Annotated in this window: 50 protein-coding genes, 2 tRNA genes and 2 pseudogenes (1 of these 54 running past the window's edge); 30 read left to right on the top strand and 24 right to left on the bottom strand. The window is 73.8% G+C overall.

The features are described 5' to 3' along the window. Together ACK586_RS10430 and ACK586_RS10425 are read left to right on the top strand one after the other, a co-directional pair. On the top strand, positions 1-632 hold the 3' portion of the coding sequence (locus ACK586_RS10430) for a protein kinase domain-containing protein (protein ID WP_409330411.1). The gene continues 1,996 nt to the left of window position 1, outside the view; 632 of the gene's 2,628 nt are visible here — the last part of the coding sequence; its start codon lies off the left edge, out of view; the stop codon is at positions 630-632. 150 nt (positions 633-782) lie between these two features. Then, entirely contained in the window at positions 783-3,119 is a 2,337-nt protein-coding gene (locus tag ACK586_RS10425) for a protein kinase domain-containing protein (RefSeq protein WP_409330410.1), read from the top strand. A gap of 16 nt (positions 3,120-3,135) precedes the next feature. Here the strand turns inward: ACK586_RS10425 and ACK586_RS10420 are convergent, their stop codons facing one another. The 4 genes from ACK586_RS10420 to ACK586_RS10405 form a co-directional block, all read right to left on the bottom strand. Continuing rightward, positions 3,136-3,963 (bottom strand): acyl-CoA thioesterase, encoded by an 828-nt coding sequence (locus ACK586_RS10420; RefSeq protein ID WP_409330409.1) that lies wholly within the window; start codon positions 3,961-3,963, stop codon positions 3,136-3,138. A gap of 74 nt (positions 3,964-4,037) precedes the next feature. Continuing rightward, a tRNA-Val gene (locus ACK586_RS10415) sits at positions 4,038-4,109 on the bottom strand. A gap of 77 nt (positions 4,110-4,186) precedes the next feature. Beyond that, positions 4,187-4,642 (bottom strand): peroxiredoxin, encoded by a 456-nt coding sequence (locus ACK586_RS10410; protein WP_409330408.1) that lies wholly within the window; start codon positions 4,640-4,642, stop codon positions 4,187-4,189. A 93-nt stretch (positions 4,643-4,735) separates the two neighbouring features. Next, complete coding sequence (locus tag ACK586_RS10405; RefSeq protein ID WP_409330407.1) at positions 4,736-5,161, bottom strand: DUF3052 domain-containing protein; 426 nt, start codon at positions 5,159-5,161, stop codon at positions 4,736-4,738. Positions 5,162-5,502: 341 nt separating this feature from the next. Here ACK586_RS10405 and aceE point away from each other — a divergent pair, with 341 nt between their 5' ends. Beyond that, positions 5,503-8,304: a pyruvate dehydrogenase (acetyl-transferring), homodimeric type gene (aceE, locus tag ACK586_RS10400; RefSeq protein WP_409330406.1), complete on the top strand. Its 2,802-nt coding sequence runs from the start codon at positions 5,503-5,505 to the stop codon at positions 8,302-8,304. Positions 8,305-8,346: 42 nt separating this feature from the next. Here aceE and ACK586_RS10395 read toward each other — a convergent pair whose 3' ends face one another. The 3 genes from ACK586_RS10395 to ACK586_RS10385 are packed head-to-tail and all read right to left on the bottom strand — an operon-like array spanning position 8,347 to position 10,768. Next, positions 8,347-9,549 carry a M20 metallopeptidase family protein gene (locus ACK586_RS10395; protein WP_409330405.1) on the bottom strand — a complete coding sequence of 401 codons (1,203 nt, stop codon included), beginning with the start codon at positions 9,547-9,549 and terminating at the stop codon, positions 8,347-8,349. Between the two features lie 5 nt (positions 9,550-9,554). Further along, entirely contained in the window at positions 9,555-10,076 is a 522-nt protein-coding gene (locus ACK586_RS10390; protein WP_409330404.1) for a pirin family protein, read from the bottom strand. Continuing rightward, on the bottom strand, positions 10,073-10,768 hold the full coding sequence (locus tag ACK586_RS10385; protein WP_409330403.1) for a phosphatase PAP2 family protein: 696 nt from the start codon (positions 10,766-10,768) through the stop codon (positions 10,073-10,075). The genes ACK586_RS10390 and ACK586_RS10385 overlap by 4 nt, the downstream gene beginning before the upstream one ends. Positions 10,769-10,813: 45 nt before the next feature. On the opposite strand from ACK586_RS10385, the gene ACK586_RS10380 reads away from it, so the two are divergent. From ACK586_RS10380 to ACK586_RS10355, 6 genes are all read left to right on the top strand, one after another. Further along, complete coding sequence (locus tag ACK586_RS10380; RefSeq protein WP_409330402.1) at positions 10,814-12,052, top strand: PucR family transcriptional regulator; 1,239 nt, start codon at positions 10,814-10,816, stop codon at positions 12,050-12,052. Between the two features lie 198 nt (positions 12,053-12,250). Continuing rightward, complete coding sequence (locus tag ACK586_RS10375) at positions 12,251-13,468, top strand: acyltransferase domain-containing protein (RefSeq protein ID WP_409330401.1); 1,218 nt, start codon at positions 12,251-12,253, stop codon at positions 13,466-13,468. Beyond that, the gene (locus ACK586_RS10370) at positions 13,465-14,433 is read left to right on the top strand and encodes a beta-ketoacyl-ACP synthase 3 (protein ID WP_409330400.1); all 969 of its coding nucleotides are present in this window, start codon (positions 13,465-13,467) and stop codon (positions 14,431-14,433) included. The genes ACK586_RS10375 and ACK586_RS10370 overlap by 4 nt, the downstream gene beginning before the upstream one ends. Positions 14,434-14,519: 86 nt before the next feature. Beyond that, positions 14,520-14,759: an acyl carrier protein gene (locus tag ACK586_RS10365; protein WP_409330399.1), complete on the top strand. Its 240-nt coding sequence runs from the start codon at positions 14,520-14,522 to the stop codon at positions 14,757-14,759. 84 nt (positions 14,760-14,843) lie between these two features. Next, a complete protein-coding gene (locus tag ACK586_RS10360; protein ID WP_409330398.1) occupies positions 14,844-16,082 on the top strand; it encodes a beta-ketoacyl-[acyl-carrier-protein] synthase family protein in 1,239 nt (412 codons plus the stop codon). A gap of 39 nt (positions 16,083-16,121) precedes the next feature. After that, positions 16,122-17,534 (top strand): acyl-CoA carboxylase subunit beta, encoded by a 1,413-nt coding sequence (locus ACK586_RS10355; protein WP_409330397.1) that lies wholly within the window; start codon positions 16,122-16,124, stop codon positions 17,532-17,534. 149 nt (positions 17,535-17,683) lie between these two features. On the opposite strand, the gene ACK586_RS10350 is transcribed toward ACK586_RS10355, so the two are convergent. The 3 genes from ACK586_RS10350 to ACK586_RS10340 all read right to left on the bottom strand — a co-directional run bounded on the left by ACK586_RS10350 (position 17,684) and on the right by ACK586_RS10340 (position 19,659). Further along, entirely contained in the window at positions 17,684-18,184 is a 501-nt protein-coding gene (locus tag ACK586_RS10350; protein WP_409330396.1) for a DUF3145 domain-containing protein, read from the bottom strand. A 321-nt stretch (positions 18,185-18,505) separates the two neighbouring features. After that, positions 18,506-18,829, bottom strand: a complete 324-nt coding sequence (locus ACK586_RS10345; protein WP_409330395.1) for a GGDEF domain-containing protein — start codon at positions 18,827-18,829, stop codon at positions 18,506-18,508. After that, positions 18,826-19,659 (bottom strand): diguanylate cyclase domain-containing protein, encoded by an 834-nt coding sequence (locus tag ACK586_RS10340; RefSeq protein ID WP_409330394.1) that lies wholly within the window; start codon positions 19,657-19,659, stop codon positions 18,826-18,828. The genes ACK586_RS10345 and ACK586_RS10340 overlap by 4 nt, the downstream gene beginning before the upstream one ends. 105 nt (positions 19,660-19,764) lie before the next feature. On the opposite strand from ACK586_RS10340, the gene ACK586_RS10335 reads away from it, so the two are divergent. Further along, positions 19,765-20,673 carry a maleylpyruvate isomerase N-terminal domain-containing protein gene (locus ACK586_RS10335; RefSeq protein WP_409330393.1) on the top strand — a complete coding sequence of 303 codons (909 nt, stop codon included), beginning with the start codon at positions 19,765-19,767 and terminating at the stop codon, positions 20,671-20,673. 8 nt (positions 20,674-20,681) lie between these two features. On the opposite strand, the gene ACK586_RS10330 is transcribed toward ACK586_RS10335, so the two are convergent. Continuing rightward, positions 20,682-21,869, bottom strand: a complete 1,188-nt coding sequence (locus tag ACK586_RS10330; RefSeq protein ID WP_409330392.1) for a M23 family metallopeptidase — start codon at positions 21,867-21,869, stop codon at positions 20,682-20,684. 355 nt (positions 21,870-22,224) lie between these two features. On the opposite strand from ACK586_RS10330, the gene ACK586_RS10325 reads away from it, so the two are divergent. Then, complete coding sequence (locus ACK586_RS10325; RefSeq protein WP_409330391.1) at positions 22,225-25,608, top strand: ATP-binding protein; 3,384 nt, start codon at positions 22,225-22,227, stop codon at positions 25,606-25,608. 22 nt (positions 25,609-25,630) lie between these two features. Here the strand turns inward: ACK586_RS10325 and ACK586_RS10320 are convergent, their stop codons facing one another. Further along, positions 25,631-26,332 carry a hemerythrin domain-containing protein gene (locus ACK586_RS10320; RefSeq protein WP_409330390.1) on the bottom strand — a complete coding sequence of 234 codons (702 nt, stop codon included), beginning with the start codon at positions 26,330-26,332 and terminating at the stop codon, positions 25,631-25,633. A 115-nt stretch (positions 26,333-26,447) separates the two neighbouring features. On the opposite strand from ACK586_RS10320, the gene ACK586_RS10315 reads away from it, so the two are divergent. Then, positions 26,448-26,521, top strand: a tRNA-Ile gene (locus ACK586_RS10315). A gap of 216 nt (positions 26,522-26,737) precedes the next feature. Here ACK586_RS10315 and ACK586_RS10310 read toward each other — a convergent pair. Together ACK586_RS10310 and ACK586_RS10305 are read right to left on the bottom strand one after the other, a co-directional pair. Beyond that, positions 26,738-27,742: pseudogene (locus ACK586_RS10310) on the bottom strand (tyrosine-type recombinase/integrase); the annotation flags it as partial. 203 nt (positions 27,743-27,945) lie between these two features. Then, positions 27,946-28,737, bottom strand: a complete 792-nt coding sequence (locus ACK586_RS10305) for a helix-turn-helix transcriptional regulator (RefSeq protein WP_409330389.1) — start codon at positions 28,735-28,737, stop codon at positions 27,946-27,948. 120 nt (positions 28,738-28,857) lie between these two features. On the opposite strand from ACK586_RS10305, the gene ACK586_RS10300 reads away from it, so the two are divergent. From ACK586_RS10300 to ACK586_RS10260, 9 genes are all read left to right on the top strand, one after another. Continuing rightward, positions 28,858-29,043, top strand: coding sequence for a helix-turn-helix transcriptional regulator (locus ACK586_RS10300; protein ID WP_409330388.1), 186 nt, complete (start codon positions 28,858-28,860; stop codon positions 29,041-29,043). 38 nt (positions 29,044-29,081) lie between these two features. Beyond that, entirely contained in the window at positions 29,082-29,267 is a 186-nt protein-coding gene (locus tag ACK586_RS10295; RefSeq protein ID WP_409330387.1) for a hypothetical protein, read from the top strand. A gap of 112 nt (positions 29,268-29,379) precedes the next feature. Then, positions 29,380-30,288 carry a hypothetical protein gene (locus tag ACK586_RS10290; protein ID WP_409330386.1) on the top strand — a complete coding sequence of 303 codons (909 nt, stop codon included), beginning with the start codon at positions 29,380-29,382 and terminating at the stop codon, positions 30,286-30,288. A gap of 240 nt (positions 30,289-30,528) precedes the next feature. Next, the gene (locus tag ACK586_RS10285; protein ID WP_409330385.1) at positions 30,529-30,708 is read left to right on the top strand and encodes a hypothetical protein; all 180 of its coding nucleotides are present in this window, start codon (positions 30,529-30,531) and stop codon (positions 30,706-30,708) included. Between the two features lie 10 nt (positions 30,709-30,718). Next, positions 30,719-31,417 carry a hypothetical protein gene (locus tag ACK586_RS10280; protein WP_409330384.1) on the top strand — a complete coding sequence of 233 codons (699 nt, stop codon included), beginning with the start codon at positions 30,719-30,721 and terminating at the stop codon, positions 31,415-31,417. A gap of 580 nt (positions 31,418-31,997) precedes the next feature. After that, entirely contained in the window at positions 31,998-35,420 is a 3,423-nt protein-coding gene (locus tag ACK586_RS10275; protein ID WP_409330383.1) for a helicase-related protein, read from the top strand. A gap of 42 nt (positions 35,421-35,462) precedes the next feature. After that, positions 35,463-38,273 (top strand): DUF1156 domain-containing protein, encoded by a 2,811-nt coding sequence (locus ACK586_RS10270; protein ID WP_409330382.1) that lies wholly within the window; start codon positions 35,463-35,465, stop codon positions 38,271-38,273. Then, on the top strand, positions 38,273-41,647 hold the full coding sequence (locus ACK586_RS10265; RefSeq protein ID WP_409330381.1) for a Swt1 family HEPN domain-containing protein: 3,375 nt from the start codon (positions 38,273-38,275) through the stop codon (positions 41,645-41,647). The genes ACK586_RS10270 and ACK586_RS10265 overlap by 1 nt, the downstream gene beginning before the upstream one ends. 93 nt (positions 41,648-41,740) lie before the next feature. Continuing rightward, a complete protein-coding gene (locus ACK586_RS10260) occupies positions 41,741-42,940 on the top strand; it encodes a hypothetical protein (RefSeq protein WP_409330380.1) in 1,200 nt (399 codons plus the stop codon). A 241-nt stretch (positions 42,941-43,181) separates the two neighbouring features. Here the strand turns inward: ACK586_RS10260 and ACK586_RS10255 are convergent, their stop codons facing one another. From ACK586_RS10255 to ACK586_RS10235, 5 genes are all read right to left on the bottom strand, one after another. Further along, on the bottom strand, positions 43,182-43,748 hold the full coding sequence (locus ACK586_RS10255) for a hypothetical protein (RefSeq protein ID WP_409330379.1): 567 nt from the start codon (positions 43,746-43,748) through the stop codon (positions 43,182-43,184). Between the two features lie 2 nt (positions 43,749-43,750). Further along, positions 43,751-44,146 carry a hypothetical protein gene (locus ACK586_RS10250; RefSeq protein ID WP_409330378.1) on the bottom strand — a complete coding sequence of 132 codons (396 nt, stop codon included), beginning with the start codon at positions 44,144-44,146 and terminating at the stop codon, positions 43,751-43,753. Beyond that, on the bottom strand, positions 44,146-44,565 hold the full coding sequence (locus ACK586_RS10245; protein WP_409330377.1) for a hypothetical protein: 420 nt from the start codon (positions 44,563-44,565) through the stop codon (positions 44,146-44,148). The genes ACK586_RS10250 and ACK586_RS10245 overlap by 1 nt, the downstream gene beginning before the upstream one ends. Before the next feature lie 533 nt (positions 44,566-45,098). Next, positions 45,099-45,623 (bottom strand): DUF421 domain-containing protein, encoded by a 525-nt coding sequence (locus ACK586_RS10240; RefSeq protein WP_409330376.1) that lies wholly within the window; start codon positions 45,621-45,623, stop codon positions 45,099-45,101. Between the two features lie 15 nt (positions 45,624-45,638). Beyond that, a complete protein-coding gene (locus ACK586_RS10235) occupies positions 45,639-46,862 on the bottom strand; it encodes a cation:proton antiporter domain-containing protein (protein ID WP_409330375.1) in 1,224 nt (407 codons plus the stop codon). A gap of 178 nt (positions 46,863-47,040) precedes the next feature. On the opposite strand from ACK586_RS10235, the pseudogene ACK586_RS25645 reads away from it, so the two are divergent. Further along, positions 47,041-47,208 (top strand): annotated as a pseudogene (locus tag ACK586_RS25645) (four-helix bundle copper-binding protein); the annotation flags it as partial. A gap of 72 nt (positions 47,209-47,280) precedes the next feature. On the opposite strand, the gene ACK586_RS10230 reads toward ACK586_RS25645, so the two are convergent. From ACK586_RS10230 to ACK586_RS10220, 3 genes are all read right to left on the bottom strand, one after another. Further along, a complete protein-coding gene (locus ACK586_RS10230) occupies positions 47,281-47,598 on the bottom strand; it encodes a hypothetical protein (protein WP_409330374.1) in 318 nt (105 codons plus the stop codon). After that, positions 47,595-47,888, bottom strand: coding sequence for a hypothetical protein (locus ACK586_RS10225; protein WP_409330373.1), 294 nt, complete (start codon positions 47,886-47,888; stop codon positions 47,595-47,597). The genes ACK586_RS10230 and ACK586_RS10225 overlap by 4 nt, the downstream gene beginning before the upstream one ends. A 167-nt stretch (positions 47,889-48,055) precedes the next feature. Further along, positions 48,056-48,232 carry a hypothetical protein gene (locus ACK586_RS10220; RefSeq protein WP_409330372.1) on the bottom strand — a complete coding sequence of 59 codons (177 nt, stop codon included), beginning with the start codon at positions 48,230-48,232 and terminating at the stop codon, positions 48,056-48,058. Positions 48,233-48,383: 151 nt separating this feature from the next. On the opposite strand from ACK586_RS10220, the gene ACK586_RS10215 reads away from it, so the two are divergent. Beyond that, entirely contained in the window at positions 48,384-48,632 is a 249-nt protein-coding gene (locus tag ACK586_RS10215; RefSeq protein WP_409330371.1) for a hypothetical protein, read from the top strand. Here the strand turns inward: ACK586_RS10215 and ACK586_RS10210 are convergent. Next, positions 48,606-48,974 (bottom strand): STAS domain-containing protein, encoded by a 369-nt coding sequence (locus tag ACK586_RS10210; RefSeq protein WP_409330370.1) that lies wholly within the window; start codon positions 48,972-48,974, stop codon positions 48,606-48,608. The two genes, ACK586_RS10215 and ACK586_RS10210, sit on opposite strands and share 27 nt — an antisense overlap. Before the next feature lie 148 nt (positions 48,975-49,122). Here ACK586_RS10210 and ACK586_RS10205 point away from each other — a divergent pair, with 148 nt between their 5' ends. The 5 genes from ACK586_RS10205 to ACK586_RS10185 all read left to right on the top strand — a co-directional run bounded on the left by ACK586_RS10205 (position 49,123) and on the right by ACK586_RS10185 (position 53,795). Then, entirely contained in the window at positions 49,123-49,839 is a 717-nt protein-coding gene (locus tag ACK586_RS10205; protein ID WP_409330369.1) for a response regulator, read from the top strand. Continuing rightward, positions 49,836-51,203 (top strand): ATP-binding protein, encoded by a 1,368-nt coding sequence (locus tag ACK586_RS10200; RefSeq protein WP_409330368.1) that lies wholly within the window; start codon positions 49,836-49,838, stop codon positions 51,201-51,203. Before ACK586_RS10205 ends, ACK586_RS10200 begins: the two co-directional genes overlap by 4 nt. Then, on the top strand, positions 51,200-51,802 hold the full coding sequence (locus ACK586_RS10195) for a GerMN domain-containing protein (RefSeq protein ID WP_409330367.1): 603 nt from the start codon (positions 51,200-51,202) through the stop codon (positions 51,800-51,802). Before ACK586_RS10200 ends, ACK586_RS10195 begins: the two co-directional genes overlap by 4 nt. 69 nt (positions 51,803-51,871) lie before the next feature. After that, a complete protein-coding gene (locus ACK586_RS10190; RefSeq protein WP_409330366.1) occupies positions 51,872-52,174 on the top strand; it encodes an STAS domain-containing protein in 303 nt (100 codons plus the stop codon). 271 nt (positions 52,175-52,445) lie between these two features. Beyond that, positions 52,446-53,795: a DUF2254 domain-containing protein gene (locus ACK586_RS10185; protein WP_409330365.1), complete on the top strand. Its 1,350-nt coding sequence runs from the start codon at positions 52,446-52,448 to the stop codon at positions 53,793-53,795. A gap of 48 nt (positions 53,796-53,843) precedes the next feature. Here ACK586_RS10185 and ACK586_RS10180 read toward each other — a convergent pair whose 3' ends face one another. After that, positions 53,844-54,107, bottom strand: coding sequence for a hypothetical protein (locus ACK586_RS10180; protein ID WP_409330364.1), 264 nt, complete (start codon positions 54,105-54,107; stop codon positions 53,844-53,846). A 391-nt stretch (positions 54,108-54,498) separates the two neighbouring features. On the opposite strand from ACK586_RS10180, the gene ACK586_RS10175 reads away from it, so the two are divergent. Beyond that, positions 54,499-55,146 carry a hypothetical protein gene (locus ACK586_RS10175; protein ID WP_409330363.1) on the top strand — a complete coding sequence of 216 codons (648 nt, stop codon included), beginning with the start codon at positions 54,499-54,501 and terminating at the stop codon, positions 55,144-55,146. 174 nt (positions 55,147-55,320) lie between these two features. Beyond that, on the top strand, positions 55,321-57,332 hold a 2,012-nt coding region (locus tag ACK586_RS10170; RefSeq protein ID WP_409330362.1), incomplete at its 3' end, for a multicopper oxidase domain-containing protein.

The following is a 57,332-nucleotide window of genomic DNA, read 5'->3' as shown; positions in this document are numbered from 1 at the left end:
CGGACCTGGACACCGCGCTGCGCGAACGCGGGCCCTTCCCGCCCGAGGACGCGGTCGGGGTCGTCACCGACGTCGGCCGGGCGCTGGACGCCGCGCACGAGGCCGGGCTGCTGCACCGCGACGTGAAGCCGGCCAACGTGCTGCTGCGCCGGCACGCCGACGGCACCGAGCAGGCGATGCTCACCGACTTCGGCATCGCCAAGGACCTCGCGGCGGCGGTGTCGCTGACCGGCGCCGGGGAGGCCCCGCTCACCCTGGCCTACGCCGCACCCGAGCAGCTCGAGGGCCTGCCGCTGGACCGGCGGGCCGACGTCTACTCCCTCGGGGCGGTGCTGTTCGAGGTGCTCACCGGGCGCCGCGCGTTCCCGGCGGCGGACATGGCGCCGCTGCTGGCCTCGGTCCTGACCGGTCCGGTCCCCGACGTCCGCGCGCTGCGCCCGGACACACCCCCGGCGCTGGCCGAGGTGGTGACGCGCGCGCTGCAGAAGGACCGCGAGGCCCGCTTCGCCGGGTGCCTGGAGCTGGTGCTGGCCGCCCGGGCGGCGCTGGCGCCCGCGGGTCCCGCGCCGCGCACGGTCGTGGGGCGGCCGGAGGTCCCGCCGCCGCCCGGCGCGTCCCCCGGGAGGGGCTGACGGCGCCCTGATCGGGCGGAGCCGTCCACCGGGCGGTTCCCCCCGGCGGCTCGGCGACGTACCTTCCCCGGCAACCGGTCGGCGCCGACCAGGGCTCGTGCCCGGCGCCGGGTGGCCACGGGGGGTCCGACGACGAGGTGGGGCACGGGCATGCCACCAGGGGTTGCCGGCCTGGGTGAGCCGGTCGAGATCGGCCGCGGCGGTTTCGGGGTCGTCTACCGGGCGCGCGACGAGCGGTTCGACCGCGACGTCGCGCTCAAGGTCATCCGCGACGCCGGGCTGAGCGACGAGGTCCTGGCGCGGTTCGCGCGGGAGTGCCGGTCGCTGGGCGCGCTGTCCGGCCACCCGAACATCGTGTCGATCCACGACGCCGGGCAGACCACCGACGGCGAGCTCTACCTGGTCATGGAGTACCTGCCCGGCGGGTCCCTCGGCCAACGGGTCGCCGCCGACGGGCCGGCCGAGCCCCGCGACGTCGTCGCCTGGGGCGCCGCCCTCGCCGGCGCGCTGGAGACCGCGCACCGCAGCGGGATCGTGCACCGGGACGTGAAGCCGGAGAACGTGCTGTTCTCCACCTTCGGCGCCCCCAAGCTCGTCGACTTCGGCATCGCCCGGATGCGGACGGCGTTCGAGACGCGCTCGGGCTCGGTCAGCGCCACGCTGAGCCATGCCGCGCCGGAGATCATCGGCGGCGCCCCGGCGTCCCCGCGCTCGGACGTCTACTCGCTGGCCAGCGTCCTGTTCTTCGCGCTGACCGGTCAGGCCCCGTTCGACCGGCCCGACGAGGAGAGCCTGGCGCCGCTGATCGCGCGGATCGCCACCGCCGCGCCGCCGGACCTGCGCGAGTTCGGCGTCCCGGGCGCCCTGTCCGACGTCGTCACCGCCGCCCTGGCCAAGGACCCCGCCGACCGGCCGGCCACCGCCGCGGCGTTCGGCGCGGCCCTGCAGGGGGTCGCCGGCGCGCTCGGCGCCGCCGTCCCGCCGGTCCCCGTGGAGGACGTCGCCACCATCGGCCCGCTGTTCGAGCGGCCGCCGGGCGAGCGGCCCACGCCCCGGCTGGACACCGTGCACGTCGCCCGCCGCCGCGAGCCGCTGCCGGCGGCGACCGAGGGGCGCCCCCGCCGCCGCGGCCGGCTCGCACCGGTCCTCGTCGCCGTGCTCGGGGTGCTCGGCCTGGCCGGCGCCGCCGTGGGCGTGGCCGCCCCCTGGCGCGACGACGCCGCCGAGCAGCCCGACCTGCGCCTGGCCGAGTCGGTCGTCGACACCGCGCAGGGGCTGCAGGTGCACCGGGAGTACGGCTACTCCGAGGACCTGTCGCGGGTGGTCAGCAGCGTGCGGCTGGTGAACACCTCCGACGCGGGCGTGCGCGTGAGCTGGATCGAGCCGGTCCCCGATGCCCTCGCGCCGAGCCTGGACGACGTCGAGTTCTCGGTCGCGCCGCACTCGGAGCTCGCCGACCAGCTCCTGGCGTGCTGGGTGTTCGACCTGGCGCCCGACGGCACCCAGCCGCTGAGCTGGTCGGTGCCCCTGCCCGAGGACGTCGAGCCGTCGCGACGCCACCTGGAGCAGGTCCGCGACCAGGTCGCCGAGGCCACCGCGGCCACCCGGGAGGCCGCCGACCTCAAGCGCCTGGCGCTCGCCGAGGAGGAGGGCGCCGCTCCAGCGGAGGCCCCGCCCACGGACTCCGGCACCGACCCGCCCCCTCAGGCCGACGGCCCGACGACCGTCCTGCCCGGCAGCGGCCCGGTCGGCACCGGGGGCACCGGGGGCACCGGCGGCGGCGCCGCGGCTGGTGGCGCGGGCGGTGGCACGGGCGGTGGCACGGGTGGTGGCGCCTCGACCGGAGGCGCCGGGGGCGGCGCCACCGGCGGGGGCACCGTCGCGGTCCCGCTGCCCGAGCCCGGCGGTGGTCCCGCGCCGCAGGCACCGGCTCCCCCCGCCGGCCAGGGGGGCTCCACCGCCCCGGCGCCCGCTCCCAACCGCCCGCCGGTGGTCAGCGCCTCCGACGTCACGAGCAACGAGCTGCAGGCCCCCGCGGTCACCTTCGGCGGATCCGACCCCGACGGCGGCGCGGTGACGATCTCGGTGACCGGGCTGCCGGCCGGGCTGGCGCACGCCAACGGCCGGATCACCGGGACCGTCAGCGCCTCGGCCGCCGCGGGGACGACGAGCCGCAGCGCCATCCAGGCCCGCTCGTTCCCCGTCACGGTGACGGCGACGGACGCCGGCGGCCTGTCGACGTCGCGCACCGTCACGTGGACGGTGCGCGACACGCACACGACCATGCCGAACTACGTCAACACCTTCGGCTGCGGACGGGGCTGCGGCGAGAACGGCAACCCCGACGTCGCCGAGATCTCGGCGCCGGGCTTCCTGTGCACGGTCGGCTCCCCGGTGGACACCATCGCCGCGCAGAGCGTCGGTCCCGGCGCGGTGGTCGCCTGGGGCCAGCCGGTCACCTACACCTACCGGCAGTCCTCCTGCTGAGCGGCGGCCCGCACCCTCACTTGAGGTAGATCTCCTGCACGATCGACGCGACGTGCCGGCCCGCCCCGTCGTGGGCCGAGCCGAGGGCGACGCCGCGGCCGTGCGCGGTCGACAGCGGCTGCGAGGTGAGGACGAACCACTCGTCGGCGCGCAGCGGCCGGTGGAACCACATGGTGTGGTTGACGCTCGTCGTGGCCACGGTGCCCGGCCCGCCCTCGTCCTCGGGCCCGCCGGCGAGCAGCCCGGCCGCCGTCACGGCAACCGCCGGCACGGCCATGTCGGAGACCAGGGTGAGCACGGCGGCGTGCCACACCGGCTGCGCCGGGAGCGGCTGCGCCGCCCGGTACCAGGCCTCGACCTCGGTGGACAGCGTGCCGTTGGCGCTGCCGGTCGCGTCGACGAACTCGATGCCGAAGCCGCCGTCGCCGTGCACCGCGAGCTCGCCGGCCGCGACGGCGTCGGCCGGGAAGCGGGCCGGCGCGGGGACGTGGAACTGCGCCCCCGCCTCGCGGGCCCGCTGGAAGGATGCCTCCAGGGTCACCACGACCCGCGCGCCCTGGCGGCCGACGACGCGGCGGCTGCTCAGCGAGCGGTCGTCCTTGACCCGGTCGACGGCGAACACGATCGGCTCCCCGGCGCGACCGCGCTGGGGGAACTCGCCGTGCAGGTGGTGCACCGCGTAGTCGTCGGGGACCGTCGCGTCCGCCGACAGCAGCGCCTGCGCCAGCAGCGCGCCGCCGAACAGCGTCTCCCTGGCCAGCGGCGAGGCGCCGGTGACGCCGAAGCGGTCCTCCCCCAGGGGCTGCACGCCCAGCGCGGCGACCACCCCGGCGACCAGCTCCACCGCACACCTCATCCGTCGACGTCGGAACCTGCGCCGGCGCCGGCGCCGGCACCGGGGTGCGGCGGGGTCCGGGGTGGGCGCGGCCGGGATCGAACCGGCGACCGCTCGCTTGTAAGGCGAGAGCTCTCCCGCTGAGCTACGCGCCCCGCGCGACCAGCTTAAGGACCCCCCTGCCGCTCGCACGCGCGCGGCGGGCCGCTGCAGGGGGGCCCTCAGCTGCGGCTCAGAGCTGCGCGACCGCGTCCTTCCAGCCGGTCTGCTGCCGCGCGTCGCCGGGCTGGTTCACCTCGGCGAAGCGGACGATCCCCTCGGCGTCGACCAGGAACGTGCCGCGCACGGCCATGCCGGCCTTCTCGTTGAAGACGCCGTAGGCCTGCGCGGTGGTGCCGTGCGGCCAGAAGTCCGACAGCAGCGGGAAGGGCAGCCCCTGCTGCTCCTTGAAGGCCTTGAGGCTGAAGACCGGGTCGGTGCTGATGGCCACCACCTGCACGCCGGCGTCGGTGTAGGTGGCGAGCTCGTCGCGCAGCTGGCACAGCTCACCGGTGCAGATGCCGGAGAAGGCGAATGGGTAGAAGACGACCAGCACCGGCTTCCCCCGCAGCTCGGCGAGGGAGACCACCTGCTTGTCCTGGTCGGGGAGGCTGAACTCGGGCGCGCGGTCACCGGCGGAGAGGCTCATGACCCTGATCGTGCCGCACGCCCGTGACGTGCTGGAACGGCCCCCTCGCAGAGGCCCGCCGCGAGCCTGCGAGGGGTGGGGCGAGGGGGGTCCTCAGCGGCGGGAGCGGGCGGCCTTCGGCGTGACCAGGCGGATGCCCGACCACTCCTTGGCGGCGGAGATGCTGCTGGTCTGCTGCAGACCCGCGGTGGGCGCCACCTCGGTGACGTCGCCGGGCTCGACGTGCCCGGGCCGGCCCGACTTGGGGACCAGCAGCCAGACGACGCCGTCGTCGGCCAGCGAGGTGAGCGCGTCGGTGAGCGCGTCGAACAGGTCGCCGTCGTCCTCCCGCCACCACAGGACGACGACGTCGGCGACCTCGTCGGTGTCCTCGTCGACCATCTCGCTGCCGGAGACCTCGACGATGGAGTCGCGCAGGTCCTCGTCGGAGTCCTCGTCCCAGCCGAGCTCCTGCACGACCATGCCCGGCTTGATGCCCAGCCGGGCCGCCATGCCGGCGCTGCCCGAGTCGACGCTCATCCCTGCTTGTCCTCCATGGGTGTGCAGACGGCCCTCCGGCCGCCCGAGGCGGGTCGCCCGGCGGCGGGGGCGGCGGCCGGGCTGCGTGGGACGGACACGACCGGCGGGAGGGGCACCCGCAGCCTGGTCATGTCACCCCCGTTTTCCCTCGGTCCGCCGGGCCCGGCGTTCGGGCCACGTGGGCGGAAGCGTAGGGCATGCCCCGGCAACCGCAAGGTCACCCGCGGGGCCCCGCGCCGGGCACGCGCGCGACGGGCGACGGGGAACCCGGCGACACGGCGGGATCCCGTCAGATGGGCGCGTGCGTGACGGCGACGGCCGCGCGGCGGGAGGATGGGGTCATGAGCGCACCGCAGCAGTCGGGCGGCGACCCCGCCCGCGATGCAGGACACGCCCGCGCGGTCATCACCGACGGGCTCCCCAGCCAGCTGGTCGACACCGACCCCGACGAGACCCAGGAGTGGCTGGAGTCCCTCGACGCCGTCGTCGACCACGCCGGGCGCGGCCGGGCCCGCTACCTGATGCTCCGGATGCTCGAGCGCAGCCGGCAGCAGCAGGTCGGCGTCCCGGGGCTGCGCAGCACCGACTACATCAACACGATCCCGCCCGAGCGCGAGCCGTGGTTCCCCGGTGACGAGCACGTGGAGCGTCGGATCCGCGCCTACATCCGCTGGAACGCCGCGATCATGGTGCACCGCGCGCAGCGGCCCGGCATCGGCGTGGGCGGGCACATCTCCTCCTACGCCTCCTCCGCCTCGCTGTACGAGGTCGGCTTCAACCACTTCTTCCGCGGCAAGGACCACCCCGGCGGCGGCGACCAGATCTGGTTCCAGGGGCACGCCTCCCCCGGCATCTACGCCCGCGCGTTCCTCGAGGGCCGGCTCTCCGAGCAGCAGCTGGACGGCTTCCGCCAGGAGGTCAGCCACCCCGGCGGCGGCCTGTCCTCCTACCCGCACCCGCGGCTGATGCCCGACTTCTGGGAGTTCCCCACCGTCTCGATGGGCCTGGGCCCGCTGAACGCGATCTACCAGGCGCGGTTCAACCGCTACCTGCACTCCCGCGGCATCAAGGACACCTCCGACCAGCACGTCTGGGCGTTCCTCGGCGACGGCGAGATGGACGAGCCGGAGTCGCTCGGCGCGATCGGCCTGGCCGCCCGCGAGGAGCTGGACAACCTGACCTTCGTCGTCAACTGCAACCTGCAGCGGCTCGACGGCCCGGTGCGCGGCAACGGCAAGGTCATCCAGGAGCTGGAGTCGTTCTTCCGCGGCGCGGGCTGGAACGTGATCAAGGTGATCTGGGGCCGCGAGTGGGACCCGCTGCTGGCCGCCGACCGCGACGGCGCACTGGTCAACATCATGAACCAGACGCCGGACGGGGACTACCAGACCTACAAGGCCGAGGACGGCGCGTTCGTCCGCGAGCACTTCTTCGGCAAGGACCCGCGCACCCGCAAGCTCGTGGAGAGCATGAGCGACAAGCAGGTCTGGGACCTCTCCCGCGGCGGGCACGACTACCGCAAGGTCTACGCGGCGTTCAAGGCCGCGGTGGAGCACCGGGGCCAGCCCACGGTCATCCTCGCGAAGACGATCAAGGGCTGGACGCTGGGCAGCCACTTCGAGGGCCGCAACTCCACCCACCAGATGAAGAAGCTGACCGCCGAGGACCTCGCGGCCTTCCGCGACCGGCTCTACCTCGACATCCCCGACGAGGCGCTGGACAAGACGCTGCCGCCCTACTACCGGCCGGCGGCGGACTCCGACGAGATGCAGTACATGCTCGAGCGGCGGCGGGCCCTGGGCGGGGCGGTGCCGCGGCGGCGGGCGGAGTTCAAGACCCTCAAGGCGCCCGAGGACAAGGCCCTCGACGTCCTGCGCCGCGGCTCGGGCAAGCAGGAGGTCGCCACCACGATGGCGTTCGTCCGGCTGCTCAAGGAGCTGCTCAAGGACGCCGAGCTCGGCCCGCGGTTCGTGCCGATCATCCCGGACGAGGCGCGCACCTTCGGGATGGACTCCCTCTTCCCGACCCAGAAGATCTACAACCCGGCCGGCCAGCGCTACACCTCGGTCGACCGCGAGCTGATGCTGGCCTACAAGGAGTCCGAGCAGGGGCAGATCCTGCACGAGGGCATCAACGAGGCGGGCTCCACCGCGTCGTTCACCGCCGTCGGGACGTCGTACTCCACGCACGGCGAGCCGATGATCCCGATCTACATCTTCTACTCGATGTTCGGGTTCCAGCGGACCGGTGACGGCTTCTGGGCCGCGGCCGACCAGATGTCGCGGGGCTTCGTCCTGGGCGCCACGGCCGGGCGGACGACGCTCAACGGCGAGGGCCTGCAGCACGAGGACGGCCACTCGATCCTGCTCGCGCACACCAACCCCGCCGTGGTCGCCTACGACCCGGCGTTCTCCTACGAGGTCGCGCACATCACCCGCGACGCGCTGGTGCGGATGTACGGCCAGGACCAGGGCGCACCGCTGGGCGGGCACCGCTCGCCGGACGTCATGTACTACCTGACCGTCTACAACGAGCCGTTCCAGCAGCCGGCCGAGCCCGAGGACCTCGACGTCCAGGGCCTGCTCGCCGGCATGTACCGCTACGCCCCGGGGACCGGAGACGGCGTGCAGGCGCAGGTGCTCGCCTCCGGCGTCGCGGTGCCGTGGGCGCTGCGGGCGCAGGAGCTGCTGCGCGAGGACTGGGGCGTGTCGGCCGACGTGTGGTCGGTGACCTCGTGGACCGAGCTGCGCCGGCAGGCCGACGAGTGCGAGGAGTGGAACCTGCTGCACCCCGGCGAGGAGGTCCGGACGCCCTACGTCACCCAGCGGCTGGCCGACGCCCCCGGCCCGGTCGTGGCGGTGTCGGACTGGATGAAGGCGGTCCCCGACCTCATCGCCCCCTACGTCCCCGGCGGGATGTCGACGCTGGGCACCGACGGCTTCGGGCTGTCGGACACCCGCCCGGCGCTGCGCCGGCACTTCCACGTCGACGCCGAGTCGATCGTCGTCCGCACCCTGGCGACGCTGGCCCGCCGCGGCGAGGTCGACGGCGACGTCGTCCGCCAGGCGGTCGAGAAGTACCAGGTGCGCGACGTGCAGGCCGCTCCCGCCGAGGAGCGCAGCGACCCCAGCCCCGCGACCTGAGCGGAGTGCGGGAGTGCAGGAAACCTGCACTCCCGCACTCCGCTAGGGTGCCAGCGCCCGGAGGGCCATGAGCGCGTGGAGGGCGGCGCCGGCCGGCAGCGGCGCCTCGTCGAACACCGCCAGGTTCGAGTGGTTCGGCGGCGCCTCGTCGGCGTCCACGCCGGCCGGGCGGGCGCCGATCCACGCCATCGCGCCGGGCACCCGCTCCAGCACGTAGGCGAAGTCCTCGGCCCCCATCATCGGCTCGGCCATCGGCGGCGCGTTCTCCGGCCCGAGCAGCTCGGCCGCCGCGGCGGCCACCTGGGCGGCGACGCCCGCGTCGTTGGCGGTCACCGGGTAGCCGGGCTCGTGCACGAACTCGGCCGGCATGTCGTGCGCGGCGGCCACGAGCTCGGCGACCCGCCGCACGGAGTCGACGACGTCGGCGCGGCGGCCGGCCGACAGCGTGCGGATCGTCCCCTCCAGGAACGCGCTGTCGGGGATGACGTTGTTGGTCGATCCGGCGGCGATGTGCGCGACCGTGACGACGGCGGGATCGGTGACCGGCACCCGCCGGGTGACCATCGACTGCAGGGCCAGCACGATCTCGGCGGCCACCGGGACCGGATCGCGGGTGCGGGCCGGCTCGGAGGCGTGCCCCCCGCGGCCGTGCAGCGTGAGCCGCCACTGGTCGGCCGCGGCCATCATCGGTCCGGGCCGCACGTGGACGGTGCCGCCGGCCAGCGTCGACGACGAGTGCAGCGCGAACGCGCCGGACACCGGAGCCCCGGGGACGACGTCGAGCAGGCCCTCCTCGAGCATGTACCGCGCGCCGTGGAAGCCCTCCTCCCCCGGCTGCACCATGAACACGACCTGCCCGGCGAGGAGGTCCCGGCGCTCGGCCAGCAGCCGGGCGGCGCCGACCAGCATCGCGACGTGCGTGTCGTGCCCGCAGGCGTGCATCACGCCGGGTACCTCGGAGGCGAAGGGCAGGCCGGTGTCCTCCTGCACCGGCAGGGCGTCCATGTCCCCGCGCAGCAGGTAGGTGGGGCCGGGCCGGGCGCCGCGCAGGACGCCGACGACGGACGTGGTGGTCCGTCCGGTGGTCAGCTCGACCGGCAGCTCGCCCAGCGCCTCCAGGACGGTGGCCTGCGTGCGGGGCAGGTGCAGGCCGATCTCGGGCTGGCGGTGCAGGCGGCGGCGCAGGTCGATCGTGCGGTCGGCATCGGCCTCGGCGGCGGCGAGCAGCTCGGCGGGAGTGGACATGCCGGTCAACTCTCCCAGGCCGCGTCGGCCCATGCGGGGCGGCCGCTGTCCAGCTGCCAGACCACCGCCGGGCCGCCGGCCCCACCGACGGTCGCCGGTTCGGTCCCCACGACCAGCCGCAGGCCCTCCGGGGCCGGACCGGGACCCAGCCACAGCCGCGCGTCGGGCCGGCCGAGCTCCACCCAGCCCGCGGCCGAGCGCACCACCTCGTGCGACGGCGGGGCGGACGGGTCGGCCGTGCGCAGGTGGCACTGCAGCACGCGCGCGCCGCCGTCCCCGGCGACCTCGTCGTGCGCCAGCCCGGTGCCGGCCCGCAGGACGGCGACGTCACCCGCCGCCAGCTCCGCACCCCCGGCCCACCGGTGCCGCAGCGAGCCGGCCAGGACGACGGCGACCACGTCCAGAGCGCGGTGCTCGTGGGTGCCGTAGCCGGCCCCGGGCGCGAGCCGGTCGTCGGCCACCCGCAGCAGCGGCCCCAGCGAGCCGTCGGAGTTCTCCACCAGCACCCGTGACTCGAGCGGGTTCACCGGACCTCCTCCTCCCGGGCCGGGAGCGCCCCCGGCCCACCGGGCAGCCCACCGAGCAGCAGGGCCACCCCCAGCGACCAGGCCACCCCCAGCGACCAGCCGCCGACGACGTCGGACGGGAAGTGCACGCCCAGCCACACCCGGGTCAGCCCGACCAGCACGACGAGCGCGACCCCACCGGCGACGGCCGCCCGCCGTCCGCGCGCCCGCAGCCGCGGCCAGGCGAGCACGAGCCCGACCGTGACCAGCGTGGCGATGCCCGACGAGTGCCCGCTCGGGTAGCTGAGACCGCCGTGCTCCAGGCCGCCGTCCTCGAACGCCGGGCGCGCGCGGCCGACGAGCTCCTTGAGCGCGGTCGTCAGCGGGCTCACCAGCAGGGCCGCGACGGCGACCCAGGCCAGCGCGCGCCACCGGCGCCGCCGCGCCAGCCACACCGCCACCGGCAGCAGGACCAGCGCGCGGAACCAGGCCGTGCCGGGAGCGGACGCCGTCTCGAGCAGCGCGTCGAGCGCGGCCGGGCGCCCGTCGCCGGCGTAGAGGGCGGAGCCGACGGCCGCGTCGAGCCGGACCTGCGGATCGAGGTCGGCGAGCACGCCGGCGCCGAGCGCGACCAGCACGGCGAGGCCGACGAGGACGGCGACGAGCCCGCGGCGCCGGGTCCGCGACGGGACGTCGGGGGCGGTCACCTGCACGGGCCCACTCTCCCCGACCCCCGCGCGCGTGACACGCTGACCGGCGTGGACGACCGCGGCGCAGCGCCACCCGGAGCGCCCGCCGGCACGCCTCCCGGGCCGGCCCCCGGGACGCCTCCCGGGACGACGTGGCCCTCGGCCGGCACCCTGCACCGGCTGGAGCGCGCCTCGGGCGCCATCGCGACGCAGGCGGTCGCGCGGATGGACGAGCAGCTCCCGTGGTTCCGCACCATGCCGGCCGACCAGCGCTCCTGGGTCATGCTCGTGGCGCAGGCGGGCATCGCCTCGCTGGTCGAGTGGTGCCGCGACCCCGACCGGCCGCCGCGGCTCACCGGCGAGGTCTTCGGCGCCGCGCCCCGCGAGCTGGTCCGGGCGGTACCGCTCAAGCAGACCGTGGACCTGGTCAAGCTGACCGTCGAGGTGCTCGACGACCACGTGCCCGACGTGGCGGAGGCCGGTGACGCCGACGCGTTGCGGACGGCCGTCCTGCGGTTCAGCCGGGAGGTCGCCTTCGCCACCGCCCACGTGTACGCGACCTTCGCCGAGGACCGCGGCGCCTGGGACGCCCGGCTGGAGGCGCTCGTCGTCGACGCGCTGGTCCGCGGGGAACGTTCCGAGGAGCTGCCCGGCCGCGCCGCCGCGCTCGGCTGGTCGGTGACCACGCCGGTGACCGTCCTGGTCGGCGCGGCTCCCGCGGACCGGGACGCGCACGCCGGAGCCCGCCGCGCGGCCCGCTCGACGCGCAGCGAGGTGCTCGTGGGCGTGCACGCCGAGCAACTGGTCGTCGTCCTGGGCGGCGCCGAGGACCTGACCGCGGTGGCCCGCCGGATCGCCGAGGAGTTCGGGCCGGGACCGGTGGTGGTCGGGCCGGTCGTGGAGGGGCTGGCCCGGGCCCCGGAGTCGGCGGCCGCGGCCCTGGCCGGGCTGCGGGCCGCGCCGGCCTGGCCGCAGGCGCCGCGCCCCGTGGCGGCCGACGCGCTGCTGCCCGAGCGGGCACTGGACGGCGACCCGCTGGCACGGGCGGCCCTGGAGGAGCGCGTCGCGGTGCCCCTGCACGCCGCGGGTGGCGAGGTGCTGGAGACCGTGGGGGCGGTGCTGGCCGGCGGCGGCAACCTGGAGGCCAGCGCCCGGGCCCTGTTCGTGCACCCGAACACCGTGCGCTACCGCCTCAAGCGGGCCGCCGAGCTGACCGGCTACTGGGCGACCGACCCGCGCGGGAGCTGGACGCTGCAGGTCGCCCTGGCCCTCTCCCGGCTCGGCGGCGAGCGTTCGCTCTGGCAGTGACGGCCCCCGTGCCTGGGCCCGCCCGCGAGCGTGCGAGTGGTGGGGAACACAGGGGTCCTTCGTGAATCCCCACCACGGAACGGCCGCCGATGCGCCTGTGCAGCCGCGCTCTCTGTAGGAACCCTACAAGAAGAACCGGTGTGCTTTCGTTCCGCTCCTCACCCGCACCGGTCGCCCCCGCCTGACAGGGTGATGCACGTGCTGGCCGTCCTCGCCCCCGGACAGGGTGCGCAGAAGCCCGGGATGCTGACCGACTGGCTCCAGCTCCCCGGCGCCGAGTCCTTCTTCCGCTGGGCCGGCGCGATCGCCGACGCCGACCTGCTCACCCTCGGCACCACCGGGGACGCCGAGGCGATCACGGACACCGCGGTCACCCAGCCGCTGGTCGTGGCGATGAGCCTGTTCGTCGCCCGCGAGCTGGGTGGGCTGCCCGGGCCGGTGCGGCACACCCCGCAGTCCGGCCGGGACGTCGTCATCACCGGGCACAGCGTCGGCGAGCTCACGGCCGCGGCGCTGGCCGGCGTGCTGAGCATCGAGGCCGCCATCGCGCTGACCGCCGTCCGCGGCCGCGCGATGGCCGCCGCCTGCGCCCTCACCCCGACCGGCATGTCCGCCGTCCTGGGCGGGGACCCCGACGAGATCGCCGCCGCGCTGGCGCGGCACGGCCTGGTCGCCGCGAACCTCAACGGTGGCGGGCAGACCGTCGTCGCCGGGCCCCTCGACGGGCTGGCCGCGCTCAAGGACGCCCCGCCGGCCAAGGCGCGGGTCCTGCCGCTGTCGGTGGCCGGTGCGTTCCACACCGGGTTCATGGCCCCGGCGCGCGAGCAGCTGGAGGGACTGGTCGGCGGCCTCACCCCGGCCGACCCGAGCCGGCTGCTGCTGAGCAACGCCGACGGCGCCGCGGTGACCACCGGCGGGGAGGCGCTCACCCGGCTGGTCAGCCAGGTGACCAGCCCGGTGCGCTTCGACGCCTGCCTGGCGACCATGCGCGAGCTCGGCGTCACCGCCGCGATCGAGCTGCCCCCCGCCGGGGCCCTGGCCGGCCTGGCCAAGCGCGAGTGGAAGGGCCACACGATCGACGGGCAGGGCATCGAGGTGCTGGCGATCAGCGGACCGGGAGACCTCGACCGCGCCCGCGACCTCATCGCGGCCGAGCGCGGCCGGGCCGAGGCGCAGTACGCGCCGGACTGGCGGGTCGTCGTCGCCCCCGCGCGGGGAACCGTCGCGCCCGCGGAGATCGCCGAGGGCACCCACGTCCCCGCCGGCGCCCCGCTGGGCTGCATCCGCAGCCGGCGCGAGGAGGTCGGTGTGTCGGCCGGCTACGCCGGCGTCCTCGCGGAGTGGCTGGTGCACGAGGGCGACCTCGTCGACGCCGGCGACCCGATCGCCCGTCTCTACCCGGAGGTGCCGGCATGACCGCGATCCAGCTGAAGGCCGGTGCCCCCGGCGCACGCATCCTCGGGCTCGGCGGCTACCGCCCCCGCCGGCGGGTCACCAACGACGAGCTGTCCCAGGTGATGGACACCAACGACGAGTGGATCCGGTCCCGCGTCGGCATCGCCGAGCGTCGCTGGGCGTCGGAGGACGAGACCCTGGTCGAGATGGCCGCGGCCGCCGGCGGCAAGGCGCTGGCCGCGGCCGGCCTGGCGCCCGACGAGGTCGACATGGTGGTGCTCGCCAGCGCCAGCCTGCGTGCGCCCATCCCCGGCATCGGCCCGCAGGTCGCGCACCGGCTGGGCATCCCCCGGCCGGGCGCCTTCGACCTCAACGCGGGCTGCGCGGGCTTCTGCTACTCGCTGGAGATGGCGGCCAACGCGATCCGCGCCGGGTCCGCGCGCAACGCCCTGGTCGTCGGCGTCGAGCGGCTCACCGACGTCACCGACCTCACCGACCGGGCCACCGCGGTGATCTTCGCCGACGGCGCCGGGGCCGCGGTGGTCGGCGCCGCCGAGGAGCCGGGCATCGGCCCGGTCGCCTGGGGCAGCGACGGCGACCAGTTCAACGCCATCGAGATCGCCGCCGGCAGCGCCACGATGACGATGGCCGGGCAGGCCGTCTACCGGTGGGCGACGACGAAGCTGACCGCGGCGCTGGAGGAGGCGATGGCCGCGGCCGGCGTCGGCCCCGACGACATCGACGTCTTCGCGCCGCACCAGGCCAACCTGCGCATCGTCGAGTCGATGCACAAGCGGCTGGGCCTGCCGGAGCGGACCGTCGTCGCCCGCGACATCGTCCGCGCCGGGAACACCTCCGCCGCCTCGGTCCCGCTGGCGCTGGAGGCGCTGCTCGAGTCCGGCGAGGCGCGCAGCGGCGATCTGGCCCTGGTGCTCGGCTACGGCGCCGGGCTCACCTTCGCCGGCCAGGTGCTGCGGCTGCCGTAGCCGCGCCCGACAGACCCCCCGGGACGTCCCGGGCCGGCCCCGGGACCGCCCCGGGCCGACGCACGAACGAGAGAGAGGACCTCAGCGTGAGCGAGGACATCCAGGCTGGTCTTGCCGAGATCCTGGAGGAGGTCGCCGGGGTCTCCCCCGCCGACGCCACCCCCGAGAAGTCGTTCACCGAGGACCTCGACGTCGACTCCCTGTCGATGGTCGAGATCGCCACCGAGGTCGAGAACAAGTTCGGCGTGGCCATCCCCGACGACGAGCTCGCCAACATCAAGACCGTCGGCGACGCCATCACCTACATCCAGAGCAACCGCGGCTGAGACCGCCCCTCCGGTGCAGGAACGCGACGGCGCTCCTGCACCGGAGGTCCCCGACCGACCCGCACCTTCCCAGGAGGACCCGTCATGAGCACGAACGACGACGTCGTCGTCACCGGCCTCGGCGCCACCACGCCGCTCGGTGGGGACGTCGCCAGCACCTGGGACGCGCTGCTGGCCGGGCGGTCCGGGGTCAGCCGGATCACCGACGACTGGATCGCCGAGTTCCCGGCGCAGCTCGCCGCGCGGATGGTCGAGGACCCGGCCGGGAAGCTCGACCGCGTCCGGGCCCGCCGCCTGGACCGCAGCCAGCAGGCGGCGGTCGTGGCCGCGCAGGAGGCGTGGGACGCCTCCGGTGCCGCCGACGCCGGGGTCGACCCCGAGCGGATCGCCGTCGTCTTCGGCACCGGGATCGGCGGGGCCCTGACCCTGCTCGGCCAGGACGACGTCCTGGAGGAGAAGGGCCCCAAGCGGGTCTCCCCCTTCACCATCCCGATGCTCATGCCCAACGGGCCCGCCGCGGCCGTCGGGCTGGCCGTCGGCGCCAAGGGCGGCGTGCACGCCCCGGTCAGCGCCTGCGCGTCGGGCGCCGAGGCCATCCGCTGGGGCCTGGACCTGCTCCGCTTCGACCGGGCCGACGTCGTGCTGGTCGGTGGCGCCGAGGCCGTCGTCCACCCGCTGCCGATGGCCGGGTTCGCCGCCATGCGGGCGATGTCGACCCGCAACGACGAGCCCGACCGCGCCTCGCGGCCGTTCGACAAGGGCCGCGACGGCTTCGTCCTCGGCGAGGGCGCCGCCGCGCTGGTGCTCGAGCGGGGCGACGCGGCACGCGCCCGCGGCGCCACGGTGCACGCCCGGCTGGCCGGTGCCGGCGCCACCGCCGACGGCTACGACCTCGTCGCCCCCCACCCGGAGGGCGAGGGCGCCGCCCGGGCCATCTCCGCGGCGCTGCGCGACGCCGGGCTGTCGGCCGGCGACGTCGGTCACGTCAACGCGCACGCGACCTCGACGCCGGTCGGCGACACCGCCGAGGCCGCGGCCATCCGCGGTGCCCTGGGCGACCACGTCCTGGTCACCGCCACCAAGAGCCAGACCGGCCACCTGCTGGGCGCCGCCGGCGCCCTCGAGGCGGTCTTCACCGTGCTGGCGCTGCGCGAGCAGGTGGTCCCGGCCACCGCCAACCTCGACGACCCGGACGACGACGCCGCCGTCCAGGCGCTCGACATCGTCCGCCGCGAACCGCGGCGGGCCCGGCTCACCGCCGCGGTCAACGACTCGTTCGGCTTCGGCGGCCACAACATCGCGCTGCTGTTCACCACCGCCTGAACAAGGACCCGCTCGAACGAAGCCTCCTGAGGGGACCCCGTGACGACGCTCTCCGCCGCTCCCGCCCTGACCGTCCCCGATCCGCGCGACCCGCAGGACCGGCTGGCCCGGTTCTTCGACGAGGGGTCGATGGCCCTGCTGGCCGCCCGCGACACCTCCGGCGCGATGGCCGCCCGCGGCACCGTGGCCGGCAGCCCGGCCATCGCCTTCTGCACCGATGCCACGGTGATGGGCGGGGCGATGGGGCTGGACGGGTGCCGGCACATCGTCGACGCGATCGACACCGCCCTGCGCGAGCGGGTGCCGGTCGTCGGCATCTGGCACTCCGGCGGCGCCCGCCTCGCCGAGGGGGTGACCGCGCTGCACGCGGTGGGCGAGGTCTTCGCCGCGATGGTGCGGGCCTCCGGGCGCATCCCGCAGATCTCGGTGGTCCTCGGACCGGCCGCCGGCGGTGCCGCGTACGGCCCCGCGCTCACCGACCTGGTGGTCATGGGCCCGGCCGGGCGGGTGTTCGTGACCGGCCCGGACGTCGTCCGGTCGGTCACCGGCGAGGACGTCGACCAGGAGACGCTCGGCGGACCCGACACCCACGGCCGGCGCAGCGGCGTCGTCCACGTGGTCACCGACACCGAGCCGGCCGCGCTGGCCACCGCGCGCCAGGCCGTGGACCTGCTGGCCCGGCAGGGCACGTTCGCCCCCGCCGAGGACGAGCCGGAGGTCGACCTGGCGGCCTTCCTCCCCGAGCAGAGGCAGCGCGCCTACGACGTCAAGCCGCTGATCTCCGCGGTGCTGGACGAGCCGGGGCTGGAACTGCACCCGCGCTGGGCACCGAACGTGGTGACCGTGCTGGGCCGGCTGGCCGGGCGCACCGTCGGCGTCATCGCCAACAACCCGCTGCGACTGGGCGGCTGCCTGGACTCGGCCTCGGCGGAGAAGGCAGCCCGCTTCGTGCGGATGTGCGACGCCTTCGGCGTGCCGCTGGTGGTCCTGGTCGACGTGCCCGGCTACCTGCCCGGGGTCGGGCAGGAGTGGGACGGCGTCGTGCGTCGCGGCGCCAAGCTGCTGCACGCCTTCGCCGAGGCCGTCGTCCCCCGGGTGACCCTGGTGACCCGCAAGTCCTACGGCGGCGCCTACATCGCGATGAACTCCCGCTCGCTGGGGGCGACGACGGTGTTCGCGTGGCCCGGCGCGGAGGTCGCGGTGATGGGGGCCAAGGCCGCCGTCGGCATCCTGCACCGCAAGAAGCTGGCCGCCGTGCCGCCCGCCGAGCGGGAGGCGCTGCACGCCGAGCTGGCCGCCGAGCACGAGCGGATCGCCGGCGGGGTCGCCCGGGCGCTGGAGATCGGCGTCGTGGACGAGGTCGTCGAGCCCGCCCACACCCGCCGGCGGCTGGTGCGCGCGCTGGCCGAGGCCCGGCCCGGCCGCGGCGCCCACGGCAACATCCCGCTGTAGCGCGCGGAAACGCAGCAGACCGTCCGGGCGTCGCTTCCCCGACGACGCCCGGACGGTCTGCTACGAGCCTACGACGGCGGGGCCGCTGCCCTCAGCCCCTCGCGACCGGATCGTGACCCGCCCGGGCCCCGGCTCCGGGCGGCCGCCGCTCAGACCACCTGGTGCAGCCAGGTGATGGGGCTGCCGTCACCGGCGTGGCGGTAGACCTCGAGGTCGGCATCCCAGGCCGCGCCCAGGAGCTGGTCCACGCCGTGCCGGAACGCCTCGGCGGAGGTGGCCGTCGCCGCGAGGTGCCGCAACTGCTGCTCGGTGACGATGAGGTCGCCGTTGGCGCTCGTCGGCGCGCGGAAGACCCCGTGCCCGGGCACGTAGGACATGCGCTCGCCGTCGTTGCCGTGACTGGCTTCCTCGGTCACCTCGAAGCGCAGCATCGGCCACGCGCGCAGCGCGGCGACCAGCTTGGCGCCCGTCCCGGGGGAACCGGTCCAGGCCACCTCGGCACGGTAGGAACCGTGCGCCGCGGGCTGGTCGGCCCACGACAGGGAGACCGGCGCGCCGATGACGCGCTCGAGCGCCCACTCGACGTGCTGGCACAGCGCCTTCGGGCACGCGTGCACGAAGACGACACCCTGGGTAGACCGTCGCTGCACGGGGTACCTCCATCGACTCGATCGGTCTCGTCTTCCCCAACGGACGATCGATTCGGTGACAGGCTGTGTTCAGCGAGCGGAGACTCAGGGCCTCCCGAACAGTGTGCACGATGGTCCCCAGGTCGCGCCAGCCCGGATGGGGCGGATGCGTCACATGTGACTGTTCGTGACGGAGTGGAGCACTCCTCGCAGGTCAGCGGCCATACCACGGCTGCGGCGCGACCGTCCACAGGGTCTGCGCTGCGTGCGACACGGTCACGGTGCCAGTCCTACGGCGGGTCGCGATGACGACACGCCGAGTGATCCGTGCGTCCAGCGTGATCACACTGCGTGATCGACCGAGGAGGCAGAGGAGGACGAGCCGCCACCGACCCGGTCCCCGCCTGCCGACTTGGCGCGGTACATCGCCTGGTCGGCCCGCAGCAGCACCTCGTGGTCGTCGTCCCCGGGCCTGACCGGGGTCAGCCCGACGCTCGCGGTCACCCCGGCGGCGGCCCCGGCCAGGGCGACGCCCTTCCGGATCCGCTCGGCCAGCGTGTCGGCGTCCTCGGGCTCGGTGACGGTGGCGAGGACGGCGAACTCGTCGCCACCGAGCCGCGCCACCGTGTCGGTCTCCCGCACCGCGGCGCCCAGCGCGCCGGTCACCGCACGCAGGACCGCGCCGCCGGCCGCGCGTGCCCGTCCCGGTCGTTCACGGCCTTGAAGCCGTCGAGGTCCACCAGGAACACGACGGTGCGCCCCGCGGGACCCCCCATGGCGGCGTGCAGCCGGTCGAGGAAGGCCCGCCGGTTGAGGCAGCCGGTCAGGGGGTCGGTGGCCGCCAGGGTCTCGTGGGTGCGCAGCAGCAGCATCTGGCGGTCGTAGGACTCCCACACGTTGGCCGACGACAGCGCCCACAGCATCGTGAAGGCCGCCATGACGACGGCGACGAAGAGCCCGGCGGTCCGCGGTTCGGGCAGGACGTCGACCACGAGGTAGGACGCGACCATGAAGCCGCCCATCCACACCACGCCGGCGGGCTGGAAGGCGGCGGACACGAAGCCGAGCGTCAGGAAGAGCAGGCAGATCAGCGGGCTGTCGGCGCCGCCGTCCACGCGGGTGCCGATGACGACGAGCACGGTCGTCCCGGCACTCCAGGCGTAGAACAGCGCCGGCCCCCGGGCGTCGCGCATCATCGCGGCCAGCGGCAGCAGGAGCAGCAGCGGGGCGCCGGCGATCGCCAGGGCCGAGGCGCCGAGGAGCGCGGGGTGCAGGTGCCCGGCCGTGGGGGTCAGCACCCCGTGGGCCAGGGAGGCGACCGCGGCGACCTCGGTCAGCAGCACGCCCAGGCGCACGTGGTGCACCCAGTAGGCGACCCGGTCGTCGTCCTCGGCCAGCGGCCGGTACAGCCGGCGACGGGTGGACTCGGCCAGCCGTGCCAGGACACGGGGCGGGGCATCGGCCGCCCGGCGCCGTCGCCCCGTCGGTGGAGTCACCCCAACGCTGTCGGCGGCGGCGGGCACCGCCTTGACGGCGCCTCCCCCGCCGGGAGGAGAGCGACGCCACGCCTGGCCGGCGGACCGCACGGGTACCCGGCCGGCATGGCGCGACGCGACTCCCCGACGACGGGGCACGGCATGGCCGACGCCGGCCGCGACGAGATCGGCGGCATGGTCCTCCGGGCCTGGGACACCTTCATCGGGCAGGCCGAGGCGGTCGACCTCGACCGGCGCACCCGGCTGCCGGGCTGGCGGGCCCAGGAGGTGTGCGTGCACCTGGGCTGCTGGGAGGACCACGCGGCCCTGGCCGACCTGATCGCGTCGGCCCGCGCCGGCGGGACCGGGCAGCCACCGGACGTCGACGCCACCAACGCCCGGGTCACCGCCGCGCACCGCAGCGCGTCCCGGGACGAGGTCCTGGCCGCGCTGCACCGCAACCGTGAAGCCACCGCCCGCTACCTCGCCGAGGAGCCGGCCGGGCTCGACACCGCCCCGGCGGTGTCCACCGTCGGCAGGCTGCCATTGCTGTCGGTGGTGCTGGGACAGGCCTACGAGCTGGCCGTCCACGGGCTGGACCTGGTACCGCTGGGCGCCCCGCCCGTTCCGGGCGACGTGCTGCAGTCGGGCATCGCGGCCCTCGCGGACGTGACCGGGGCGCTGGCCGCGGCCTGCAGGATCACCGGCGGCGTCACCCTGCAGACCCCGGACGGCGGCTGGTGCCTGGCCGCGGACGAGGCCGGCTGGAGCGTGCGCCGGGTGCCCGCCGGCGGTGCGTCCGGAACGGCGGTGGAGGCACCGGCCGACCTGCTGCTGGAGGCCGCCTCCGGCCGGGTCAACCCGGTGACCGCGCTGGCCCGCCGCCGGCTGCGGGTGCACGACGTCGGCGGGCTGCTGCGGCTGGCGCCGATCGTGTCGGCCGCGCCGGGCATCCCCGGTGGGCCGATCCTCGCCCTGGCCGCCCGGACCCTCGGCGGCGCCGGCGGCCTGCTCGGGCGGCTGCGCGGCCGCTAGCCGTACGGCTAGCAGGCGCCGCCCAGGGAGATGCCGTGCGCCGCCAGCCACGGCATCGGGTTGACCCGGCTGGCGTAGAGCCCGCCCTGGTGCACCTCGAAGTGCAGGTGCGGGCCGGTCGACTGCCCGCGGTTGCCGACCTCGGCGATCTGCTGGCCGGCCGACACGACCTCCCCGGCGGAGACGAAGAACCGGTTGACGTGCCCGTAGAGGGTGATCGAGCCGTCGCCGTGCTGGACGTAGACGGCCAGCCCGAAGCCGCTGGCCGGTCCGGCCTGCAGCACGACGCCGCCCTCGGGGGCGTAGACGGGCGTGCCGATCGGCGCGGCGATGTCGACGCCCTGGTGCATGGTCCCCCAGCGGGCCCCGTAGCAGGAGGTGACCCGGCCGTTCGTCGGCGCGACCGCACCGCTGGTGACCGCCAGCGTGCCGGCCTGCTCCGCGGCCTGCTCCGCGGCCGCGGCCCGGGCCGCGTAGGCCGCCTCGGCGTCCGCGGCGCCCTGCAGCCGGAGCAGCTCGACCTGGGCGTCGCGCAGCCGGGCGTCCAGCTCGGCCTTGCGCGCGCCGAGCGCGTCGAACTCGGCCTGCGCGCCGACGAGGTGCCGCTCGGCGGCGGCCGCGGTCTCGTCGGCGGCCTGCCGGGCCCGGTCGCGCTCGGTGACCGCGGCGCGCGCCTCGGCGTCGGCGCGGGCGACCTCGAGCTCGGTCGCCTCGTGCTGCTGCAGGACGGCGGCGCGCTGGTCCCCCAGCAGCTCCAGGGTCGCGGCCCGCTGCAGCAGCTCCTCCGGGCTGTCGGAGCCCAGGAGCACCGCGGCCCCGCCGTACACGTCCGCGGCACCCATGTAGGCCTCGCGGCCGACGTCGGCGACCTCGTCCTCCGCCTCGGCGACGGCGGCCTGCGCCGCGGCGAGCCGGGCGGCGGCCTCGTCGGCGGCGGCCTGCGCGGACGCCAGTGCCGCCCGGGCCACGAGCGCGGCGTCCGCGGCGGCCTCGGACTCGACGGTCATCCGCTGCAGCTGCTCCTCGGCGGCCCGCACCTCCCCGGAGACGGCCTCCACCTCGGCGGCCACCGCGGCCTGCGCCGCGCGGGCGTCGTCGAGCTCGTCGGCCGGTGCGGCGCCGGCCGGCGCCGACGAGGCGGCGACCAGGACGGCGGCCGCGGCCCCGGCCACCACGGCGGCGCGCAGCCTGCGCATCGCCGAGAGCGAGGGGCGCGCGGACGGGTGGTGCGGGCGGTGCAGGGTCGCCAAGACGGCGGCTCTCCGTTCTCCGGTCCGCCAGGTCCGCGGGACGTCGTCCCACCCGCGCGCCGGTGTCCCCGTGCGCGCGTGACCCCGGGACGGCAGGTCCCGGCCCTCCCGGCAGGCTGCCGGCAGGATCAGCGGGGCCCGCCGAGGTCCCCGTGGTGTGGGGAGCTGGGCCCGGCGAGGCCGCGGGAGACGCTACGTCACTCCCACCCCATCGGTCACGGTCGGATAACGCTGCCGGCGCGCCTCCGCACCCGGACGGGGGACGTGACCTGCACGTCCGGGAACACCCCGGGTGCGCAGGGTGACCAAGCGCACGGCGACCTATGCTCGGGCCGCCATGCGTCAGCTCGCCTTCCGCGTCCTCGGTCCGGTGAGCGCCACCCTCGACGGGATCCCGCTGGAACTCGGCGGCTGGCGGCAACGCTCGGTGCTGGCGCGGTTGCTCGTCGCCTCCGGCCGGGTGGTGCCGGTGGAGGTCCTCATCGGCGACCTGTGGCACGCCGCGACCCCGCCGAGCGCCATGAGCGCGCTGCAGGCGCACGTCAGCCACCTGCGCCGCGCGCTGGAGCCCGACCGTCCGCCCCGGACTCCGGCCCAGGTGCTCGTGACCTCCCCGCCCGGCTACGCACTGCGCCCCCCGCCCGAGGCCGTCGACGCCGCGCTGGCGGTCCAGCTCCTCGACGAGGGCGACCGGTTGGCCGGGACCGACCCGGAGACCGCCCGGCACCGCTACACCGCGGCCCTCGACCTGTGGCAGGGGCCGCCGTACGCCGACTACGCCGACGAGCCGTGGGCCAGGCCGGAGGCCGCCCGGCTGGAGGAGCTGCGGCTGATCGCCGTGGAGCGCCGGGCCGCGGCCGCCCTCGCCGCACCGGCCGGGCGGGATCCCGTCCCGCTGCTGCGGTCCCACGTCGCCGAGCACCCGCTGCGCGAGGAGGGGTGGCGGCTGCTCGCGCTGGGCCTGTACCGCGCCGGCCGGCAGGGCGACGCGCTGGCCGCGCTGCGCGAGGCGCGCGACCGGCTGGCCGAGGACCTGGGCACCGACCCGGGGCCGGCGCTGCGCGCGCTGGAGGCCGACGTGCTGTCGCAGGCCCCCTCCCTGGACCCCGTCCGGCTCCCGGCCCCGCCGGTCGGCCGCAGCGCGCCGCGCCCCTCGCCCGGGCCCGTCGCCGTGCCGGCCGACGCTGCCGGTCCCGGGCCGGTCGGCGGGCGCGGGCTGGTCGGCCGGGACGCCGAGCGGACGGCGCTGCACCGGGCGGCCGCCGAGGCCGCCGGCGGCTCGCTGCGGGTCGCCGTCGTCTCGGGCGAGGCCGGCAGCGGCAAGACCGCGCTGCTCGACGAGCTGACCGGCCGGCTCGCCGCGGAGGGCTGGGAGGTCTGCCCGGTGCGCTGCCCGGAGACCGACGGTGCTCCCCCGGCCTGGCCGTGGACGCAGGCGCTGGGCGCGCTGGCCGTCGCCGTCCCGCCGGAGGACCCGGCGTCCGTGGCCCCTCTGCTCACCGACGCCCCGGGGACGGGCGGCCACGGCGACGCCGTGGGCAACCGCTTCCGCCTGCACCAGGCGGTGGGGCGCTGGCTGGCCGGCGTCGCCGCCGGCGCCCCGCTGCTGCTGGTCGTCGACGACCTGCACCGCGCCGACCAGGAGACCGCGGCCCTGCTGGTGGACCTGGCGGCGGCGCTGGCCGCGTCGCCGGTCCTGCTCGTCGTCGGGCACCGCGCCGAGGAGACGGCACGGCTGACCGAGGTCCTGGCCGCGCTGGCCCGCCGGTCGCCGCTCCCGCTGCGGCTGCGCGGCCTCGACGCCGCGGACATCGACCGGCTGGTGGACGGCTGGGCGACGGCGCCGGTCGACGCGGCGACCCGGGCCGCGATCGCCGCGCGCACCGACGGCAACCCCTTCTACGTGCGGGAGCTGCTTCGGCTGGTGGGCTCGGGCGCCGACGTGGCCGAGGTGCCCAGCTCCGTCCGCGACGTCGTCCGCCACCGGGTGGGGGCGCTGCCCGGGACGACGGCCTCCCTGCTGCGGCTGGCGGCGGTGTGCGGCCGCGACGTCGATGCCGACGTGCTGCTGGCGGCCGCCGAAGGCGGGTCGGGTGACGAGGAGGCCGCCGTCGACGCGCTGGAGACCGCAGTGGTCAGCGGCCTGCTCGTCGAGCCCGGCCCGGGCCGGCTGCGCTTCGTGCACGCGCTGGTGCGCGACACGTTGTACGAGGACCTGTCCTCGCTGCGCCGCACCCGGCTGCACGGGCGGCTGGCCGCGGTCCTGGAACGGCTGCGACCGGACGACGTCACCGGGCTGGCCCACCACACCGCGGCGGCCGGCCCGGGCGCCGCGGCGGCGGCACTGCGGTGGTGCCAGGAGGCGGCCCGGCTCGCCGAGCGGCGCTTCGCCCACGCCGATGCGGCGCTGTGGTGGCAGCGTGCCGTCGCCGCGGCCCGGTCCGCGCAGCCGGGAGACCGGGCCGCGGTGTCCCGGCTGCTCGCGGCGCAGGCCCGGGCGACCGCGCTGGCCGGTGCGAGCGGACCGGCTCGCGCCCTGCGCGCCGAGGCCCTGGCGGAACTGCCCGCCGGCGCCGCCCCCGGCGACGTCGCCGGGGTGCTGCTCTCCTCCGATGTGCCGACGTTCTGGAACGCCCGGGTCGACCCGGTGGACGACGCCGTCGTCGCGCGACTGGAGGCGACGATCGCCGCCCTCGGGCCGACCGACCCGCTGCGGGCCCGGCTGCTCGCGGCGCTCGCGACGGAGTTCGAGGAGCGGCACGAGCCACGCGGCCCGGCGGCGTCCCGCGAGGCGGTGCGCATCGCCCGGGCGGCCGGTGACGCGACCACGCTCGCGCACGCGCTCGCGGCGCGGGCCGTCCACACCCACCGGGACTCCGACGGAGGCGAGCGGGCCGCGATCGGTGCCGAGCTGCTCCAGGTGGCGCGCGGTGCGGGGCTCGGTGCGTTCGAGACCGTCGCCCGGCTGGTCCTGCTGCAGGACGCCTGCGGGCGGATGGATTTCGCCGACGCCGACGTGCAGGCGGCCGAGGCCGAACGTCTGGCCGAGGCGCAGGGCCTGCGGCTGCTGCTCGGCATCGCCCGCTGCTACCGGGGGCTGCGGCACCTGCTGGCCGACCGGCCCGGTCCGGCGCAGGCCGCCTACGACGACGCCGTCGAGGAACTGGTCGCCGCCGGCTGGTACCGCGACGTGGGTGAGTCCTTCCGGGTGATCGGCGCCTTCTGCCTCTCGCTGGCCGCCGGTGTCCCCGACCCGGGCCTGCCCGAGCGGGTGGCCGCGGTGTTCTCCGCCGCCCCGGACGACCTGCGCGAGATGTGGGCCGCGGCGCTGGTGGTGGCCGGGCGGGTCGAGGAGGCCCGGCAGGTGGGGCCACCGCGACCGCGGTACGGCCGCGACCCCTTCGGCCCGCTGTTCGCCTACCACCGCGGCCTGGTCGGGCTGGGCCTCGGCGACGACGAGCGGGTCGCCGAGGCGCTGGCCGGCCTGGCGCCGCACGCGGACACGCTCTGCGGCATCGAGAGCGCCTCGGTGACGACCGGACCGGCCGCGACGCTGCTGGCGCGGCTCGCCGCCCACCGGGGGGACGACGCCGCGGCCGCGGCCTACCAGCGGCAGGCGATCGCGCTCGCCGAGCGCCTGGGCCACGCCGGGTGGACGACGGCGGCGCGGCAGGCCCTGGGGTGAGCCGCGCCGTCGGCGGGGGACGTCACGGCCCGCGGACGAGGTCGCGCCGCCGCTCCCACCTCGGGCCGACCACGCGGAGGAGCAGCCGCAGCGGCGGCGGGGCGGAGCCGAGCAGCTGAGCCCGGTCCTCCGGCGTCGCGCACGAGTCGACGATCCACGGGAGCACGAACACCATGTGCCGCAGGCTGGTCCCCTTGCGGAAGCGCGTCTCCACGCGAGCGAAGTCGCCGGCGCTGACGTAGCGGCGGACGACGGGGAACACGTCTCGCTCCTCTTCCGCGATGTGCTCGTCGAGGGCGTCGGCCACCTGGGTGAGCACGGCGGCGAGCGGTGCGGCCGCGGCCGGGCCCTGGGCGGCGAACGTCGCGAGCAGCGTCTCCGCCCGGTCGAGGACGCCCTGCAGGGCGGCGTGGTCGTCGGTCAGCGGGGCGAGGTCGACGTGGGCGCCGGCCGAGGCGGTGATCACCGGCCACAGGACGTCGTCCTCGCGGGAGTGGTGGACGTGCACCTCGTGCAGCATGTGGCCGGCGAAGGCGACGATCGCCCGCTGCCGGTCGGGTCCGCACGGCGAGCCCGCCGCCACCGAGGACACGGCGTCGGCCAGCAGCCGGCAGCCGGTGCGCAAGGCGCGGTGGACGAGCGCGAAGCCGAAGAGGTCGGCCTCCGGCTCCTGCGCGGTGCGGCGGGGAGTGACGGGGAAGGGCAGGGCGGCGGCTGCTGTCATGCCGGTGACCCTGCCGCCACCGGCTTGTCGGCCCCTTGCGATGTGCTTGCCACCCGCCGTCCCGGCGCCGGGCCGCCGTGGCAGGCTGTCGGGGCGGCCGGCCCGTCCAGCCGTCGGGGCGGTAGCTCAGCCGGTCAGAGCATGGGACTCATAATCCCTGGGTCGTGGGTTCGAGCCCCACCCGCCCCACCCAGTTTGGCCGGCGATTTCACCCTCAGGGGCTCTCCCCCGTAGGCCCGGGACGGTCCCCGGTGGGCACATGGTGGGCACACCGGCGTCGGCCGGTCGGTGGGCACGCGGCACCAGCGCCGCAGCCTGCTCGGCCGCCTCCCGCTCCACGTCCTCGAACACCGACGTGTAGACCTGCTCGGTGATCGCCGTGGAGGCGTGCCCGAGCAGCTGGCTGGTGAGCTTCAGGTCCCGGGTGGCCCGGTAGGTCAGTGAGGCGGCCAGGTGCCGGAGGTCGTGCAGTCGGACCGGCGGGAGTCCGGTGCGGATCACCAGCCGGTCGAACCGCTGGGAGACGCTGTCGGGCACCAGGGCGGACCCGTCGGCCTTGGTAAACACCAGGCCGGTGTCCACCCAAGCGGAACCCAGCTGCAGCCGGAGCGCGGCCTGGCGCCGGCGGTGGGCGCGGAGCACCTCGAGCGTGCCGGCGTCGAGGCTGACCGTGCGGGCGCTGAAGTCGGTCTTGGTGTCGCCCTCGACGACGTCGGCGCCGACCTGCACCCGGGTCTCCCGGATGGTGACGGTGCGCCGGTCGAGGTCGACGTCGGACCAGGGCAGCCCGACCGCCTCGGAGCGGCGCAGACCGCGGAAGGCGATGAGGTGCCAGAGGGCGTACAGCTCGTCATCGGCCGCGGCGTCGAGGAACGCACCGGCGTGCTCGGGGGTCCAGACCATAGAGGCGGCCGGTCGCTCGCCCGTGCGCCTCCACGCCTGCACCCGGTGCTCCGTCCACACCAGCGGGCGGTCGGCGCGGCCCGAGGGCAGCTCTACGTGTTCGCCGGGGTTCACAGCGATCTTGCGGCGCTTCACCGCGGTGTACAGCGCGGACATGGCCGTGGCGTGGACGCGGCGGATCGTGGCGTCGGACAGGGGGCGGCGGGCGGCCGGAGTGTCGGTGCGCGCCTCGAGCAGCCGGCGGGTCAGCGGAGTCGGGCGGCTGTCACCAGCGGGGCGGCCGATCAGGCGCATGGCGGAGTAGAGCGCCTCGAGGTCGACGTCGCGCAGGTCAGCGAGCCGCAGGTGACCGAGCCCGGGCTTCAGGTAGAGGTTGAGGTGCTGCTGGTAGCCGTGCCGCGTGGACGGCTTGAGCCGGGTCTTCCCCTCCAGCCACTCGTCGAGGTATCGGCTGACGGTGAGGTCCTTCTCCGGGCGCAGGTAGGTGCCGCGACTGATGGCCTGCACCGCGCCTGCCAGGGCGGCGTCGGCTTCGGCCTTGGTGATGAACGGGCCGATCTTCTCTTGCCGCCGGCGGCCGTCAGCGGCGCGCGGGGCGTCGTAGCGGCCCCACCAGGCGCCGTGCCCTTTCCGGCCGAGCTTGGGGCAGCGGGCGCCGTACTGGCGGCCGTCCTCGTCGCGACAGCCGCACCGCTTGAACGTCGACCCCTTCACGAGCGTCCCTCACGTGCGTCGGGCTGACCGTCGTCGCCTCGCCGGACAACGTCCTCGAGGAACCACTTGAGCGCCATGTCCGACGGGCTTGGGAGCGGAGCATCTGGCCGCCGCCGCCCCTGTTCGTCGGCGCCGGTCTCCATGCGCTCCAGTCGTTGCAACTCGTCCTCCACGCGCTGGCGCCAGCCCGGACGCTCGGCCGCCGCCTCGGCCAGTTGGCCCACGGCGTAGTCGTAGTCCTGCTGGGCTCCCTGTCGGACCTGCCAGAGGCGGGAACCATCGGCCAGGAGTCGGTGTAGCTGCAGGTCCGCGATGGCATCCAGCGGCAGGACCAGGTCGGCGAACGTGACACCCAGCGCCTTCGCCAGGGCCAGCGCCTCGTCGACCGTGATGTCGCGCCGCTTGCCCTTACCAGCCTCAACCGGGACCTCGATCTTGGAGATGGACGACTGGGGCATCTGCACGCCGAGACGCTCGAGCCGCTTCGCGAGCTGCTCCTGCGACAACCCTGCCCGCTGACGGAGCAACTTGATCCGTCGGGCGATGTTCTCCTCAGATCCCAGGGCCGTCAGGGCCTGCTCCAGGTCGGTCCACGTCGGCGAGGACAACGCCTGCTGGCGGGCATCCTCTTCGGCCGCAGCAACAAGATCCTCGATGGAGTTGAAGCCGGCCATCCTCAAGCCGGCGAGGTGCCGGGCATCTCCGTGAGCCTCGGCCTTCATGAGCTCCACGAAGGAGTCGTAACCGGTCCGCTGTGCGAACACGTCCAGCTGCCAGTCGTCCGCCACCGTCACCCACCTCCCCGATCCAGTCATTTCGGTTGGAGCTTAATGCCGTCTGTGGTGGCGAACAAGCGTCTGTAGTGCCCATGCTGACCGGGTTGGAAGATCAACCGCACGGAGGTAGCAGTGGAAGCCCTACTTGGGCCCGGGGACGTGAGCGAGATCCTCAAGGTGTCGCAGGCAACATTGAGGCACTGGCGGGCCGTCGGACGCGGCCCCAAATACCTCCGCGTGGGGCGGCACGTCAGGTACCGGCCCAGCGCGATCGAGGAGTGGCTCGAAGGGGACCGAGGCGCGGCGGTCGAGCTGTGACCCGCGCATGGACCCCCGCCCAGGTACGGGCCCTGGGCGTGCGCACGGACCTGGTCACGGCGTGCGAGATCGCCTACGGGGCGAAGCGCACCAAGGCGTACGAGCTGTTCCGCCGAGGGGAGCTGGACTTCCCGGCCGTCCGCGTAGGCAACCGCGTGATCGTGCCGGTCGCCAATCTGTGCCAGTTCCTTGGCATCCAACTCGAACCGGACGCCGCGGCATGACCCGTGCGGTGGGGGCGAGGACCCCACGTCCGTCCCGTGTCGACGGTCCTCACACGGTCTGGGAGGGGCGCCCGCCCGGATGACCCGGCCCCATCGCGCCCTCCCCGGGCGCATGATCGACTTGATCCGAGCCGGGGTCCCGCCGTCCGAACTCGCGGAGGGTGGCGGTCGAGCGGTCTACCGGGCACTCGTCCAGACTGCAGCGAGCGCCCTCCAGCGCGGCCACGACTTCGCCGAGTGGGCCGCACTCGTCACTGAGACGCGGAGCACCCTCGGCCGACAGCTTCGGGTCAAGCGGGGCAAGGAGCGCCCCCAGCGCGCGGTCGAGCAGGACCTCCGCGGCGCCTGGAACGCCGCTGAGTCCTGGTTGGCCAAGGCCCCTGCGGCTTACACCCGCGACGACGCCCTGGCCCACGTCGCCGCCGTGCAGGAATGGGTGGTTGACGCCGCTAGCCCTCTCGACAGCAACGAACGAGCCGTCATGGCCGCCGCCTGTCGGATCGCCGAGCGCATCGGCACCACCCGCCCAGCCCTCCCCCGTCGGATGCTGATGGAGGAGACCAGGCTCGGCGAGCGCACCGTCCGAACGACGCTGGACCGGCTGAACCAGCGGCAACTGCTCGTCCTGGAAGTTCCCGGGAAGCCCGGTGGCGATGCATCCCGAAGGCGAGCACATCTGTACCGCCTGCCCGACGCCACTGCCCTGGAGTCCTCATACCTGTACCGGGGAACCCGGTCTGTGGGACCCCCGGTACAGATCTATGGGACCCCCGGGGAAGCCGTCCCTGGGACCCCGGGACAGGTCTATGGGACCCCTGGGCAGTCGACGTTCCAGGCGGAGGCCGCCATGGTGACCGTGACCATCAGCGCCACCGACCCGGACGCGCTGGCTGCCACCATCGAGGCGATACGGCGAAGCAACCCAGCCGTCTCCATCCAGCCGGATCAGAGGGGGGCGCCCCTTCTGTCCGTGGTCGACGGAGAAGGGCAGGGGGCGTCGACGCGGCAGCGGTCGGCCTGAACGGACCTCACGGGGTGGGATCGCGCGGCGGACACCGCAATGGGAGAACCGGACGAGACCGTCTTGCACGGGATGCGCGCCCGCACGGTGCCCCGTTGGCAGGTCACGCTATGGGCTCACCCCGATCGTGTGAGCCGGCAGCAGGGCATCCCTGCTCGTGCGGTTCCTGTCGGTGGCAGGCTGTACATACAGGCGGACAGGCGATCTCAGCGGCGATACTCGCGAGGGAGGGGACTTCCCATGGCTCCGGTGATCACTGTGTCGCGGGCTGAGCTCGAGGCTCGGCGCGTTGCTCTCCTCGCGGATCTCGAAATGAGCCTTGCGGAGCTCGAGGAGTTGGCCGCCACAACCACGCTCGGCGGTCGCGAGCTGGACGTGAAGGAAGAGCTCGACGAGATCGCCTTCCTGCTGGGTGAGTAGTTTCGGCTGAGTGTCGGAGACCCTGGAGGAGCAGTCCGTCCACTTCGCCACTGAGCTGCAAGAGACGCTGGACGGCGTCCTGCCGGGACACCGGCGGGTCATCTCTCAGCGCAGCGAGGCGGGTGACCGCTACATCGTCCGCCCCGAAGGGAAGGGCGTACCGCTGTACGTGGGCGGGCAGCACCTCGCCGGCCTGTTCCCCGTGATCTTCCTCCAGCTCGACCGGGTCGGCGAGTACCTGAAGGCCGTCCGATCCGACTTCGAGGTCCGGTCGGTCCTCGACAGCAGGCCGCTCGTCCGCCTGGACTACCGGTCGGACATGAACCGTGCCCCGGTGGCGCACTGGCAGGTCTACGCCGAGCGCGGCGCCTTCTCTCACCTGCTCGCGCGAGCGCACGCGATAGACCCCGACCGGGTCCGCAAGCCGCATGACCTTTCATCGCTGCACTTCCCGATCGGCGGGGAGCGGTTCCGGCCCTGCCTCGAGGACTTGCTCCAGTTCTTGGTCGAAGAGTGCGGAGTGGACAAGCTTCCGGGCTGGGCCGAGATGCTGCAGCGGGGACGGCAGACCTGGCGTCGCCGACAGCTCGGCGCGATTGTCCGCGACGCCCAGCAGGAGGCCGCGGCCACGCTGCGTCGATACGGCTGGACAGTCGAGCCGCCGGCGACGGTGCAGTCGGAGAACCGGAGCAGCCTGACCCGCTGGTAGAGCGACTGCGCCGCGGCATCGACCTACGCGTCCGCGGACCTGTTCCGGCTGTGATTTCGCGTGCCCACCGTGTGCTCACATGGGGTCTTTCCGCTGGTCAGAGCTCCACCGTGGGATCCGTAGTCCCTGGGTCATCCGGCAGTTGTTGGACTCAGTGGCCGGAGGAAACGACGAGGTCGGATCCGGCGCTGGGTCCGCGCACGCGCGCGTAAGGGTTCATGCCGAAACGCCCGAAAGCCCGCGCAGGCGGGGGGGCGGGCGCTTCCCTGACCTGGAGATCTCCGACAACGCTGCGAGCTGCCACGCCCCTCCGACGTATCACGCAAACGGCCGGCCTGCGGTGCGCCAGATGAAGCTCCAGGTGCCCAGTCGGTGAGCCGGTTGCCCAGCCCAAGCTCAGCCGCGCCGATCTGGCGTCTCGATCTCCGTAGTGGGCGAGAACGGAGACTGCCGAGTCTCCCCTGGCGCATGTGTCACCCGATGCGACTCCTACCCCGGAGGAACCCCGTTCGGAGCGCGCACGGCCAACTGCTCGGCGTCGGGACATAGGTTGGTCGCCGTGAACGGGGAAGGTCGCGGCATGGTCTTGGAGGACCTGGCTGCAGGCATACAGGTCGACGGCGTCCTGCCCCGGGATCCCGTCACGGTCGTCGCCGTCAGCTGGCACGGCTCCTCGGCGCTGACCCTCACCTACCGCGACCCGCGGGGTCGGCTCGCCGAGGTGTTGCTCGGTCGGGACGCCGAGGCCCAACTGTCGACGCGCACCGCCGGGCCGCGCTGGTCCTTCGATGCCGATGGCGCCGAGTTCCGGCTCGCCGCGGAGGCCCAGCGGATGCATCTGGCCGCGCTCTCCGACCCGATGCTCGCCGTCTCCACAAGCGACCTTGAGCCGCTGCCGCACCAGATCCGCGCCGTCTACGAGGAGATGTTGCCGCGCTCGCCGCTGCGCTTCCTTCTGGCCGACGACCCCGGCGCCGGCAAGACGATCATGGCAGGGCTCTACGCGAAGGAACTCGCGCTGCGCGGCGACCTCCAACGCTGCCTGATCGTCGCCCCGGGCAGTCTCGTCGAGCAGTGGCAGGAGGAACTGGCCGGCAAGGTCGGCCTGCACTTCGAGCTGCTGTCCCGCCCGATGGTCGACGGCACGCTCAGTGGCTCGGTCTTCGAGGCTCACCCACTGCTGATAGCGCGCATGGACCAGCTGTCCCGCGACGATGACCTGCTCGACCGGCTGGCCGAGAGCTCGTGGGATCTGGTCGTCGTCGACGAGGCGCACCGCATGTCGGCACACTGGTACGGCACCGAGCTGTCCACCACTCGCCGTTATCGGCTGGGCCAGCTCCTGGGCCGGGTCACCCGCAACCTGCTGCTGATGACCGCAACGCCGCACGCCGGCAAGGACGAGGACTTCGCCGCGTTCCTCCAGCTACTCGATACCGACCGGTTCGAGGGCCGGGGCGCGGAGACGGCGGAGACGAGCGGCCTCATGCGCCGCATGGTCAAGGAGCAGCTGCTCACCTTCGACGGCAAGCCGCTGTTCCCGGAGCGGATCGCCGAGACCGTCCCGTACGAACTCAGTCCAGGTGAGCAGGAGCTCTACGAGCGCGTCACCGAGTACGTGCGCAACGAGTGGGACCGCGCCGCACAGCTCGATGCCACCGATGGGCGCACCCGGACGGTTGGCTTCGCCCTCACCGTGCTGCAGCGCCGGCTGGCGTCGAGCCCCGAAGCGATCTGGCGCTCGCTGCAACGCCGCCGCGCGCGGCTCGAGGCACGGCGTGACGAGACCGACCGGACGGTGTGGCGCCGGGTAGACCTGGAGCGGGCGGAGGAGGACGACCTCGGCGCCGAGGAACTCGAGGAGCTGGAGGACGACGTCACTGACGCGGCCACAGCTGCCCGCACTCGCGCCGAGCTGGACGTCGAGATCGCTCTCCTCGCCGAGCTGGAAGAACTCGCCGCGCGGGTGCGCGCGGCCGGGGAGGACCGCAAGTGGGCCGAGCTGCGCACGCTGTTGACCGACGAGGTGCTGACGGGGCAGGACGGCGACCGGCGCAAGCTGATCGTCTTCACCGAGCACCGCGACACGCTCGCCTACCTGCAGCGACGCATCGGCGAGCTGCTGGGCGATCCGTCTGCCGTCGTCGCCATCTCCGGCGGTACCCGCCGCGAGGAGCGTCGGGAGATCCGCGAGCGATTTACCCACGACCCCCGTTGCTCGGTGCTAGTCGCCACCGACGCCGCCGGTGAGGGGCTCAACCTGCAGGCCGCGCACCTGATGGTCAACTACGACCTGCCGTGGAACCCCAACCGCATCGAGCAGCGGTTCGGCCGCATCCACCGCATCGGGCAGACCGAGGTGTGCCGGCTGTGGAACCTCGTCGCCGCCGACACCCGCGAGGGCCAGGTCTTCACCCGCCTGCTGGACAAGATCGAACAGCAGCGCGCCGCCTACGAGCGGCGCATCTTCGACGTCCTGGGGACAGCGTTCAGCAACGTCCCCCTCCGCGACCTGCTGGTCGAGGCAATCCGCTACGGCGAGCGGCCGGAGGTGCGCGCTCGACTGGAGCACGTCGTCGACGCGCAGGTGGCCGAGGGTCTGGCCGAGCTGCTGGCCGAGCGGGCGCTGCACGATGAGGTGCTCGGCGCGGCCGACCTAGAAGAGCTGCGGCTGTCGATGGAGCGTGCGCGGGCACGTCGGTTACAGCCCCACTTCGTGGAGATGTTCTTCCGCGACGCCTTCATCCGGCTGGGCGGCCGCATTGCCCGGCGTGAGGCGGGCCGGGACGAGGTCACACACATCCCCGCCGTGCTGCGCCAGCGGGCCGCGGCCATGCACGGCCGGGTACCGCTCGCTCCCCGATACTCCCGGGTCGCGTTCGACCCGGCGCACCTGGAGGGCCCGCCTCGGGCCGACCTGCTCGCTCCCGGCCACCCGCTTATGGACGCCGTCGTCGCCGAGACGCTCCACCGGCACGCCGAGGCGCTGCGCAGGGGCGCGGTACTGGTAGACCCCACGGACGACGGCGTGGTGCCGCGGCTCCTCGTGGCGCTCGCCGAGGAGATCGTCGACGGCACGGGGATGCCGGTGAGCAAGCGGTTCGGCTTCGTCACGTTGACCGCCGCCGGGTCCGCTCAGCTTGCCGGGCCGGCGCCGTACCTTGACCTGCAGCCGCTGCCGTCGGGCGGGCGCCCCGCCGCAGATCACGTGCTCGCCGAGAGCTGGCTGAGCACCGGCGTTGAGCAGCTCGCGCTGGGATGGGCCGCGGAGCACAGCCAGCCTGAGCACCGGGCCGACGTCGCTGCCCGGGTGCTGCCGCTGGTCGCCCGCACTCGCGCCCAGGTCGAGGCCCGGCTGCTGCAGCAGGTCAACCATTGGTCGGCCCAGGCGGTGCGGCTGGCTGGGGAGGTCGCCGCCGGGCGCAGCGTGCGGATGACGCCGGAGCGCGCCCGCCGCTGGGCCGAGGAGCTGGAGGTGCGGCTGGAGGGCCGGCTGGCCCAGCTCGATGACGAGGCGCATCTAGCAGCCCGGCCGCCGCGGGTGCTCACCGCGGTACTCGTGCTTCCTGCCGGCCTGCTGCCCGCGGCCGAGGTGCCGGCGGCGACGGCGGTGGACACCTCGTTCACCGAGCGGCGCGCGGTAGATGCCGTGCTTACCGCCGAGCTGACGCTCGGCCGGTGCCCCACGGAGAAGTCGCGCAACAACCCCGGCTACGACATCGAGTCGCTCACGCCCGACGGACACCTAGTTTTTATTGAGGTCAAGGGTCGGATCGCCGGGGCGTCAGACTTCTTCGTGACCTACACCGAGGTACTCCGCGGCAAGACCGCCGCCCCGCACTATCGGCTGGCGCTGGTCTGCGTCGATCCGGACGACCCAGCCCGTGACGAGGTCCGCTACGTGGACGACCCGTTCGCCACCACCGACCTCGGGGGCTTCGCGGCCACCGGCATCCGCGGCGACTGGGCCGCGATGTGGGCCCGCGGTTCGCCGCCGCACTGACCTCCCCGTTCCTTGTCTCTCCGCTCGTCAGGACGTCTAGCCGTGTCTGCACTACCCCGCCGCAAGCTGATCGAGGTCTCGCTCCCACTGGAGAAGATCAACGCCGAATCCGCCCGGGAGAAGTCGATCAGGCACGGCCACCCCTCAACCTTGCATCTCTGGTGGTCCCGCAAACCGCTGGCCACTGCCCGGGCAGTGCTATTCGCCCAACTGGTCGACGATCCCTCGTGCCGGCCGGAAGCCCTGGCCATCCCGGACGCCGAGGCCCGTGAGGCCTGGGTGACCGCCGAACGGGACCGGCTGCACCGGCTGATTGAGAAGCTGGTTGCCTGGGATAACACCGGGGACGAGAAGCTCTTCGCCCGTGCTCACGAGGAGATCCTGCGCGATACCGGAGGCAACCCGCCGCCGGTGATAGACCCGTTCGCGGGCGGTGGCTCCATCCCGCTCGAGGCCCAGCGGCTCGGCCTCGAGGCGCGCGCCTCCGATCTCAACCCAGTCGCCGCCCTAATCAACAAGGCACTGATCGAGATTCCGCCAAGGTTCGCTGACCAGCCACCCGTCTTTCCAGGGGCCGCCGACTCGCGGTTGGGCGACTGGCCACGAGCGACCGGACTGGCGGAGGACGTCCGCCGTTACGGCGACTGGATGCGCGAGGAGGCCCAGAAGCGGATCGGCCACCTTTACCCCGACGCCGAACTGTCCGACGGAACGACAACGCGGGTCATTGCCTGGATCTGGGCGCGGACCGTGACCTGTCCCAACCCGGCGTGCCGCATTGCGATGCCCCTGACCAGTAGTTGGTGGCTGGGCAAGAAGAAGGGTAAAGAGGCCTACGTCGTTCCGATCGTCGAGCGGGGGCGGGTGCGGTTCACCATCGGACATGACCCACAGAAGGCGCCGACAGCAGCGAACGATGGAACCGTCCGCCGTACCGGCGCGCGCTGCATCTCGTGCGGGACGGCGGTACCGCTTCAGCATATTCGGAACGCGGGCAAGGCCAAGGAGATTGGCGCGCAACTCATGGCAGTTGTGGCAGAGGGGCGCCGCAAGCGCCACTACTTGGCGCCTACGCCACAGCAAGAGCAGGCCGCCCAAGTAGCCAAGCCAGATTCTTCGCCAAACGGACCTCTTCCTGAGCAGGCACTCGGGTTTCGAGTACAGGGTTACGGTTTCGAGCTTTACTCCGATCTGTTCAGTCCGCGTCAGCTCACTGCCCTAACGACCTTCAGCGATCTGGTTAGCGAAGTCAGGGAGCAGGTCCACGCCCATGCGATTGATGCGAACATGCCCGAGGGTGAGCCCCTCGAAGGAGGCGGCGCGGGAGCCGCTGCGTACGCCGATGCGATCGCTACCTGCCTCGCATTTACCGTCAGTCGCCTGACGAATAAGTCGTCCTCGATTTGCTCGTGGGACAGTAGCACTAAGATGGAGGCCGTCAGAGGCGTCTTTGCTCGACAGGCTATTTCCATGACCTGGGAGTTCGCCGAAGCTAACAATTTCGCATCGTCCTCCGGCGGTTTCCTCGAGGATGTCGACTGGGTAGCGCGCGCAATCGATCGCTTGCCGACCATGGGCTGCGGAAGCGCGGCCGCCGTGGGCGCCCAACACGCCGACTACAAGGGTCGGGTCCTCTCAACCGACCCGCCGTACTACGACAACATCGGCTACGCCGACTTGTCCGACTTCTTCTACGTCTGGATGCGCAGGTCGCTGCGAGCCATCCACCCCGGGCTGTTTTCCACAGTGCTCACACCAAAGTCCGATGAGTTGATCGCCAACCCCTATCGTCAGGGCGGCAAGGAGCACGCGAAGAGCTTCTTTGAATCCGGCTTTGAGGAGGTCTTCGCCAACGCGCGGGAAAACGCCCACCCAGATTTCCCGGTCACTGTGTACTACGCCTTCAAGCAGTCCGAGTCGGAGATCGCCGGCGAGTCGTCGACCGGGTGGGAAACCCTGCTCGGATCAATGATCCGGGCGGGTTGGGCCATCACGGCTACTTGGCCATTGCGGAGCGAGCTTGGCAACCGGATGCGAAGCATCGACAGCAATGCGCTTGCGTCGTCTATCGTGCTCGCGCTCCGTCCCCGACCGACGGACGCCCCGACCACCGACCGGCGAGGATTTCTTGCCGCTCTCCGCATCGAGCTGCCCGACGCCCTGCGAGAGCTGCAGCAGGGCGCGGTGGCGCCCGTCGACTTGCCTCAAGCGGCGATTGGCCCTGGCATGGCTGTGTTCACCCGGTACGCCGCCGTCCTCGGCAACGACGGTCGGCCCATGCCGGTGCGAGAGGCGCTGCAGCAGATCAACGCTTTGCTCGACGAGGTGCTCAACGAGCAGGAGGGTGACTTCGACGCCGACACCCGGTTTTCGCTGACCTGGTTCCGGCAGAATGGCTTTGGCCCTGGCAAATTCGGCGACGCGGAGAACATGGCCAACGGCCGGGGCGCATCGCTCGGGCGGCTCAGTCGGTCCGGCGTCCTCACCGCGCATGGCGGTGTAGTCCGGTTGCTCGCCTCGGGCGACCTGTCGGCCGATTGGGATCCAGCCACCGATCCGCACCTCACTGTCTGGGAGGTTGTGCTGCACCTGTCACGGGTGCTGGCCGACGGCGGGGTGCCGGCCGCCGCTGCGACGTACCGGGCGGTGCCTGGGGTGGTCGACCTAGCACTAGCCAAGGAGTTGGCCTACCTGCTGTTCCGTATCGCCGAGCAGCGCAAGCAGACCGCCGACGCAGTCGCCTTCAACACCCTCGCCGCCGCCTGGAACGAGATCGCCGAGGCCGCCACCGGCAGCTCGATCGCGGCCGCCGCCCAGCTCGAGATCGATCAGAACGCCGAGGACGAGTACTGATGGCCACCAGCAACCGCGACCGGGTCGGCCGCGCCTTCGAGCGGCTCGCCGAGGCCCTCGACGAGTTCGTCGCCTCTGCCGTAGCCCAAGCCGTCCCCGAGGGGCAGAACTGGACCGCCCTGCTCGCCGCCCGCGACGCAAAGAAGGGCATCACCGGCAAGACCTACGACCGCGGCGACGTCCAGGCGCAGCTGCGGATGCTGACAGAGAACGTCGGGCACGCGCTTCAGCCGGGCTGGTACCCGTTCGACGAGAAGCTGTCCCGGTCGGAGAAGAGCCTGGCCGAGGAGCTGCGCGACACCCGCAACCAGTGGGCGCACATGAAGCCGTTCTCGGCCGACGACGCCTATCGGGCGCTGGACACCGCCGAGCGGTTCTTGCGCGCGATCGGCGCGCCCGCCGACGCAGATGCCGTTCGCGATGACCGCATGGAGTTGCGCCGGCTGTCCTCCGAAAGCCAGGACCGCCGTGTGGTCACCGCGATGAGCACCGTCGGCGCAGAAGGGCTCAAGCCGTGGCGGGAGGTGCTCCAGCCGCACCGCGACGTCGCGGCTGGCAACTTCCAGGCCGCTGAATTCGCCGCCGACCTACACCGAGTGGCGACCGGCCAGGCCGAGGGCGAGTACGGCGACCCCGTCCAGTTCTTCAACCGAACCTTCCTCACCGACGGCCTGCGAGACCTGCTCGGTGGCGCCGCCCGACGGATCCGCGGCGACGCCAACGCCTCTCCCGTGGTGAACCTGCAGACAACGTTCGGTGGCGGCAAGACGCACTCGATGCTCTCGCTGTGGCACCTGTTCTCCGGCACCCCGGTCGACCGGCTGCCGCAGGAGGTGCAGGAGCTCGTCGGTGATCCCGGCCTGCCCGCCGGCGTGAGCCGCGCAGCGATCGTCGGCAACCACCTCGCCGCCGGACAGGTGCGCACAAAGCCCGACGGCACCCGGGTGCACACGCTGTGGGGCGAGCTGGCCTGGCAGCTCGGCGGCGCGGCCGGATACGCCCGCGTCGCGGACGCCGACGCCACCGGCACCAACCCCGGCACGGCGCTCCACGAGCTGCTCGCCGAGCACGCACCTGCGGTGATCCTCATCGACGAGTGGGTGGCCTACGCCCGGCAGTTGGTCGGCCGGGACGACGACAAGCTCGTCGGCGGCACCTTTGAGACCCAGTTCACCTTCGCCCAGACGCTCACGGAGGCGGCCAGCGGCACGCCCGGCGTCCTCGTTGTCATCTCCATCCCGGCCTCACCGGACAGTGAGGACGACAACACAGGCGTCATCGACGAGGAGGTCGGCGGCGAAAACGGCCGGCTGGCGCTGCGTCGGCTGCAGAACGCCGTCCGCCGGGTGGCCAGCCAGTGGCGCGCCGCCTCGGCCGATGAGGCGTTCGAGATTGTGCGGCAACGGCTCTTCGAGCGCCCCTCCCCCGAGGCGCTCGCGCACATCAGCGCCACCGCCAAGCAGTTCGTCGAGTTCTACCGCAAGCACTCGGCAGAGTTCCCGGGCACTGCAATCGACAACGCCTACATCGATCGGATCCGCCGCTCCTACCCGGTACACCCAGAGCTGTTCGACCGGCTCTACGAGGACTGGTCAACCCTCGACCGGTTCCAGCGCACCCGCGGCGTGCTGCGGCTCATGAACACGGTCGTCGGCGCGCTATGGCGGGCCGGCGACACCGCGCCCCTGATCCTGCCCGGCTCGGTGCCGCTGTCCGACGACGGGGTGGTCACCGAGATCACCCAGTACGTCGAGGACCAGTGGAAGAGCGTCGTCGACGCCGACGTCGACGGCCCGCAGTCCGTGCCGCGGCAGGTGGACGAGGCGAACAAGGCCCTGCTGGGCAGCCGGCTGGTCACCCAGCGGCTGGCCCGAGCCATCTTTCTCGGCGCCACCCCGACGCTGCACACGGCGAACAAGGGCATCGACCGCCGGCGGGTGTTCCTCGGCACGGCCGTGCCCGGCGACGTGCCGGGGAACTTCCACTCGGCGCTCAATCAGCTCGCCGACCAGGCCACCTACCTGTACACGAACCAGTCCCTGTACTGGTACGACACCCAGGCCAACACCTCGCGGACCGCGCGAGACCATGCGGCCGGACTGCACCCGGAGGACGTCGCGGCAGAGGTGCTGCGTCGGCTCGACGCCGTCCGCCGGGCCCGCGAGGGGCGACCGGCCGTGCACCTGACCGCCGACCCGGCCGAGGTGCCCGACAGCGACGAGTTCCGGCTCGTTGTCCTGCCGCCGCAACACGTCTACGAGCGCAAGTCGCCGACGGCGAACGCCGCCGTCACCGCGGCCCACGCCGTCGTGGACAACCGGGCCGGCGGCGCGCGGGTGCGGCGCAACCAGCTGGCACTGCTGGCCCTCGACAGCGCGCGCGCCGACGATCTCGACCGCGCCGTCCGCGACTACCTGGGCTGGCTGTTCGTCGCCGAGCAGGCAGAGCAGCTCGGGCTGAGCATCGCCCAGGCCAATCAGGCCCGCGATCGTGCGAAGCAGGCCGACGGCACCGTCACCTCCCGCCTGCTGGACGGCTACACCTGGCTGATCGTGCCCACCCAGCAGCCCGGTGAGCCGTGGACGGTGTCGGCGTTGCGCGCGGATGCCTCGGCCAGCTCCGTGCTCGACCGGGCGCTGTCCAAGCTGCACCGCGAGAGCGAGCTCGCCGACGAGGTGGCGCCAGCGGTCATCCGGATGCAGCTGAACCGGATGCCCGCGGCTTGGGAGGCGGGGCACGTCAGCGTCGCAGCCCTGTGGGACCTGTTCGCGCAGTACCCGTACCTGACCCGGCTGACCGACCGCCGAGTGCTGGAGGCCGGGATCGCGCAAACCTTGAATGAGCCGCTCGGCTGGGAGCACTCGACCTTCGCGCTGGCCGCCGGGTTCGACGAGTCGGCCGGCCGCTTCGTCGACCTGCGGCTGCCGGGCGACTCCGTGCCGCTCGCGGTGACAGGCACGACCTTGCTGGTGCAGCCGGCGGCTGCGCTGGCGCAGCGGGCCAAGGACGAAGCCGAGCGGACGCTGGAGGCGGACACCGAAACGCCGCGGACCGATGGGACTCCGACCGGCCAGTCCGGGACTGGCACAGGAACAGGGACGTGGGGTACCACCGGCCAGGCGCCCGGCTCCACCCCCGCGCCGAAGACCCGCTTCTTCGGCGTGCACCAGCTAGACCCCCAGAAGTACGGCAAGGACTTCGCCGTCGTCGTCGACGAGGTGCTCCAACGACTCACCGCCGCCGGCGCTCAACTGGAGGTTCGTCTGGAGATCTCCGCGACGAAGGCGGAGGGCTTCAGCGACGACGTCGTCCGCACAGTGTCGGAGAACGCCGGCACGCTGCGGTTCGAGCAGGCTGGATTCGAACGGGAGTAGGCGGCTTGGGGCGCGGCACGCCACCAAGACCTGTCCGGCCCGCCGAGGTCATTCGAGGCCCCTGACCACGAGAGCCCAACCCAGGAAGCGACGATGGACAACGAGATTCAGCTGATCAGCGACGGCGACGGTGTGGCGATCATCGGCGCCGAGACGGCCGTCGAGGCGTTTCTCAAGTCGAAGGGACTCTTGGCCTCGTCACGGCAGCTCAATCTGCGACGTCTTGAGGCCCTGCTCGCCATGGCATCCGACGCCACACAGGCAGCTTCGGAAATCGCCGAGAACTCGGGCCGCTGGATCAGGCTGACTGAGGAGTCCGCTCGACTCGTCAAGGATCACGGGCTCATCGAGACCAAGACGCCTGGGGTCAGCCACGTCATGGTGGGGATACCCGGAAAGGTTCAGAACTGGCTCCAGACAGAACAACGCCTGGGGTCACTAGTCACCAACCCGGCGGTGCTATCCGGCGTAGCAGGCCTTATGGCGCAGGTCGCGAGCCGGGAGGCCATGGCGGAGATCACCGACTACCTCGCGAAGATCGACGAGAAGCTCGATGACGTTCGCCGCGCCCAGAAGAACCAGGTGCTCGCACGCACTGACGGAGTCGACCTCGCGATCCGGGAGGCAATGAGCGTCCGGGAATCAGTGGGCAGGGTCTCGGAGATCACATGGTCGAAAGTGGAGAGCACCTCCACGACGATCCTGGAAACGCAGGCGTACGCCTCGCGTCAACTCAGGGACCTCGCCGAGAAGCTGGAGCGGAAGTCGAAAGTTGGCGATATCGCCAAGACGGCCAAGGAAGCCGGGTCCGAGGTGCGTGTCTGGCTTGCGGTTCTCGCTCGTTGCTTCCAACTACAAGACGCGATCGCCGACTTGGAGCTCGACCGTGTTTCGGACGCGTCGCCGGACGAGTTGGACCGCCATCGTCTCGGGCTGAAGGCAGCTCGCCAGAGCCGACTAGAACTGTTCCTAGAACGCACTGCGCAACTGCTGGACCGTATGGACGTGGCTGTCGGCAAAGCAAATGCGAAGTTGGTCTGGAATTGGAAAAAGTCCTTGGAAGTAGTTCAGGCAGGCAACCTCGTAGCGAGCGGAGTCGATGACTTCCACGAGCTCCTCGAGATCCAAGCCGAGCCCCGCTCGTGGTCGGCGAGGCAGCTCGGGCCCATTGTGGAGAAGGGCGCCCAAGCGATCCAAGGCACGAAGGACGCAACGCCGTACGCCGCGGCAGTCGTTGGACTGGTGGGTCTCGCGGCTGCTGGGAAGAAGGCCCAGGATCGAGGTGAGGCGTAACGGGCAGGGCCGCGCCCGGCCATACGTCGCGCAGTTCGAACATGGACAGTTGAAGCCCGAGCGTCATGAGAGAGCCTGCGGAATTAGCCATTACCCGGCGCCCCGCCTGAGCAGGGCTAATGCGGCTGCTGGGCGCTGTGTGGTCACATCTTGCAGGTCTCGCGAGGCTTCGTCGACGGGACAGGCGAGGGGCCCCGCAAAGCACGTCGCTACGCCGCTGGTGGCGTGCGGCTGCCGGCCCTTAGAGCTCTTCCAGCGGGTCTTCTTCCTCTGGGACTTGCTCCACGCCCTCGATTGCGCCCGGCCCGTTCGGACCCCCATAGACCGGCGGAGCCGGCGGTTCTGGGACGTAGAAGTTGGCTACCCAGTTCTTGCGAAACGTGTTGTCGATTGCAAGCCGCCATCGGTAGCGCCGGCCAGGGGTCAACGGCATCCCGTTGGGAAAGGCGAACTGCATCTGCACCCGGCCAGGGAGGTCAGGTGGCAGTGCCAGCCCCGGAGACGTCGGCCGCTCCGCAACAACAGCTTGCGCGAAACGCACCGGCTCGCCCTGTCCGGTCGGCCCCGGAAGCACGACAAGCTGGTCTGCCTCGACGTCACGAAGCTCGACTGACCAGGTGAACTGCTCGCCAGCATGGCGCCCAGGCACGTCGATCATCACGGCGAGGTACATCGGTGCCGTCTGGCCGGCTTGCCACCCGGCGACACCAAAGCCGGCACCCATGAGGTTGAGCTTGCCGCCGCTGTCCAAGCCGATGTAGTCGGCGAGGAGGAGGACTGCGTGAGCGTCTTGAGCAATGCTTCCCACGGTCAGACGGCCTGCAGCGGCTGCTCGTGGCTGTGCGTCAGGACCTCGGTGGCCGCTTCAACGTTCTTGAAGGTGGGACCACCGACGGTGCTCGTTGCGACATCACGTTCGGGCTGCAGGGCGCCGTTGTACCAACGGCGCACGTAGGTGATCGGAACGACCGTTGTGTGCTGGGCCGGCGGGCGCAGCGACGCCCAGTCGACAGAGAGGTACACGAGTTGGCGTTCGACGTCGATCGCAGTGACGTGGCCGCGTCCGACCAGGTCGGCTTCTGACTCGAAGACCTCGACCTCGTCGCCTGGCTGGAGGTCGGTGGGGGCAGCGTCGACGACGTCCTCGAAACCGGCGTACGTCCCGCTACCACGGACGCGCACGTTCAGGTCGATCTCGATCCTCATCACGGCGTGGTCCACCTTCTCGTCTCGAAGGCTCCGAGGAAGCTGATCACCGCATCTACGGTGGGTCCAGCTCCGTCGGAGCCCAGGTCAACAGAGTAGTGCTCGGGCGGCTCATTGGGCTCTTCGTGCTCCTCGTACTTGTAGAACGAGAACCCAAGATCCCGCAGTGCCGCAGCTGTGCTGCAGATGTAGTAGTTCTTGTTGGTGGCAGGGTTCACTCCATCGAGCTGCGCCGCCTCCAACAGTCTTCGGACGACCGTGTCCGTGTCTTCACCCAAACGAGGGGCGCTCGCAAACACGGACAGTCCGTAGGCGCCCACGAAGCGATGCTCCTGGTTCGCCTTCACGAGCACCCGGTCAGGCCTCACCGGGGTGAACCGGATGACAACCGCCTCGGCAGGCAGGTCGACCGGTCGCATGACGGCCGAGCATAGAGTCGCCAGCCGCGCCGCTCACGGCGAGCCCGGACGCAGCGACGTCGTCGGCCAGCACACATGCCTCGGCCGGCCATGCCTCTCGGGTGATGTCGTCGCGACGGTCATCTTGAACGTTGACCCGCCCGGCGTGATGCGACGCCCGAGCCCCTGCGGCAGCTGGTCGCGGAGGCCGGCGGCCACTCGTTCGCGGTGCTCGTACGGCAGCGCCGTCGTCGCATAGAACCGGTCCACCTCGACGACGTCCGGCGCCAGGCCGCCCTGACCCCGTGTCGGCCGCGGACGCCACCCTGACGAGGGTGGGGTGGGCACACGGTGGGCACGAACGCCCAAGTGCCGCAAAGGCAGAGGCGAACACGTGCGGATTGCGGCAAGCGTCTGACGTGCGGGAACGGCCCCGGCCGGTCATGAGGGATCAGCGTCGATACGTGGCCCACCGGACTCATAATCCCTGGGTCGTGGGTTCGAGCCCCACCCGCCCCACCCGGTGTCCGCAGCGATGGCGCCGTCGGACGTGGTCAGCCCTCGGCGGTCCGCACGCCCTCCACGCCGTCCAGCGCCGACCCGTCACCGAGCTGGTCGCGGGAGAGCACGCTGAGGGACCCGTCGCTCTCGAGGACGACGGCGGCCACGGTGGACAGGTCCCCGGAGCCGCTGGCGCGCACCGCCTGGCGGATCTCGTCCATCGACACCCGCTCCCCGCGGAGCGCCTCGGGCAGCGGCGCGCCGTCGGTGAGGAGCAGGCGCGGCCGGGAGGTCACCGCCGATCGCATGCCGGGCCGGCGCACGGTGACCCACGCGACGACCAGCTGGGCGGCGGCGAGCAGACCGAGCGCCAGCGCGCCCTCGCTCCACGACACGTCCCCGCTCAGCAGGATCGTCGCGAGCACCGACCCCAGCGCCACCGTGACCACCAGGTCGAAGGCGTTGAGCTTGGACAGCGTGCGCTTGCCCGTCAGCCGGAGGACGACGACCACCGTCACGTAGGCGCTCGTCCCGACGGCGAGGATGCGGCCCAGGTCGGACCACGAGTCGAACCACATGGAGGGAACCCTTCCTCAATCGGTCTGCTGCGCCGCGGCTGCGGTCGCGCGGCGGTACAGCACCCGGCCCGGAGCAGAGGAGATGCCGTGCACCACGGTGCTGGCGGCGACGACGAGGCTCCCGGCCGCGAGCACCACCGGGTCCGGTGCCAGCCGTTCGTGCTCCATGGCCAGGTAGAACAGCGCCGACACCCCGACCGGCCCGAACCACCCGAGGAACACGGCGTCGGGCCGGCCGAGCCGCAACGGCCGGCGGAGCAGCCACACGACCGGCAGCCGGCGCAGCAGCAGGACGCCGACGGCGAGCGCCGGGCCGCGCCACCCGAGGTCGGCCCACGCCTCCCAGGGCAGCACGACGCCGAGCGCCACGAACAGCGGGAGGACGAGGAAGCGGTTGACCGCCTCGTCGATCGGCACGTCGTCGGTCCGGTCGGCACCGGTGGCCACGTGGTTGTACGCCAGGCCGGCGACGAACACCGCGAGGATGCCGTCGACGTGCACCAGGCCGGAGACCCCGAGGACGGCGAAGGCGAGCACCACGGTGAACAGCAGCCGCGCACCGGTGTCGGTGGAGCCGTGCCGCTCCCCCGCCCGCAGCGCCCGGGCCCCCAACCACCCCAGGGCGAGACCCAGACCCGTCGCCCCGGCCACCTGCCACAGCGACTCGGCGAGAGCCGCCCCGACGCCCAGGGGACCGGCCAGCGCGACGGCCAGCAGCACCAGCGGCAGCGCCAGCCCGTCGTTGGCTCCGGACTCCAGGGACAGCACCTGGCGGTCCCGGGCAGGGAGGTCCTCCTCGGCCGGCCCGCCGGTGACGACGCTGGAGGCCAGCACCGGATCGGTCGGGGACAGCGCGGCGCCGAGCAGGGCGGCCGCGCCCACTCCCACGCCCAGGGTCACGGCGGCGAGCCCGGCCGTGACGACGCCCATCGCGGGCATCGCGACCGCCAGCAGGAGGAGGACCGGACGCAGCCGGGCCCGCACCTCCCGCACCGGGTAGCGCAGCGCGACCGACATGACCGACACCGCGAGCAGCAGCCGGGCAGCCGTGTGCAGCCACGTGCTGTCCGCGGTGAGCGGGGGGACGTCGAGCACGCCCGTCAGCGCGGGACCGAGCACGACGCCGACCGCGAGCGCGAGCACGGGCTCGGAGACCGGCCAGCGCCGGAGCCGGCCCGACAGCGCCGCGACCGCGATGCCGAGCGCTCCCGCCGCGGTGAGCAGGAGGTCGATCAGCACGTGGTCGCCCGTGCCCGCGCGGTCACAGCCGGCGGCATCGACCGGGGACGGCGCTCCCGGCGATCCGGTCGGTGGCGGCCATGTGCGGACTCCTCCCCCGCGTCCCGGCCCGCTGTCTCGGGCCGTGCCCCCCGTACCCGCCCCGGCGCCCTGAACCGCACCCGGGCGGGACGGATCGGTGACGGCCGGGCCGGCGCGGGAGGACCACCACGCCGAGTCGGTCGACGAGCTCAGGACCTGCATCCGCAGGAACGCCGCCTGCGCCGACGTCTGCGACGCGACCGGCCGGGTGCTCTCCCGGCACACGGGCTACGACGCGACGCTCACCCGAGCGGTGCTCGAGGCCTGCCAGGACCTGGTCAGCTCACTCGGCCGATCGACCGCCCCGATGCGCGGGGAGGGCGGAGCGACCGGGTCGTCACCGGTCGGCCCGGGACCTGCGGGCAGCCCGGGCCTCGTGCAGCCACCGGACCAGTGCGACGGCGGCCAGCGGGACGGCGACCACCAGGGCCGCGCCGGCGAGCGCGCGTACCTGCTCGGGACCCGAGCCGCCCGCTCCCAGCAGCCCGCCGCCGAACGCGGCCAGGCCCACGGCCACCGCCAGCAGGCCGAAGCCCAGGATCGACCGCCGCGCCCGTGCCTCCTCGGGCAGGGTCCCGGCGTCCGGGCGGGGGGCGAGCGCCCCGGCCGTCGCGAGCACGGCCGCCGCCGTCAGCAGGACGACGGGCCAGGTCACCGGGTCCTCCTCGTGCCGCTGCGACTGGTCCGCCGTCCCGTCAGCCGGGCGTAGACGGCCACCCCCACCACCGCGAAGCCCAGCTGGGCGCTCAGCTCCAGCCAGTCGACACCCGGCGTGCGCGCGACGCCTGCGGCAGCCGCGACGAGCGTGCCGGCCAGCGCCGCACCCACCGCGGTCACCAGCACCGGCCAGAGGTACCCCCTCCTGCCCTCCGGCAGGAGGAACCACCCGGAGGTCCCGGTCACCAACCCGATGGCCGCAGCCGTGACGAGGCTCGTGAGCTCCATGAGACCTGCTCCTCCTCGTCTCTCCCCGTCGAGATGCCCCGGACGACGCGAGGCATCCCGGCACTACCCTCTGCTGTCCGGCCGCCACGGGCCGGGCGGAGTCGACACCGACCCGTCATGTCCGCGCGGCGGCGCCGCGGCGTGCCACCGCCCGGAGTCCCCCGAGCTCACCGCCGGGGCGGCGAGGGCGGGACCACCCGTCCACCCGGCCGGCCGGTGACCGGCGGCAGGAGCCGCCGGCCGCACCCGGTGCAGAACCGGCTGCGCCGGTCGGGGTGGGCAGCGCGCGAGCAGCACATCCGGATCTCCTTCACGTCGTGGTCGCCCCGGACGATGCCGGGCACGGCGTCCGGTCATCGCGCTGCGCCACGGAGCGGGACGAGTCGTCAACGGATCGTCACGCGCGTCGCACCCGTGTGGAGATCTCGTGACGGTGTCGCGGAGAACCGGGCCCGGGGTTCCCGCCGACGCCGACCGCACCGCAACCTCGACGTCATGACCGACGTCTGGATCGAGTCCCCGCACAACCTCCACTGCCCCCGGTGCGACCGCCGGCTGGTGCAGCAGGCCGGCATCCACTTCCACAGCGGGCTGCAGTCGTCGGTGTACGTGGGCGAGGTCAGCACGCTGAGCTGCCCGGGCGGCCACGGCCTGCCGGAGCGGCAGGAGCTGTACTCCCACCGGGAGCGGCGCGGGTACTCCCCCGTCGCCGCCGTGTCACAGGTCCCGCCGCCGCACCGCTGACCCCCGCCGGGACCCGCGCACCGGTCCGCTCTGCAGGTCCAGCACCCGCCAGAGCCCGGTGCGGTGCACCATGTCCCGGGTGCGCCGGTCGGCGCCCCGGAGCACGACCGACCCGCCGCGGGCCCGGCACCTGCGGTGCGCCCACAGGAAGCTCGCCAGGGCCGGGCTGCCCAGCGACTGCACCCCGCTGAGGTCCACGACGATCCTCCGGGCACCGGCGATCAGCGCGTCGTGCAGCAGCCACCGGACGTCGGCGAACCCGTCGGCCATCAGCTCGTCGTCGAGCTGGACGACGACCTCGTCGTCCACCATCGTCCGGTCCCCGACGCCCGTGCTGCTCATGCGTTCCCCCTGGACGTCGTCGCGACTGCGGTGTGCGGTCGAGCTTCGTCAGGTGACATTGCGATCCCCGCGTCCGGACGTTTGCGATCCGGTGACGGTGCGCCGCCGGGGACATGACGGGACCGCCGCGGTGGCATCATGGAGCGTCGTGTCCCCCCGTCTGCTGGTCGTCGAGGACGACGACTCCATCCGCACGCCGCTGCGCTGGGCCCTGGAGGACGAGGGCTACACCGTGGCCGAGGCGGTCAGCGGGGAGGACGCCTGCACGCTGGTCGACGCCGGCGCGCCGGACGTGATGCTGCTGGACCTCATGCTCGGCCGGATGGACGGCTTCGGCGTCATCCGCCACGTCCGGCGCCGGCACGACCTGCCGATCATCGTGGTCAGCGCCCGCGCGGACACCCACGACATCGTCGCCGCGCTGGAGGCCGGGGCCGACGACTACGTGACCAAGCCCTTCCACGTCAAGGAGATCACCGCCCGCCTGCGCGCGCTGCGGCGGCGGTCCGGGGCGGCCCGCCCGGAGGGCGGCTCCGGGCCCGGGCCCGAGGAGGTGGTCCTCGATCGGCACGGGGACGCGCCGCTGGTCCTGCGCCCGCACGGCGGAACGGTCCACCGGGGGGACGAGCAGCTGCCGCTGACCGTCACCGAGTTCCGCCTGCTGTGCGAGCTGGCCTCGGTGCCCGGGCGGGTCCTCAGCCGCCAGGACCTGCTCGAGCGGGTGTGGCAGCACGACTACTTCGGCGACGAGCGGATCGTCGACGTCCACATCCGCCGGCTGCGCACGAAGGTGGAGCTCGACCCGAGCTCGCCGCGGCTGGTGCTCACCGTCCGGGGTCTGGGCTACCGCCTGGACCCCCAGTGAGGCTGCGCGGGCGCCGGGGCCTGCGCGCCCGCATCGTCCTCGCCTTCGCCGCCGGCGCGCTGCTCGTCTCGGCCGTCCTGGTGGTGACGACGTTCGTGCTGGCCCGCGGGTACCTGCTGGAGCAGCGGGAGGACGCGGTCACCCGGGCGGCCTTCGTCGACGCCGACCGGGTGCGCAGCCGTCTGGCGACGTCCGGGACCGAGATCGCCGACGTGCTGTCGCAGCTGCCGTCCGGGGCCTCCGACATCGTCGTCCGCAGCAACGGGTCCTGGTACTCCTCCAGCCTCGACGTCGGTGCCCGCGACGTCCCGGTCGAGCTGCAGGAACTGGTCACCTCGGGGTCCGCCGGCCGGATCCGCGCGGACTCGGCCGGCGGGCCGCGGCTCGTGGTCGGGATCCCGCTCGGCGACACCGGCCTGGAGTTCTACGAGATCGCCCCGCTCGGCGAGCTCCAGTCGGTGCTCCACACGCTGGCCGTCGTCCTCGCCGCGGGCGCCCTGACGGCGACCGCCGCCGGTGCCGGGTTCGGGGTGTGGGCCAGCAGGCGCGTGGTGCAGCCGCTGGACCAGGTCGCCGGCGCCGCCACGCGCATCGCCGGGGGGGAGGTGAGCACCCGGCTGCCGCCCACCGACGACCCCGACCTCGTGGCCATCGTCGGCAGCTTCAACACCATGGTCGACGCCCTGGCCGCGCGCATCGAGCGGGACGCCCGCTTCGTCGGCGACGTGAGCCACGAGCTGCGCAGCCCGCTCACCAGCCTCGTGACCAGCGTCGAGGTGCTGGCCAGCCGGGGTGACGAGCTGAGCCCGCGCTCGCGGCAGGCCCTCGAGCTCGTCGAACGGCAGCTGGCCGCCTTCCGCACGACGCTCGACGACCTCCTGGAGCTGGCCCGGCTGGACGACGGCGCGGCGCCGCGCGACCGGCCCCCTGTCGCCCTCGCCCAGCTGGTGCGCGAGCTGCTGGCGGCCACCGGGCGCCCGGTCGAGCTGCTGGACGCCGAGGCCGACGAGCGGACGGTCGTCGCCGGGGACAAGCGCGGGCTGGAGCGGGCGGTCCGCAACCTGCTCGACAACGCCGACCGCCACGGTGGCGGGGCCCGCCGCGTCGGCGTCGAACTCCGGGAGGACACCGTGGTGCTGACCGTGGACGACTCAGGTCCCGGAGTGCCGCCCGAGGACCGCGAGCGGGTCTTCGAGCGGTTCGTCCGCGCGCCCCGGGCCGCGCGCGGATCGCTGCCGGGAGCCGGGCTGGGACTGGCCATCGTGGCCGAGACCGCGGCCCGGCACGGCGGGTCCGCCTGGTGCTCGGCCAGCCCGTGCGGCGGGGCGCGGATGACCCTGTCGATCCCGGCGGTCCGGCCGTGACGGCCCGGTTCGCCGCCACCGCGGTCCTCGTCCTCGTCCTGGCCCTGGCCGGCTGCGGCGTCAGCACCGGCGGCTCGCCCGAGGAGCTGGAGCCCTCCGAGGTCCCCTACGGGCTCCTCTCCGCCACCCCCACCACGGAGGCGCCGACGCCGGTCGCCCCGGTGGGCGACCAGCCCCGGGTCTACCTGGTGACCCCCGAGGACGTGCTCGTCGCCACCGGCCGGGAGGTCGGCCGCGGGAGCCTCGGCGGCCGGCTGGCCGAGCTGCTCCGCCAGCTCACCGCCGGGCCGACGGGCGACGAGCGGGACGACGAGCTGACCACGGCCATCCCGCCGGGGGCGGAGCTCTCGGTGGCCGAGGTGGACGGCGACGTCGTGACGATCGACCTGTCGAGCCCGGGCGAGGCGCCGTCGGGCCTGCAGGGCCGGCTGGCCGTGGCGCAGATCGTCCTGACCGCCACCAGCCTGCCCGGCGTCGACGGGGTGCTGCTGAGCAGCGAGGGCGAGCCGCTCGAGGCCCCGCTGCCCTCGGGCGAGCTGACCACGTCGCCGCTGCGGGCCGACGACTTCACCCCCCTGGTCGTCGCCCCGCCGTCATGATCTTTGCGGTCCCGTGACGAGTACCGCACGCGACTGCCCGGCCGACCCGGTCCCTGCCAGGCTGGCCGCATGGACAGCGCCCTGGTCACCCGCTCCCCCGGCCGCCGCTCCATGAGCGAGGTGGTCGACTGCCGGCGCGGGTCGGTGCGGGTCAGCGGGGACCTGACCGTGCAGGGCGCCGACCTGCTGCGCGGCACCGTCGAGTCGCTGCGGCGCAGCGGTCACGACGTGGTGCTGGTGGACCTCGGGGACGTGCGCACCACCGAGGCCGCGGGCTGGGACGAGCTCGAGGCGCTCCGTCGCTCCGTGAGCGCGGACGGCGGGGAGCTGCTGCTGGTCGCGCCCCCGGTCGCCCCGGCGCCGGCGCGCTGACCGTTCCGGCGCCCGGGCCGCTCCGCGCCGCGTCGACGTCGGGCACGTCGCCGCCGCGTTCCACCGGACGATGCCCGTGACGTCGCGACGCGGGTGCCGTGGGTGTGCGGGCGGCACGGACGGGGCAACCGGTGGACGGCCGGCCCTGCGACCGGCTGTGTGACGTCGACTCGCGCACCCGCGCCGGGTCCCGGACGGGAGGTGCCGAGGTGGGCTCGGTCGGGCGGGTCCGCGGGCTCATCGTCGTCCGGCTGACGGGCGGCGGAACGAGATGAGAGCCGTCCGGCGGCTCGGCTCGCGGGTGCTGGCCCTCCTGCGCGGTTCGCTCTGGCCGGTGCCCCTGCTGGCGGTCACCGTGGCGGTCGTCCTGGGCGTCCTCATGCCGCGGCTCGACGAGGCCGTCGACTCCGGGGACCCCGGGCACCCGCTGGCCTTCGTCTTCGGCGGTGGGCCGGCCGCGGCTCGGGACCTCCTGGCCGCCATCGCCGGCTCGCTCATCTCGGTCACCGGCCTGACGTTCTCGCTCACGGTCGTCGCGCTGCAGCTCGGCAGCAGCCAGTACTCGCCGCGGCTGCTGCAGACCTTCGCCAGCGACCGCGTCGTGAAGTACACGCTGGCGCAGCTGATCGGCACGTTCGTCTACGCGCTCACGGTGCTGCGCACGGTGCGGACCGCCGAGGCGACCGACGGCGAGGACGCCTTCGTCCCCCGGCTGTCGATCAGCCTCGCGTACCTGGCCACCCTGGGCAGCGTCGCGGCGCTCGTCCTCTTCCTCGGGCACCTCGCGCGCTCGTTGCGGGTGGAGACCATGCTGCGCGACGTCCACGACGAGGGGCGCGCCACCTGGGCACGCGCGCTGCCCGCCGACGCGGACGAGGAGCCGCCGGGGACCGCCTCCGGGCCCACCGGGACCCCCGCGGTGCTGACGGCGCGCGGCAGCGGTTTCGTCGTCGCCGTGGACGAGGAGTCGCTCGTGGCCGCTGCCCGCGACGCCGGCGTGGTCCTCCAGCTCGTCCCGCGGGTCGGTGACTCCGTGGTCGAGGGGACGCCGGTCGCCCATGCGTGGCAGCGGCCCGGCTCGCCCGCCGAGGACCTGTCCGGGCTCGAGCGGGCCGTGCAGCGAGGGGTGCGCCTCGCCTACGAGCGCGAGCCGGACCGGGACGTGGCGTACAGCCTGCGCAAGGTGGTCGACATCGCCGGACGCGCCCTGTCCCCCGGCATCAACGACCCCACCACCGCCGTGCACGCGCTCTCGCACGTGTCCGCCATCCTCGGCGAGCTGGTGTCACGGCCGGCACGCGCGCGCCGGCACCACGACGGGGACGGAGAGCTCAGGCTGGTCGTGCCGCAGTGGGGACACCGGGAGCTGCTCGAACTCGGCCTCGACGAGCCGATCCAGTACGCCTCCGGGCAGCCCGCCGTCCTGCGGCGGATCGCCGCGCTGCTGCGCGAGGTGGCCTGGCGGGCACCGCGGGAGCGGCTGTCCACCGACCTGCGGCAGCTGATGGACCGGGTCGCCGGCGTCGCCCGCGAGTCCACCGCGATCGGCGCGACGGAGATCCGGTCCTGGCGCACGGACCTCGACGAGGCCCTGGCCGGCCGGTGGCCCCCCGGCTCCTGAGCGGGCACGCCCCGGCGTGCCCGCCCCCGGACCGCGGGGGAGCCGATCTCAGGCGGCCCGGCCGAGCCCGCCGGCGCCCTCCCGGTAGGCCGCCGAGCGGGGCGACCCGTGGGGCGGGACGAGGTGGTGCACCTCGGCGGTGTCACCCGCCTCGTCGTCGGCCGTCCAGCGGGAGAGGCTCAGCGCCACGGCGCCGGACACCAGCACGCCGGCCGTCGCCACCACGCTGACCCAGAACTGTCCGGTGACCCAGGTGCCGGTGACGGCGACGACCAGGCAGAGGTACAGGACGACGGCGGTCGTGCGGAGCATGCGGAGCTCCAGGGGTCGGGAGGTCCCCGGCCGGTTCGGCGAGGTGCTCGTCCCGGCGACGGGGAGCTCGGGGACGGGGGCGCGCCGGCGGTCCGCCGGACGTCGGTCCCCCAGGGACACCCTCCACGGTCCGCCCGGGACCTTGCGGTCGGCGGGCGCCGGCCTTGCGATCCCGTGTCGGTGCACCGCCTGGACCACCGCGCGCCCCGGCCAGCTTTGCGGTCTCGTGACGAGTCCCGGCCCGGCGCCCCGGGCGAGGACGGCGTGGGTAGGCCCGGGAGACCGACGTCCGAGAGGGGAGCATCGTGCCCACTCAGATCCCCGGCTCCAGCCACGAGCTCAGCGGCACCGCCCGCACCGTCGCCGCTCCCGCCGGCGGACGGAGCAGCGGATGAGCGCATCCGCCCTCCAGCAGCAGCCGTGGCAGGCCGCGTGGCAGTGGCTCCGGCGCGGAGCGCGCGCCGCCGCCCTGGGGTCCTACGGACTGCTGGCCGCGGCCGGCGCCGTTGCCTCGCCGGCGCCGTCGCTCCTCATCGGCGCCGTCCTCGCCGCCACGGGCGGCGCGATCGTGGCGTGGCTGCACCACGTCCCGAACGACCTCCCCCCGTTCCCCCACCCGGCGGTGGCGGGCACCTACCTGGCCTGCCTGCCCGCGGCCATCGCCGGAACGGTGGTCTTCGGGCACTGGGCCGGCGTCATCGTCGGTCTCGGCCTCGTGGCCGGCACCTCCTTCGCGGTGCACTGGGTCAGCCAGCCGCCGGCCGGGGACCCGCCCCTGGCGCCCGGCCGGCCGGCGTCCGCGGACGAGGACTCGCTGCGCGAGATGCTGCGGCTGCTCCCCGAGGACGCGCTGCTCGACGAGTGGCGGACCGCGCGGGCCGCAGACGGGCGCTCCGACGGCGCGACACCGGGAGCAACGCGGTTCCGGGAGCTGCTGATCGACGAGATCCTGCGCCGCGACCCCGGCCGGGCCGGCGCGTGGCTCGAGGACGGGTCCGGCGGCTCTCCCGGAGGAGTCGCCGGAGGACGTCCCGGCTGACCTCCGGCTCCACCGCGGGCGGGTCCGGCCCCGCCCGGACACGCACCGTGATCACGTGATTCCCCCAACTTGCGGGGAGCCGCCTCCCCCCTCCTGACGGCTGCACCGGCCGGGCCCGCCCCCGGCAGGGTCTCTCCCGACCGCAGTGAGAGCGCGCCCTCAGCGAGGTGTGACATGGAGACCGTCAGCCTGAACCGGCGGGACGTCCTGAAGATCGGCCTCGCCGGGACGGCGGTGGCCGCGCTGCCGCTGCAGGCGACGCTGGCCGCCAAGGACGCCTCCGACCTCGACGAGCGGCGGCTGCCCCGGCCCTACGCCGCGCCGTTCGCCGCGCCCCCGGTGCTGGCCCCCACGGCCCGTGACGACGTCCCCGGCAACACCTACGGGAAGAACCCGGCCGACGGCGCCCCCATCCCCGGCGGCGAGTACGCCGGCACGGACTACTACCGCATCACGCAGATGCCGTGCGAGGCCACGTTCATCTCCGGCGTCCGCACGAAGATGTGGGGCTACAACGGGCTGGTCCCGGGCCCGACCATCCGCACCCACCGCAGCGGGGGCAAGCCGCGCCGGGTCGTCATGCAGCAGATCAACGCCCTTCCGGCGACCCACCCGACGCTGCGGTACGTCCCGTGGACCTCGACCCACCTGCACGGGTCACCGTCCAAGCCGCAGTACGACGGCTACGCCGGCGACCTGAGCCACCCCGGCGAGTGGAAGAACTACCAGTACCCGAACAACTGCACCCCCCGGACGATCTGGTACCACGACCACGGCGTGCACCACACCGCCGAGAACGTCTACATGGGTCTGGCCGCCCAGTACCACATCGTGGACGACGCCCTCGAGCAGCAGCTCGGGATCCCGCGGTTCAACCCGGCCCTGCCGACCGCGCACCCGGCCCAGTACGAGGTGCCGCTGATCATCAGCGACGTCGCGTTCACCTCGAGCGGGCAGCTCAAGTGGGACGACGAAGGCCACTCCGGCGTCTACGGCGACGTCATCCTGGTCAACGGCGTGCCGTGGCCGAACATGCAGGTGGAGCCGCGCAAGTACCGGTTCCGGGTGCTCAACGGCTCGCTCGCCCGTGGCTACCGCCTGCGGCTGAGCAACGGCAAGCCCTTCCAGGTCATCGCCACCGACGGCGGGTTCATGCGCCGGCCGCAGACGGTCACCCAGATGACCGTGGGCATGGCCGAGCGCTACGAGATCGTCATCGACTTCGCCGGCCTGGCCGGGACGACGGTGCAGCTGCTCAACCTCGGAGTGAAGAACGCCCGCGACTTCGACCACACCGGCAAGGTCATGCAGTTCACCGTGGGCCGCAGCGTCACCAGCACCGCGGGCAACAGCGTGCCGGCGGACTTCGGGACGGGCCACCCCTGCATGGACCTGACCCCGGCGATGTCCACCGCGACCCGTCGGCTGCGGCTGGAGCGCACCAACGGCATGTGGGTCATCAACGGGAAGACGTGGGAGGACGTCGTCCGCAGCAACTACGAGCAGGTCTTCTGCAACCCGGCACCGAACGCGGTCGAGATCTGGGAGGTGGAGAACAGCTCCGGAGGCTGGTTCCACCCGCTGCACGTCCACCTCGTCGACTTCCAGGTGCTCAGCCGCAACGGCCGGCCGCCCCGTCCGGAGGAGCTCGGGCCGAAGGACGTCGTCTACGTCGGCGAGGGCGAGACCGTGCGCCTGCTCATGCGCTTCGAGCACGAGGAGGGGCGCTACATGATCCACTGCCACAACCTCAGCCACGAGGACCACGACATGATGACCCAGTTCCAGGTGGGTCACCACGACATCGACTGCGACTCCATCAACACCGATCCGCCCAAGGGCGGGCCGGCGCCGGAGCTCGTGGCGCAGCAGCCCTCGACCCCCGCGACCGGCGGTGACGACAGCACCCCGACGACGTCGACCGCACCGACGACATCCAGCGCACCGACGACGTCCAGCGCCCCGACGACGTCGACCGCCCCGACGACGTCGACCGCACCGACGACGTCCAGCGCACCGACGACGTCCAGCGCCCCGACGACGTCGAGCAGCACCTCGTCGTCGTCGCCCACCCCCACCGCCACGACGCGGGCGGGGCGGCCCGGCCGCCCGCGCCGTCCGCCCCGCCGCCCCCGGGCGCGTCCCCGCGCCCCGGCCCCCCGCCCCGCCCCCGCCGCCCGCCCCGC

The sequence above is a fragment of the Trujillonella humicola genome (assembly GCF_046233715.1).
Taxonomy (GTDB): Bacteria; Actinomycetota; Actinomycetes; order Mycobacteriales; family Geodermatophilaceae; genus Trujillonella; species Trujillonella humicola.
This window is presented reverse-complemented; position numbering and strand designations above follow the sequence as displayed.

What these genes read in the sequence shown, in the direction of transcription:
- ACK586_RS10425 (WP_409330410.1), top strand. Translation starts at nt 783, where the DNA reads ATGCCACCAGGGGTTGCCGGCCTGGGTGAGCCGGTCGAGATCGGCCGC.
- ACK586_RS10410 (WP_409330408.1), bottom strand. Translation starts at nt 4,642, where the DNA reads ATGAGCCTCTCCGCCGGTGACCGCGCGCCCGAGTTCAGCCTCCCCGAC.
- ACK586_RS10405 (WP_409330407.1), bottom strand. Translation starts at nt 5,161, where the DNA reads ATGAGCGTCGACTCGGGCAGCGCCGGCATGGCGGCCCGGCTGGGCATC.
- aceE (WP_409330406.1), top strand. Translation starts at nt 5,503, where the DNA reads ATGAGCGCACCGCAGCAGTCGGGCGGCGACCCCGCCCGCGATGCAGGA.
- ACK586_RS10395 (WP_409330405.1), bottom strand. Translation starts at nt 9,549, where the DNA reads ATGTCCACTCCCGCCGAGCTGCTCGCCGCCGCCGAGGCCGATGCCGAC.
- ACK586_RS10370 (WP_409330400.1), top strand. Translation starts at nt 13,465, where the DNA reads ATGACCGCGATCCAGCTGAAGGCCGGTGCCCCCGGCGCACGCATCCTC.
- ACK586_RS10360 (WP_409330398.1), top strand. Translation starts at nt 14,844, where the DNA reads ATGAGCACGAACGACGACGTCGTCGTCACCGGCCTCGGCGCCACCACG.
- ACK586_RS10335 (WP_409330393.1), top strand. Translation starts at nt 19,765, where the DNA reads ATGGCGCGACGCGACTCCCCGACGACGGGGCACGGCATGGCCGACGCC.
- ACK586_RS10330 (WP_409330392.1), bottom strand. Translation starts at nt 21,869, where the DNA reads ATGCGCAGGCTGCGCGCCGCCGTGGTGGCCGGGGCCGCGGCCGCCGTC.
- ACK586_RS10320 (WP_409330390.1), bottom strand. Translation starts at nt 26,332, where the DNA reads ATGACAGCAGCCGCCGCCCTGCCCTTCCCCGTCACTCCCCGCCGCACC.
- ACK586_RS10290 (WP_409330386.1), top strand. Translation starts at nt 29,380, where the DNA reads ATGATCGACTTGATCCGAGCCGGGGTCCCGCCGTCCGAACTCGCGGAG.
- ACK586_RS10285 (WP_409330385.1), top strand. Translation starts at nt 30,529, where the DNA reads ATGGCTCCGGTGATCACTGTGTCGCGGGCTGAGCTCGAGGCTCGGCGC.
- ACK586_RS10275 (WP_409330383.1), top strand. Translation starts at nt 31,998, where the DNA reads ATGGTCTTGGAGGACCTGGCTGCAGGCATACAGGTCGACGGCGTCCTG.
- ACK586_RS10265 (WP_409330381.1), top strand. Translation starts at nt 38,273, where the DNA reads ATGGCCACCAGCAACCGCGACCGGGTCGGCCGCGCCTTCGAGCGGCTC.
- ACK586_RS10260 (WP_409330380.1), top strand. Translation starts at nt 41,741, where the DNA reads ATGGACAACGAGATTCAGCTGATCAGCGACGGCGACGGTGTGGCGATC.
- ACK586_RS10250 (WP_409330378.1), bottom strand. Translation starts at nt 44,146, where the DNA reads ATGAGGATCGAGATCGACCTGAACGTGCGCGTCCGTGGTAGCGGGACG.
- ACK586_RS10245 (WP_409330377.1), bottom strand. Translation starts at nt 44,565, where the DNA reads ATGCGACCGGTCGACCTGCCTGCCGAGGCGGTTGTCATCCGGTTCACC.
- ACK586_RS10240 (WP_409330376.1), bottom strand. Translation starts at nt 45,623, where the DNA reads ATGTGGTTCGACTCGTGGTCCGACCTGGGCCGCATCCTCGCCGTCGGG.
- ACK586_RS10225 (WP_409330373.1), bottom strand. Translation starts at nt 47,888, where the DNA reads ATGGAGCTCACGAGCCTCGTCACGGCTGCGGCCATCGGGTTGGTGACC.
- ACK586_RS10215 (WP_409330371.1), top strand. Translation starts at nt 48,384, where the DNA reads ATGACCGACGTCTGGATCGAGTCCCCGCACAACCTCCACTGCCCCCGG.
- ACK586_RS10210 (WP_409330370.1), bottom strand. Translation starts at nt 48,974, where the DNA reads ATGAGCAGCACGGGCGTCGGGGACCGGACGATGGTGGACGACGAGGTC.
- ACK586_RS10190 (WP_409330366.1), top strand. Translation starts at nt 51,872, where the DNA reads ATGGACAGCGCCCTGGTCACCCGCTCCCCCGGCCGCCGCTCCATGAGC.
- ACK586_RS10185 (WP_409330365.1), top strand. Translation starts at nt 52,446, where the DNA reads ATGAGAGCCGTCCGGCGGCTCGGCTCGCGGGTGCTGGCCCTCCTGCGC.
- ACK586_RS10180 (WP_409330364.1), bottom strand. Translation starts at nt 54,107, where the DNA reads ATGCTCCGCACGACCGCCGTCGTCCTGTACCTCTGCCTGGTCGTCGCC.
- ACK586_RS10175 (WP_409330363.1), top strand. Translation starts at nt 54,499, where the DNA reads ATGAGCGCATCCGCCCTCCAGCAGCAGCCGTGGCAGGCCGCGTGGCAG.